Source organism: Nocardia sp. NPDC050175 (assembly GCF_044459885.1).
Classification (GTDB): Bacteria; Actinomycetota; Actinomycetes; order Mycobacteriales; family Mycobacteriaceae; genus Nocardia.
This window is the reverse complement of record NZ_JBITJI010000005.1, coordinates 388668-445614: the sequence shown is the minus strand read 5'-3', so window position 1 is coordinate 445614 and position 56947 is coordinate 388668. Positions and strand designations below refer to the sequence as shown.

General features: G+C 67.7%; 54 protein-coding genes (1 of these 54 running past the window's edge). 39 read left to right on the top strand and 15 right to left on the bottom strand.

Going from position 1 to position 56947, the window contains the following annotated elements; translation table 11 throughout:
- The 5 genes from mnmA to ACIBK2_RS19830 all read left to right on the top strand — a co-directional run.
- Window positions 1–867 carry the 3' portion of a tRNA 2-thiouridine(34) synthase MnmA gene (gene mnmA, locus ACIBK2_RS19850; RefSeq protein WP_396968982.1) on the top strand. 249 nt of this gene lie to the left of the window's left edge, so only the last 867 of its 1116 coding nucleotides appear in the window; the start codon falls outside the window, past its left edge; it ends in the stop codon at window positions 865–867.
- A gap of 208 nt (window positions 868–1075) precedes the next feature.
- Window positions 1076–2110 (top strand): methionine synthase, encoded by a 1035-nt coding sequence (locus ACIBK2_RS19845; RefSeq protein WP_396969229.1) that lies wholly within the window; start codon window positions 1076–1078, stop codon window positions 2108–2110.
- Between the two features lie 107 nt (window positions 2111–2217).
- Window positions 2218–4332 carry an NAD-dependent DNA ligase LigA gene (gene ligA, locus ACIBK2_RS19840; protein WP_396969228.1) on the top strand — a complete coding sequence of 705 codons (2115 nt, stop codon included), beginning with the start codon at window positions 2218–2220 and terminating at the stop codon, window positions 4330–4332.
- A gap of 97 nt (window positions 4333–4429) precedes the next feature.
- Entirely contained in the window at window positions 4430–5125 is a 696-nt protein-coding gene (locus ACIBK2_RS19835; RefSeq protein WP_396968981.1) for an SDR family oxidoreductase, read from the top strand.
- Window positions 5122–6156, top strand: coding sequence for an S-adenosylmethionine:tRNA ribosyltransferase-isomerase (locus ACIBK2_RS19830; protein ID WP_396968980.1), 1035 nt, complete (start codon window positions 5122–5124; stop codon window positions 6154–6156). Before ACIBK2_RS19835 ends, ACIBK2_RS19830 begins: the two co-directional genes overlap by 4 nt.
- Before the next feature lie 149 nt (window positions 6157–6305).
- Here ACIBK2_RS19830 and ACIBK2_RS19825 read toward each other — a convergent pair whose 3' ends face one another.
- Window positions 6306–6653, bottom strand: a complete 348-nt coding sequence (locus ACIBK2_RS19825; protein ID WP_396968979.1) for a hypothetical protein — start codon at window positions 6651–6653, stop codon at window positions 6306–6308.
- A 231-nt stretch (window positions 6654–6884) separates the two neighbouring features.
- Between ACIBK2_RS19825 and ACIBK2_RS19820 the strand changes: the two genes are divergently transcribed.
- The 3 genes from ACIBK2_RS19820 to ACIBK2_RS19810 are packed head-to-tail and all read left to right on the top strand — an operon-like array spanning window position 6885 to window position 9106.
- Window positions 6885–8129 (top strand): ATP/GTP-binding protein, encoded by a 1245-nt coding sequence (locus tag ACIBK2_RS19820; protein ID WP_396968978.1) that lies wholly within the window; start codon window positions 6885–6887, stop codon window positions 8127–8129.
- Window positions 8130–8178: 49 nt separating this feature from the next.
- Window positions 8179–8526: a hypothetical protein gene (locus tag ACIBK2_RS19815; RefSeq protein ID WP_396968977.1), complete on the top strand. Its 348-nt coding sequence runs from the start codon at window positions 8179–8181 to the stop codon at window positions 8524–8526.
- A gap of 52 nt (window positions 8527–8578) precedes the next feature.
- Entirely contained in the window at window positions 8579–9106 is a 528-nt protein-coding gene (locus ACIBK2_RS19810; RefSeq protein ID WP_396968976.1) for a GNAT family N-acetyltransferase, read from the top strand.
- 68 nt (window positions 9107–9174) lie between these two features.
- Here the strand turns inward: ACIBK2_RS19810 and ACIBK2_RS19805 are convergent, their stop codons facing one another.
- On the bottom strand, window positions 9175–9825 hold the full coding sequence (locus ACIBK2_RS19805; protein ID WP_379287915.1) for an amino acid-binding protein: 651 nt from the start codon (window positions 9823–9825) through the stop codon (window positions 9175–9177).
- A gap of 594 nt (window positions 9826–10419) precedes the next feature.
- Between ACIBK2_RS19805 and gatC the strand changes: the two genes are divergently transcribed.
- Together gatC and gatA are read left to right on the top strand one after the other, a co-directional pair.
- Complete coding sequence (gene gatC / locus ACIBK2_RS19800) at window positions 10420–10719, top strand: Asp-tRNA(Asn)/Glu-tRNA(Gln) amidotransferase subunit GatC (RefSeq protein WP_379287913.1); 300 nt, start codon at window positions 10420–10422, stop codon at window positions 10717–10719.
- On the top strand, window positions 10716–12242 hold the full coding sequence (gene gatA, locus ACIBK2_RS19795; protein WP_396968975.1) for an Asp-tRNA(Asn)/Glu-tRNA(Gln) amidotransferase subunit GatA: 1527 nt from the start codon (window positions 10716–10718) through the stop codon (window positions 12240–12242). The genes gatC and gatA overlap by 4 nt, the downstream gene beginning before the upstream one ends.
- 132 nt (window positions 12243–12374) lie before the next feature.
- On the opposite strand, the gene ACIBK2_RS19790 is transcribed toward gatA, so the two are convergent.
- Window positions 12375–13220, bottom strand: coding sequence for an SDR family NAD(P)-dependent oxidoreductase (locus ACIBK2_RS19790; RefSeq protein WP_396968974.1), 846 nt, complete (start codon window positions 13218–13220; stop codon window positions 12375–12377).
- Window positions 13221–13333: 113 nt separating this feature from the next.
- Here ACIBK2_RS19790 and ACIBK2_RS19785 point away from each other — a divergent pair, with 113 nt between their 5' ends.
- Complete coding sequence (locus ACIBK2_RS19785) at window positions 13334–13921, top strand: TetR/AcrR family transcriptional regulator (RefSeq protein ID WP_396968973.1); 588 nt, start codon at window positions 13334–13336, stop codon at window positions 13919–13921.
- Window positions 13922–13947: 26 nt separating this feature from the next.
- Here ACIBK2_RS19785 and ACIBK2_RS19780 read toward each other — a convergent pair whose 3' ends face one another.
- The 3 genes from ACIBK2_RS19780 to ACIBK2_RS19770 are packed head-to-tail and all read right to left on the bottom strand — an operon-like array spanning window position 13948 to window position 16677.
- Entirely contained in the window at window positions 13948–14391 is a 444-nt protein-coding gene (locus ACIBK2_RS19780; protein WP_396968972.1) for an SRPBCC family protein, read from the bottom strand.
- A 43-nt stretch (window positions 14392–14434) separates the two neighbouring features.
- A complete protein-coding gene (locus tag ACIBK2_RS19775; RefSeq protein ID WP_396968971.1) occupies window positions 14435–15883 on the bottom strand; it encodes an alpha/beta-hydrolase family protein in 1449 nt (482 codons plus the stop codon).
- Window positions 15880–16677: a hypothetical protein gene (locus ACIBK2_RS19770; RefSeq protein WP_396968970.1), complete on the bottom strand. Its 798-nt coding sequence runs from the start codon at window positions 16675–16677 to the stop codon at window positions 15880–15882. Before ACIBK2_RS19770 ends, ACIBK2_RS19775 begins: the two co-directional genes overlap by 4 nt.
- 167 nt (window positions 16678–16844) lie before the next feature.
- Between ACIBK2_RS19770 and ACIBK2_RS19765 the strand changes: the two genes are divergently transcribed.
- Complete coding sequence (locus tag ACIBK2_RS19765; RefSeq protein ID WP_396968969.1) at window positions 16845–18053, top strand: sensor histidine kinase; 1209 nt, start codon at window positions 16845–16847, stop codon at window positions 18051–18053.
- 42 nt (window positions 18054–18095) lie between these two features.
- A complete protein-coding gene (locus tag ACIBK2_RS19760) occupies window positions 18096–18761 on the top strand; it encodes a response regulator transcription factor (protein WP_357378050.1) in 666 nt (221 codons plus the stop codon).
- A 12-nt stretch (window positions 18762–18773) separates the two neighbouring features.
- On the opposite strand, the gene ACIBK2_RS19755 is transcribed toward ACIBK2_RS19760, so the two are convergent.
- Window positions 18774–19676 (bottom strand): hypothetical protein, encoded by a 903-nt coding sequence (locus tag ACIBK2_RS19755; protein ID WP_396968968.1) that lies wholly within the window; start codon window positions 19674–19676, stop codon window positions 18774–18776.
- A gap of 272 nt (window positions 19677–19948) precedes the next feature.
- On the opposite strand from ACIBK2_RS19755, the gene ACIBK2_RS19750 reads away from it, so the two are divergent.
- Entirely contained in the window at window positions 19949–21775 is a 1827-nt protein-coding gene (locus ACIBK2_RS19750) for a protein kinase (RefSeq protein WP_396968967.1), read from the top strand.
- 10 nt (window positions 21776–21785) lie between these two features.
- On the opposite strand, the gene ACIBK2_RS19745 is transcribed toward ACIBK2_RS19750, so the two are convergent.
- Together ACIBK2_RS19745 and ACIBK2_RS19740 are read right to left on the bottom strand one after the other, a co-directional pair.
- Complete coding sequence (locus tag ACIBK2_RS19745) at window positions 21786–24278, bottom strand: FtsX-like permease family protein (protein ID WP_396968966.1); 2493 nt, start codon at window positions 24276–24278, stop codon at window positions 21786–21788.
- The gene (locus ACIBK2_RS19740) at window positions 24275–24982 is read right to left on the bottom strand and encodes an ABC transporter ATP-binding protein (protein ID WP_396968965.1); all 708 of its coding nucleotides are present in this window, start codon (window positions 24980–24982) and stop codon (window positions 24275–24277) included. The genes ACIBK2_RS19745 and ACIBK2_RS19740 overlap by 4 nt, the downstream gene beginning before the upstream one ends.
- Before the next feature lie 256 nt (window positions 24983–25238).
- On the opposite strand from ACIBK2_RS19740, the gene ACIBK2_RS19735 reads away from it, so the two are divergent.
- The 20 genes from ACIBK2_RS19735 to ACIBK2_RS19640 all read left to right on the top strand — a co-directional run bounded on the left by ACIBK2_RS19735 (window position 25239) and on the right by ACIBK2_RS19640 (window position 44745).
- A complete protein-coding gene (locus ACIBK2_RS19735) occupies window positions 25239–26585 on the top strand; it encodes a sensor histidine kinase (protein ID WP_396968964.1) in 1347 nt (448 codons plus the stop codon).
- 64 nt (window positions 26586–26649) lie between these two features.
- Window positions 26650–27297: a response regulator gene (locus tag ACIBK2_RS19730; RefSeq protein ID WP_396969227.1), complete on the top strand. Its 648-nt coding sequence runs from the start codon at window positions 26650–26652 to the stop codon at window positions 27295–27297.
- A 43-nt stretch (window positions 27298–27340) separates the two neighbouring features.
- A complete protein-coding gene (locus ACIBK2_RS19725) occupies window positions 27341–29866 on the top strand; it encodes a protein kinase (protein ID WP_396968963.1) in 2526 nt (841 codons plus the stop codon).
- Window positions 29867–29918: 52 nt separating this feature from the next.
- The gene (locus tag ACIBK2_RS19720; protein WP_396968962.1) at window positions 29919–30746 is read left to right on the top strand and encodes a hypothetical protein; all 828 of its coding nucleotides are present in this window, start codon (window positions 29919–29921) and stop codon (window positions 30744–30746) included.
- Between the two features lie 109 nt (window positions 30747–30855).
- Window positions 30856–32466, top strand: coding sequence for a protein kinase (locus tag ACIBK2_RS19715; RefSeq protein ID WP_396968961.1), 1611 nt, complete (start codon window positions 30856–30858; stop codon window positions 32464–32466).
- Between the two features lie 202 nt (window positions 32467–32668).
- On the top strand, window positions 32669–33796 hold the full coding sequence (locus ACIBK2_RS19710; RefSeq protein ID WP_396968960.1) for an ABC transporter substrate-binding protein: 1128 nt from the start codon (window positions 32669–32671) through the stop codon (window positions 33794–33796).
- Window positions 33777–34856, top strand: coding sequence for a FecCD family ABC transporter permease (locus ACIBK2_RS19705; protein ID WP_396968959.1), 1080 nt, complete (start codon window positions 33777–33779; stop codon window positions 34854–34856). The genes ACIBK2_RS19710 and ACIBK2_RS19705 overlap by 20 nt, the downstream gene beginning before the upstream one ends.
- Window positions 34849–35604, top strand: a complete 756-nt coding sequence (locus ACIBK2_RS19700) for an ABC transporter ATP-binding protein (RefSeq protein ID WP_396968958.1) — start codon at window positions 34849–34851, stop codon at window positions 35602–35604. The genes ACIBK2_RS19705 and ACIBK2_RS19700 overlap by 8 nt, the downstream gene beginning before the upstream one ends.
- A complete protein-coding gene (locus ACIBK2_RS19695; RefSeq protein ID WP_396968957.1) occupies window positions 35601–36212 on the top strand; it encodes a hypothetical protein in 612 nt (203 codons plus the stop codon). Before ACIBK2_RS19700 ends, ACIBK2_RS19695 begins: the two co-directional genes overlap by 4 nt.
- Window positions 36209–36823 carry a hypothetical protein gene (locus tag ACIBK2_RS19690; protein WP_396968956.1) on the top strand — a complete coding sequence of 205 codons (615 nt, stop codon included), beginning with the start codon at window positions 36209–36211 and terminating at the stop codon, window positions 36821–36823. The genes ACIBK2_RS19695 and ACIBK2_RS19690 overlap by 4 nt, the downstream gene beginning before the upstream one ends.
- A gap of 12 nt (window positions 36824–36835) precedes the next feature.
- A complete protein-coding gene (locus tag ACIBK2_RS19685) occupies window positions 36836–37330 on the top strand; it encodes a hypothetical protein (RefSeq protein WP_396968955.1) in 495 nt (164 codons plus the stop codon).
- Between the two features lie 77 nt (window positions 37331–37407).
- Window positions 37408–38442: an ATP-dependent 6-phosphofructokinase gene (locus tag ACIBK2_RS19680; RefSeq protein ID WP_379292186.1), complete on the top strand. Its 1035-nt coding sequence runs from the start codon at window positions 37408–37410 to the stop codon at window positions 38440–38442.
- A gap of 79 nt (window positions 38443–38521) precedes the next feature.
- On the top strand, window positions 38522–38965 hold the full coding sequence (locus tag ACIBK2_RS19675) for a hypothetical protein (RefSeq protein WP_396968954.1): 444 nt from the start codon (window positions 38522–38524) through the stop codon (window positions 38963–38965).
- Between the two features lie 93 nt (window positions 38966–39058).
- Entirely contained in the window at window positions 39059–39313 is a 255-nt protein-coding gene (locus ACIBK2_RS19670; RefSeq protein ID WP_396968953.1) for a type II toxin-antitoxin system Phd/YefM family antitoxin, read from the top strand.
- Entirely contained in the window at window positions 39306–39713 is a 408-nt protein-coding gene (locus ACIBK2_RS19665) for a type II toxin-antitoxin system VapC family toxin (protein WP_396968952.1), read from the top strand. Before ACIBK2_RS19670 ends, ACIBK2_RS19665 begins: the two co-directional genes overlap by 8 nt.
- Before the next feature lie 19 nt (window positions 39714–39732).
- Entirely contained in the window at window positions 39733–40131 is a 399-nt protein-coding gene (locus tag ACIBK2_RS19660) for a DUF6545 domain-containing protein (protein ID WP_396968951.1), read from the top strand.
- A 69-nt stretch (window positions 40132–40200) separates the two neighbouring features.
- The gene (locus tag ACIBK2_RS19655) at window positions 40201–41286 is read left to right on the top strand and encodes an MAB_1171c family putative transporter (RefSeq protein ID WP_396968950.1); all 1086 of its coding nucleotides are present in this window, start codon (window positions 40201–40203) and stop codon (window positions 41284–41286) included.
- Window positions 41287–41295: 9 nt separating this feature from the next.
- Complete coding sequence (locus ACIBK2_RS19650) at window positions 41296–42675, top strand: alpha/beta hydrolase family protein (protein ID WP_396968949.1); 1380 nt, start codon at window positions 41296–41298, stop codon at window positions 42673–42675.
- Between the two features lie 52 nt (window positions 42676–42727).
- Complete coding sequence (gene gatB, locus ACIBK2_RS19645) at window positions 42728–44233, top strand: Asp-tRNA(Asn)/Glu-tRNA(Gln) amidotransferase subunit GatB (RefSeq protein ID WP_396968948.1); 1506 nt, start codon at window positions 42728–42730, stop codon at window positions 44231–44233.
- A gap of 86 nt (window positions 44234–44319) precedes the next feature.
- Complete coding sequence (locus tag ACIBK2_RS19640; RefSeq protein ID WP_396968947.1) at window positions 44320–44745, top strand: hypothetical protein; 426 nt, start codon at window positions 44320–44322, stop codon at window positions 44743–44745.
- Between the two features lie 98 nt (window positions 44746–44843).
- Here the strand turns inward: ACIBK2_RS19640 and ACIBK2_RS19635 are convergent, their stop codons facing one another.
- Window positions 44844–45947 carry a PQQ-dependent sugar dehydrogenase gene (locus ACIBK2_RS19635; RefSeq protein ID WP_396968946.1) on the bottom strand — a complete coding sequence of 368 codons (1104 nt, stop codon included), beginning with the start codon at window positions 45945–45947 and terminating at the stop codon, window positions 44844–44846.
- Window positions 45948–46084: 137 nt separating this feature from the next.
- Between ACIBK2_RS19635 and ACIBK2_RS19630 the strand changes: the two genes are divergently transcribed.
- Window positions 46085–46933: a DoxX family membrane protein gene (locus ACIBK2_RS19630; RefSeq protein WP_396968945.1), complete on the top strand. Its 849-nt coding sequence runs from the start codon at window positions 46085–46087 to the stop codon at window positions 46931–46933.
- Between the two features lie 281 nt (window positions 46934–47214).
- Here the strand turns inward: ACIBK2_RS19630 and ilvD are convergent, their stop codons facing one another.
- Window positions 47215–49056, bottom strand: a complete 1842-nt coding sequence (ilvD, locus tag ACIBK2_RS19625; RefSeq protein ID WP_396968944.1) for a dihydroxy-acid dehydratase — start codon at window positions 49054–49056, stop codon at window positions 47215–47217.
- 346 nt (window positions 49057–49402) lie between these two features.
- Entirely contained in the window at window positions 49403–49984 is a 582-nt protein-coding gene (locus ACIBK2_RS19620; protein ID WP_396968943.1) for a PH domain-containing protein, read from the bottom strand.
- Between the two features lie 329 nt (window positions 49985–50313).
- On the opposite strand from ACIBK2_RS19620, the gene ACIBK2_RS19615 reads away from it, so the two are divergent.
- From ACIBK2_RS19615 to ACIBK2_RS19600, 4 genes are all read left to right on the top strand, one after another.
- Entirely contained in the window at window positions 50314–52242 is a 1929-nt protein-coding gene (locus ACIBK2_RS19615) for an acetolactate synthase large subunit (protein ID WP_396968942.1), read from the top strand.
- Window positions 52239–52742, top strand: a complete 504-nt coding sequence (gene ilvN, locus ACIBK2_RS19610) for an acetolactate synthase small subunit (protein WP_357378084.1) — start codon at window positions 52239–52241, stop codon at window positions 52740–52742. The genes ACIBK2_RS19615 and ilvN overlap by 4 nt, the downstream gene beginning before the upstream one ends.
- 136 nt (window positions 52743–52878) lie before the next feature.
- Window positions 52879–53880 (top strand): ketol-acid reductoisomerase, encoded by a 1002-nt coding sequence (gene ilvC / locus ACIBK2_RS19605; protein ID WP_396969226.1) that lies wholly within the window; start codon window positions 52879–52881, stop codon window positions 53878–53880.
- Between the two features lie 193 nt (window positions 53881–54073).
- A complete protein-coding gene (locus ACIBK2_RS19600) occupies window positions 54074–54457 on the top strand; it encodes a VOC family protein (RefSeq protein WP_396968941.1) in 384 nt (127 codons plus the stop codon).
- 72 nt (window positions 54458–54529) lie between these two features.
- On the opposite strand, the gene ACIBK2_RS19595 is transcribed toward ACIBK2_RS19600, so the two are convergent.
- The 3 genes from ACIBK2_RS19595 to ACIBK2_RS19585 all read right to left on the bottom strand — a co-directional run bounded on the left by ACIBK2_RS19595 (window position 54530) and on the right by ACIBK2_RS19585 (window position 56927).
- A complete protein-coding gene (locus ACIBK2_RS19595) occupies window positions 54530–54829 on the bottom strand; it encodes a hypothetical protein (protein WP_396968940.1) in 300 nt (99 codons plus the stop codon).
- 294 nt (window positions 54830–55123) lie between these two features.
- Window positions 55124–56344 (bottom strand): cation:proton antiporter, encoded by a 1221-nt coding sequence (locus tag ACIBK2_RS19590; RefSeq protein WP_396968939.1) that lies wholly within the window; start codon window positions 56342–56344, stop codon window positions 55124–55126.
- Between the two features lie 163 nt (window positions 56345–56507).
- Window positions 56508–56927 (bottom strand): PPOX class F420-dependent oxidoreductase, encoded by a 420-nt coding sequence (locus tag ACIBK2_RS19585; RefSeq protein ID WP_396968938.1) that lies wholly within the window; start codon window positions 56925–56927, stop codon window positions 56508–56510.
- Between the last annotated feature and the right edge of the window lie 20 nt (window positions 56928–56947).

Sequence of the window (56947 nt, the reverse complement as noted above, 5' to 3'; positions counted from 1 at the left end):
GATTTCGTTGCCGCCTACGCGGCCGGCGAGACGCCGAACCCGTGCCTGCGCTGCAACGAGAAGATCAAGTTCTCCGCCCTGGCCGATCGCGCGCTCGCGCTCGGCTTCGACGCGGTGGTCACCGGTCATTACGCGCGGCTCGACGACGGCGTGCTGCGCCGGGCCGTCGACGCCGACAAGGACCAGTCCTACGTGCTCGCAGTGCTGAACGCACAGCAGCTGTCGCGCGCCATGTTCCCGGTCGGTGACACCCCGAAGCCGCGGATCCGCGAAGAGGCCGCCGAGCGTGGGCTGGCCGTCGCGAACAAGCCGGACAGCCACGACATCTGCTTCATTCCGTCCGGCGATACCCAGGCGTTCCTCGGCGCGAAGATCGGCATCCGGCCGGGTGCCGTGGTCGATGCCGACGGTCAGAAGCTCGCGGATCACGAAGGCGTGCACGGGTTCACCATCGGTCAGCGCAAGGGACTCGGGCTGCCCGGCCCGGCCGCCGACGGCAAGCCGCGCTACGTGACCGGCATCGATCCCGACTCCGGCACCGTCCGGGTCGGCTCGGTCGAGGACCTGCAGGTGTGGGGCATCGAGGCGGAGCGCGCGATCTGGACCTCCGGTGCCGCACCGGACGGGCCGATCGAGTGCGTCGTACAGGTGCGCGCGCACGGTGGCACGGCGCCCGCGATTGCCGAGGCGGTGGGCGAGGGCCTGTCGGTACGGCTGCGTGAGCCGCTGACCGGTGTCGCGCGCGGCCAGGCGGTCGTGCTGTATCGCCCGGATGAGCTGGGGGACATGGTGATCGGTAGCGGAACAATCTCCGGCACCGACAGCGTGGCGATCGACAGCGACGTGGAGTCCGCCGCCACGCGGTGAACCCCGCGCCGACCTGCCGAGACTGCAGGCCGGCGTGGTCGTCCGCCGCGCGGCTGGTCGGCGAATCCGCCTGCGCGCACACTGATCTGACCGCGACCGGGTATCCGGTGGCGCGCACCACGATCGACTGAGGAAGCGGACAACGGTGTACCAGAACGCGAAAGGCACAGAAATCGACCGAGCGAGCGACGCCGAGGACAAGTCCGGATTGCGCGGCGGGATCGCGACCGGCGTAGGTTCCTGGCCGGGCACCGACGCCCGTGAGGCCGCCACCACCGTGCTCGGCGAGTTGCCGGATCTGCCACACCTGGCAGAACTTCCGAGTCGCGGCGCGGGCGCGGACATGATCGGCCGCATGTCGGCGCTGCTGGTCGACATGCGATTCGACACCACCACCCGCGGATACCGGCTCGCGCCGCGGCCAGGGGGCGTATCGCGGCGGGCCCGCGATCTGCTCCGCGGCGACCTCGACGCACTCGAAGAAGCCTGGGAGACAGCGGGATTGGCAGGCTCCGGCCGACCCGTCAAGCTGCAGGTGGCCGGTCCGTTGACCCTCGCCGCACAGGTCGAGCTGCCGAGCGGGCACCTCGCGGTCACTGATCCCGGTGCGCTGCGCGATCTTTCGGAATCCCTCGCCGAGGGCCTGGTGAACCATGTCGCCGAGGTCCGCAAACGACTCGGCGCGGAAGTCGTTCTGCAACTGGACGAACCGTCGCTGACCGCCGTCCTCGAAGGCTCGCTGAGCGGCGTCAGCATGCTCGACAGCGTCCGCTCGATGCCAGAACCCGAAGCCCTCGCCATCCTGGACACCGTCATCGGCACACAGTCCCTGCCGGTGCTCGTCCACAGCTGCGCCCAACCGCCCGCCCTCGCCTTCCTCCGCCGAAGTACCGCCGCCGCAATCGGATTCGATATCGCGACGATCGCCACCCGCGACCTCGACAGCATCGGCGAAATCCTCGACGCCGGCAAACATCTGGTTCTCGGCCTGGTCCCCACCACCGCCCCCGCCACCCCGCCGACCTGGCGCGACATCGCCGAACCCGGCGTCCGCCTCATCGACCGCCTCGGCTTCGCCCGCACCACCCTGGCCACCCAGGTCCTGGTCAGCCCCGCCTGCGGGCTCGGCAACGCGCCACTGACCTGGGCGCGCAAGGCCGTCAGCCTGGCCACCGAGGTCGCCCGCGCCTACGCCGAAGACCCCGAATCGCTCACCTTCGAGGAGCCGTCGGGCCTCGCCTGACCCGCTTGCCGTACCTCGCCGCCATTCAGTGCTGCGACGTGCGGGAACACTGCCGGGAGATGTCGGTGGGCTCCGCTAATGTGCGTTGGGTGAGTGACAGCGGTGCGGTGAACAATGACGCGAGCGCGGCGGCCCCGGCGACGGCGGAGCAGCGCGTCGAGTGGCAGCGACTGGCGGACGAGGTGCGCGAGCATCAGTTCCGCTACTACGTGCGGGACGCACCGATCATCACCGACGGTGAGTTCGACACGCTGCTACGGCAGTTGCAGGCGATGGAGGAGGCGCATCCCGATCTGCGTACTCCCGATTCGCCGACCCAACTGGTCGGCGGCGGATTCGCGACCGACTTCACCGCGGTCGACCACCTCGAGCGGATGTTGTCGCTGGACAACGTGTTCGACTTCGACGAGCTGCGCACCTGGGCGACCAGGGTGGAGGTCGAGACCGGCACCGATCTGCACTATCTGTGCGAGGTGAAGATCGACGGTGTCGCACTCAACCTGGTCTACGAGAACGGGCGGCTGGTGCGCGGCGCCACCCGCGGCGACGGACGCACCGGCGAGGACGTCACGCTCAACGCCCGCACCATCGAGGACATCCCCGGAGAGCTGACGCCGACCGGCGAATTCCCGCTCCCCACGCTGCTCGAGGTGCGCGGCGAGGCGTACATGCGGCTCGAGGATTTCGAGACGCTCAACGCGTCGATCGTGGCCGAAGGCAAACCGCCGTACGCCAATCCGCGCAATACCGCGGCAGGCTCGCTGCGGCAGAAGGACCCGTCGGTCACCGCGCGCCGCAGGCTGCGGATGATCTGCCACGGTTTCGGCCGCATCGAGGGGTACGCCCCGGCCTCGCAGCACGAGGCTTACCGCGCGCTGGCCGCGTGGGGCCTGCCGGTGTCCGAGCACACCAAGCTGGTGCAGGGCATCGACGCCGTCATCGAGCGCGTCGAGTACTGGGGCGTGCACCGCCACGATATCGAGCACGAGATCGACGGCCAGGTGATCAAGGTCGACGAGATGGCGCTGCAGCGTCGGCTCGGCAGCACCTCGCGGGCCCCGCGCTGGGCGATCGCCTACAAGTACCCGCCGGAAGAGGCGACCACCAAGCTGCTGAACATCGAGGTGAACGTCGGCCGCACCGGCCGGGTCACCCCGTTCGCGGTGATGGAACCGGTCTCCATCGCGGGCTCGACGGTCGCGATGGCCACCCTGCACAACGCCTCGGAGGTCAAGCGCAAGGGCGTGCTGATCGGCGACACGGTCACCATCCGCAAGGCGGGCGACGTGATCCCGGAGGTGCTCGGCCCGGTGGTCGACGCGCGCACCGGCGACGAGCGCGAATTCGTGATGCCGACGCACTGCCCGGCGTGCGGCACCGAATTGGCGGCGCAAAAGGAGGGCGACGTCGACATCCGTTGCCCCAACCAGCAGTTCTGCCCGGCGCAGCTGCGCGAGCGGGTGTTCCATGTCGCCGGTCGCGGCGCCTTCGATATCGAGTCGCTCGGCTATGAGGCCGCCAATGATCTGCTGAAGTCGGGTGCGATCGCAGACGAGGGCGACCTGTTCGACCTCGATGCAGAAACACTGCTCACCACCACGTTGTTCGCCAACAAGGACGGCGAACTGTCCGCCAATGGCAGGCGGCTGCTGGAAAACCTGCACACGGCCAAGAGCCGGCCGCTGTGGCGGGTGCTCGTCGCGCTGTCCATTCGGCACGTCGGCCCCACCGCGGCCCGGGTGCTCGCCCGCGAATTCGGCAGCCTCGATCGGATCCAGGAGGCCTCGGCCGAGGAACTGGCCGCCGCCGACGGCGTCGGACCCACCATCGCCGCCGCGGTTGCGGAATGGTTCACCGTCAACTGGCATCACGAGATCGTGGACAAGTGGCGCGATGCGGGCGTGCGGATGGCCGACGAACGCGACGAGTCCATCGAGCGCACCCTCGAAGGCCTGTCGATCGTGGTAACCGGCTCGCTGGAAGGGTTTTCGCGCGACGGTGCCAAGGAGGCGATCCTGCTCCGCGGCGGCAAGGCCGCTGGATCGGTGTCGAAGAAGACGGCGTTCGTGGTGATCGGTGATTCGCCGGGCACGAAGGCTGCGAAGGCGGAGGAGCTCGGTGTGCCGATCCTCGACGAGGACGGATTCCGGTTGTTGCTGGAGTCCGGTCCGGAGGCGGTGACGCCCGCTGCGGCGAGCGAGGATGCCGAAGCGGAAGAGTAAGCGAGCAAGCGGTATTCGCCTGTCGGCGAACAGCGCTTGACCTCAACTTCGCTTCAGGTATGAGGATGGACCGGTAGGCAACTACCAGGAGGTTCTCATGGCTCGTCCCACCGCACTGATCACCGGCGCGTCCGCCGGTTTCGGGCTGGCGCTCAGTCGCGCACTCGTGCAACGCGGGTGGCGAGTGATCGGCACCGCCCGACGGCCCGAACGATTGGCGCGGGTATCCGAGGAACTCGGCGCCGCGTTCATCGCGATTCCTGGCGACGTGACCGACCCGGCGCATCGCGCACTGCTGGCCGAAGCAGCAAGGAGCGCAGGGCAACTCGTGCTGGTCGTGAACAACGCGAGCAGGCTCGGGCCGAGCCCGCTGGTCCGGCTCGCCGACTATCCGCTCGACGAGCTCGAACTGGTCTACCGGACCAATGTCCTCGGGCCGCTCGCGATATTGCAGTTCACGCTCCCGCTGCTCGCGCCGGGCGGCAGCGTGGTGAACATCAGCTCCGACGCCGCGATCGAGCCGTATCCCGAATGGGGCGGTTACGGTTCGTCGAAGGCGGCGCTCGATCAGCTCACCGCGATCCTGGGCGCCGAGCATCCTGAACTGTCCATCTACGCGTTCGATCCGGGCGACATGCGGACCGAGATGCACCAGGCTGCCTTCCCCGGCGACGACATCTCCGATCGGCCGGAACCCGACACGGTAGTGCCCGCGCTGCTGCGACTATTGGACGAGAAACCTAAGAACGCCCGTTATGCCGCAAGCGATTTCGCAGTGGGTCGCGCCTCATGACGGTCACGCTGGCGCAGCGCTCGTTCGTCCTGCCACCCGAACGCAATGCCGTCGCCCCGCCGGAGGCGCGCGGACTGGCCCGTGACGAGGTCCGCCTGCTCGTCGCCGGAGATCGCCTCACCCACGCGCAATTCCGGGAGCTGCCGCGGCACCTGCGGCCGGGTGACCTTGTGGTGGTGAACAATTCGGCAACGCTCGCCGCGGCTGTCGATGGCCGGATGGCGGGCAAACCGATCGCCCTGCACTTCGCGACCTGGCTGGACGACGGCGGCTGGGTGGTGGAGGTTCGCACTACCGCGCGCACTCCCTATCCGGCGCACGAGCTTTCGGCAGGAATGATCATTCAGCTGCCAGAGGGTGCGCGAGCCACCCTTCGTGAACCTTGGCTGGCCGGTGCGCGTCGCCTGTGGGTCGTCGACGTGACTACCGATCCGCGTTGCCTGCTGGAGGTTTACGGCTACCCGATCACCTATTCCTATGTGCCGCAACGATGGTCCGCGTCCTACTACTCAACGGTCTTCGGTCGCATTCCCGGCAGTGCGGAAATGCCCAGCGCGGCAAGACCGTTCACTGAACGTCTAGTTCTCGACCTGATTGCGGCCGGTGTCGGGATCGCACCGATCACCTTGCACACGGGAGTGTCCTCGCCGGAGGCGGGCGAACCACCGAGTCCAGAACGCTTCGTCGTCTCGGATTCGACCGCCCGCACGGTTAACGACGCGAAAGCTGCGGGCGGTCGCATCATCGCGGTCGGCACCACGGTGACCCGAGCCCTGGAGACTGCTGCGGACTCAACGGGTCGTGTTCATGCGGCACACGGTTGGACCGAGTTGGTCCTCGGCGACGATCGCCCGGCCCAGGTGGTCGACGGGCTGATCACCGGCTGGCACGCACCCGGCGCTTCACACCTGGATCTACTGGTCGCGGTGGCAGGCGAAGACACCGTCCACGAGGCCTATTCGGCGGCATTGGACACGGGATACCTCTGGCACGAGTTCGGCGACAGCGCCTTGCTCCTGCGCGAGCGGTGAGCCGGGGTCAGCGACGTCGTCGGCCCACGGGGCGCGCGTTGTCGCCTCGCGCGCACGAAATTGCTGGCAATTCCGTGCGCGGCACGCTGAATCGAGCGCGACGGCGGCCGATGATCCGCGGCAGTGTGCGGCAGAGTGCGCAGCGGTGGTCAGTTGGGCGTGACGGAGACGGTGGCGCTCAGTTGGCCCGCGATGACGAATCGCCCGCAGGTGCCGTTGCTCAGGTCGAGCCGGGTGGTGACCGGCTTCTTCTTGGAGTTGAGGTAGGTGGCCTCGGCGACGACATCCGCCCCCGTCATCGAGCACACCTTCGAGATCGTCTCCGCGCTGTAGCTCGCGCTCCCCGTCTGACAGCTGGGTTCGGCATTGGCGAAGAAGATGCGAGCCGAGCCGTCGGGACAGGTCTCGGCGACGGCCTGCGGCGCGACGACCACTATCGACCCCAAGCCGATGGCCGCGGCGACGGAGCTTCGGACTACAAGACGACGAACCGTCATACCTATCGTTACCCATCAGTTTCGAACGTTTCCAGCAATAACGGCACACGAACAAGTCGTGGCGTCCAGCATGCTAACCCGTAACCAGCGTCTTTGTCGGGGGATCAGCCTTCGCCAACCGCTGACGCTTGCTCTATGCATATTGGCTATGAATAGTTTTCGGCCTGTCCGCGGTACCGACGGGCAAGCCCTGCTGTCGCGGCGTGCCGGCGGGGACGAAAGGATGTCGGGATGCTGCGCAGTTTTCAGGTGACGAATCACAGATCGCTGGCCGAGGGGCAGGAATTGCGGTTGACCAAGGGAGGTGGACCGGTCGCGGTACCGGTGACCGCCATCCACGGTGCCGCCGCGGCGGGCAAGACGAACCTGATCGATGCGCTCGGGCAGATGCGTGACGCGGTACTGCACTCGGTGACCGGCTGGGATCCCTACGCCGGGCCGGCACGCTCGCCACATCTCGGATTCCCGGACCGCCCTTCGGAATTCGTGGCGGGCTTCGTCGCCGAGGGGGTGCCCTACACCTACGGCTTCCGGCTCGACAACGCCGATGTGACGGCCGAGTGGCTCTACACCCAGCCGCGCTCGCGCAAGCGAATCGTGTTCGAGCGCAACGGTGAACAGATCAAGATCGGGCCGATGTTCGAGGCGGCGCGCTACGGGATCGCCGCGCTGGTGCCGCTGGTGCGCCCGAATGCGTTGTTGCTCAGTCTCGCTGGGCAGATGTATGCCGACGCACTGGTGCCCGCCTATCGTTGGTTCGAGTCGATGCTTGAGGTGCAGCTCGGCCCGGCCGACCCGGCCGCCATCGCGCATCGGCTCGGCGGGCACATCTCCCGGTCGCCGGAGAACGCGGCGCGGTTGCTCATGCTGTTGCGCACCGCCGAACTGGGCATCACCGATCTGCTCATCGCGGAGAACGATCCGATGTATGCGGACTACCTGCGCGACCTGGACGCCGATATCGCCGCGCTCGGCAAGCAGATCGAACTGTGCGCCACCTCGCCCGACTTCGCCGACCGGCTGCTGCAGGAGAACGGTTTCACGCCCGTCTTGCTCGAGCGCGAGCTGACCAACCTGAAGGCCGCCAGGGACGTGCTGTACGCGCGGATGGTGGCGCGGCGCGGTGTCGGCCTCGGCCTGGTGCACGACGGCATCGTCAACCCGTTCGACATCACCGATGAATCCGCCGCGACCCAGTCGCTGCTGCGTGTGCTGCCGACCATGCTCGACGCCCTCGACTCCGGCCGTGTCCTCGCCATCGACGACATCGGCGCGCAGCTACCCGCCGAGGAGACCGACCGGCTGATCCAGCTGTTCCAGAACCCGGAAACCAATTCCCGTGGCGCCCAACTGATCTACACCACGAACAACCGCGCCCTGATCGATCGCGGCAACGGGCGTTCCGCGCGCACCCGCAGCGTGGTCTGGCAGGTTCGCCGCACCGAACACGGCACCAGCGAGCTCGCCACGGTGTAGCGACCGGCGGGTGCGCGAGGTTGCCCGCCGGGCGCAATAGCATGGGGCAATGCTGGAGTTCGGAATGCTGCTGATCATGATCGTCGCCCTGGTCGGGGTGGTCGCGGTCTATCTGCGCGGCCGCGGCAGCTTTCGGCCCGCGCAGGGCGAGACCGGCACGCTCTATGTCACCGGCGTGAGCCCGCGGCCGGACGACCTGGTCGGCGAGCAGTTCGTGACCATCACCGGCAACGTGACCGGCCCGACGGTGCAGGGGACCGTGGTCTACGGGCGCTTTGCCTGGGACGTCAACGCCTGGCCGTCGATCGGCGATCTCATCACCGTCGTCTACCCGGCGGGCAAGCCGGAACGCTGGCAGATCGCGCATCCCGGCGCCCGGCCGAGTCTCGGATCCTGACGAAGGCATGTGTGACGTAGACCGTTCTACGTCGGATGGCACGATGCCTGGTATGGATGCGAAGGCAGGTATCGGTGCCGAGAAGGCGGGTCTGGTGATCCGGATGGCCCGCCCGGACGAGTACGCGGCAATCGGTGAGCTCACCGTCGAGGTCTATGTCGGCGAAGGGTTTGTTCGGCCGGACACCCCGTACGCGGCCGAGTTGGCCGATACCGCGCATCGCGGTGCATCCGCCCAGCTCCTGGTGGCAACGCATGCCGATCGGATTGCCGGATCGCTCACCGTCGCTCGTCCCGGCACGCCGTACGCGGAGATCGCGCGGCCCGGCGAACTCGAGTTCCGCATGCTCGCCGTATCGAAGTCGGCGCGCGGGCTCGGCGCGGGATCTGCGTTGGTAGGCACCGTGATCGACATCGCGAAGGCGGAAGGCTTCCAAGCCGTAGCCCTGACCACGATGCCCGCCATGACCGACGCCCGCCGCATCTACGACCGCTTCGGTTTCATCCCCACCCCCGACCGCGACTGGTATACCCCCTCAGGCGAACTCCTCACCGTCCTCCGCCTGGACCTGGAGGGCTGACGTCCAACGGGACATGAGGGCGTCTCTGCTCTTGTGTCCTGTTCGGCGCGTGCGCTTTTGGTGAACGGTCAGCCGAGGACGGTGGCGACGATGCCGGCGAGGTAGCCGAGGCGGGCCACTTCCGAGGGGCGGAAGTCGGGGCCGCCGGGGCGGCCGAGCAGCAGCACCTTGCCGGTGTTGCCGAGGGGCGCGGCGGCGAGTTTGGTGTCCATGTCGCGCCAGATCTCGGGGACCCAGTCGGACTCGGGGTCGAGGATGGCGGGCTTCTCCAGCGGCATCCACGGGGCCGAACCCGCTTGTGTTTCCGGCGCACTCGGGCTGCCGACCACGCGGTAGGCGCCCTGCGGGCCCATGTCGATGATGGTGCTCCAGCCGACGCGCAGCACCCGGGGCACGCCGTCGACGAGCACCTGCAGCCGGTCGTCCTTGGCGCTGGCCACCTGGTCGATGAGTTCGAGTTCGCGGTGGGTGTCCAGCACGCCGGAGTACGGGCGGATGGAGTCGACGCGCACATCGCCGATCGATTCGGCGGCGGTGATCAGAGTGTCGGGCAGCGCGCCCTGCGGCACCTCGACGACGAGGTCGTCGACGGCGAAACCGGCGCCGCGTTCCACCACGTCCAACGAGAGAATGTCGGCGCCGACGGAGCCGAGTGCGAGCGCGAGGGCACCGAGGCTTCCCGGTCGATCCGGAAGTTGCACGCGGAGCAGATACGACACGTGCGTTCCTTTCCTAGGGCGGCCGAGGCTCTGAACGGATACCCGGGTCACGCAATACTTACACCCCCGCGCCCCAGTAATCGACTCGAAGTACGGCCAGTGATGTACGCCACGCGGCGATTTCGTGACAATACGGCGTGTCGAGCTAGTTCGGAAACCGTGTCGTCGAACCGTATCGACGAATCAGTGCCGTGCGCGGCCCGGCTAGCCTACCGCCGGGCTCGGACAGGATCGCCGGGTGTCGCGCTGTTGTGGCTAGGCTGCGCCCGATATGCGATGTTCCGTCGATTAGTCCGTATTCCTTTGTGTCCCAGCGTCGCGATCCGTGCCGGGTCGAGATGTGGCGGCGGGTTGCCGGTGGCGAGCGTGCACCGCTTGGACGCGTCATATCCGGTCGGCGAGGCCGTATCCCGTTGCGGTCGTGCGATGCGATCGCGCTGGGCGGAGGCATGGGCGGCCGGTCGGTGTGGTGTCGGCGGCGGTGGCTAGGCTGTACCGGTTGGATATGCCCTGTCTCATCGGACGGGCCGTATCCTATTGCGTCCCAGCGACGCGATCCCCACTGTTGAAACCGAAGCCGAAAGGGGTCCCGCGGTGCCCGCCATCTCCCGTGACGAGGTAGCACACCTCGCCCGGCTGTCCCGGCTCGCGCTGTCCGAAGCCGAACTGGATCAGTTCGCCGGTCAGCTGGATTCGATCCTGAGCCACGTGCGGACCATTTCCGAGGTCGCCGCCGCCGATGTCCCGGCCACCGCGTCGCCGAATCCGACGACGAACGTGACCCGACCCGACGTGGTCGTGCCCTGCCTCACCCCGGAGGAAGCGCTGTCCGGCGCTCCGGCCGCCGAGGAGCAGAAGTTCGTGGTTCCGCAGATCCTGGGAGAGTCCCAATGAGTGAAGCATCGCGTAGCGATTCGATGGGGGGCGGTGGTCGGGCGACGGGTGGGCGCGACCTGACCGGCTTGTCTGCTGCCGAACTGGCCGACAAGATTCACGGCGGTGAGGTGTCCTCGGTGGAGGTCACCCAGGCGCATTTGGATCGGATCGCCCAGGTCGACGGCGAGTACCACGCGTTCCTGCACGTCGCGGGGGAGCAGGCGCTCGAAGCCGCGGCCGCGGTGGATGCCGCGATCGGCTCCGGTGCCGCGCCCGCGTCGCCGCTGGCCGGAGTTCCGTTGGCGCTCAAGGACGTTTTCACCACCACCGACATGCCGACTACCTGTGGATCGAAGATCCTCGAGGGTTGGGTGTCGCCCTACGACGCGACGCTGACCACCCGGTTGCGCGCGGCGGGCATCCCGATCCTCGGCAAGACCAACATGGACGAGTTCGCGATGGGTTCGTCCACCGAGAACTCGGCCTACGGCCCCACCCGCAACCCGTGGGACACCACCCGGATCCCCGGCGGCTCCGGCGGCGGTTCCGCGGCCGCGCTGGCCTCGAACCAGGCGCCGCTCGCCATCGGCACCGACACCGGCGGGTCGATCCGGCAGCCCGCCGCGGTGACCGCGACCGTCGGCACCAAGCCGACCTACGGCACGGTCTCCCGCTACGGCCTGGTCGCCTGCGCCTCCTCGCTGGACCAGGGCGGTCCTTGCGGACGGACGGTGCTCGACACCGCGCTGCTGCACGAGGTGATCGCCGGTTACGACCCGCGCGACTCCACCTCGCGCAACGTGCCGGTGCCGCCGGTCGTCGCCGCGGCCCGCGAAGGCGCCAAGGGCGACCTGAGCGGCGTGAAAGTCGGTGTGGTGAAGGAACTTCACTCCGACAGCTACCAGCCGGGCGTGCTCGAATCCTTCGATGCCGCCGTCGCGGTGCTGAAGGAACTCGGCGCCGAGGTGATCGAAGTGTCTTGTCCGCACTTCGAATACGCGCTGTCGGCCTACTACCTGGTGATGCCGTCCGAGGTGTCGTCGAACCTGGCGCGCTTCGACGCGATGCGCTACGGCCTGCGCGTCGGTGACGACGGGTCGCACAGTGCCGAGCAGGTCATGGCGGCCACCCGTGCCGCCGGGTTCGGCCCGGAGGTCAAGCGCCGCATCATGATCGGCACCTACGCGCTGTCGGCCGGTTACTACGACGCCTACTACGGCCAGGCGCTCAAGGTCCGCACGCTGATCGCGCGCGACTTCGACAAGGCCTACGAGCAGGTCGACGTACTCGTCTCGCCGACCAGCCCGTTCACCCCGTGGAAGCTGGGCGAGAAGGTCGACGACCCGCTGGCCATGTACCTGTCCGACCTGTGCACCCTGCCCACCAACCTGGCCGGTCACCCCGCCATGTCGGTCCCGTCCGGGCTGAGCAAGGACGACGGCCTGCCGGTCGGCTTCCAGATCATGGCCCCCGCCCTCGCCGACGACCGGCTGTACCGCGTCGGCGCAGCGTACGAGGCCGCCCGCGGTCCCATCGCCTGACGGGCCGTCGAACTCTGCACGCCTGCTTGGGACTTCGCACATCGGCCAGCTAGCTGACGCCTGTGCGAAGTCCCGAGGGTGTGCGAAGTCGGTTTCAGGCATTGTCGGCATCCCGGGCGTCTACCCGAATTGTCAGGCAGGCCAGGTGAATTCGGGGTCTTTCAAGTAGTCCTGGCGCCGCTGGTCCAAGGCCATCGCGACCATGTGATGAGCGCCGGGGCCGATGACTTTGCGGACCGGCGGATCGGTCTCGTTCACCAGGGCGATGAGTCCTGCCGCGCCGACCTCCGGTGCGGCCTCTTTCCATTCGGATTCGTAGTCGGTCGTGGGCGGTGGCGCGCTCGGGTCCGGGTAGTCCGGCATGCCGAGGATCCCGGTGCGTAGCTCCTGGTAGGCCAGTAGTCCGGTGCCGAACTGCATGCTCGTCTTCGCCCAGTCGGTGTCGAAGCCACCCATCTGGGCGAGGGTGACGGCGATGCCGAACGGTCGCAGTTCGTCGGCGAGCGAGGCGCTGAATCCTTCCAGCGCCCACTTGCTCGCGTTGTACAGGCCGAACAGCGGGAGGCTGCCGACCGCGCCGACGGTCGAGATCTGTACGATGTGACCGGAGCCCTTGGCGCGCAGGTGTGGCAAGGACGCCTGGGAAACCCACAGGGCGCCATAGAAATTGGTGTCCATCTGGTTGCGGATCTGCGCCTCGGTGAGTTCCTCGATCGCGCCGACCAGGCCGTAGCCCGCGTTGTTCACGATCACATCGATCGTGCCCATCAGCGCGAAAGCCTTGTCCACGGTGGCGATTACGCCGTCACGGTCGCGAACGTCCAACGGCAGCACGGTGAGTCGGTCATCGGTGAGGTCGGCCATGGATCGCGGGTCACGAACGGTCGCGACGACGCGGTCACCCTCGGCGAGCGCGGCCAGCGTGCAGGCCCGGCCGAGTCCGCGGTTGGCGCCGGTGATGAACCATGTTCTGGTCATTTGGGGGAGATCCTTTCGTCGCGAGACGCGCCGTCTCGTTTAAGCGAGAATGCCAAGCGGACCGACTCATGTCAATACGAGACGTATCGTCTCGTTGATGTTACGCTGACCACGTGCCCGACACTCCCAGCGTCGCCCGCCGCAGCGAACGCGCCCGCGCCGCGATCCTCACCGCCGCCACCGAGCTCATCCGCGAACTGCCCTACGCGAAACTGAGCGTCGAGGCCATCGCGGCCCGCGCCGGCGTCGGCAAACAGACCATCTACCGCTGGTGGCCGTCCAAGGGCGCGGTTGTCTTCGACGCGATGCTCGAACTCGACTCCGGTCCGGACGGTCTCGCACTCCCCGACACCGGCGACATCGCCGCCGACCTGCGCTCCCTGCTCCGCGGCTCGGTCGCCGCCCTCACCGACCCGGCCTTCGAAGCGTTCCTCCGCGCCATGTACATCGAGATCCAACAGGACCCCGAAATCGGCGCGGCCTACCGCGAACGCCTCCTACTTCCGCAACGCGCCGCCCTCGCCGACCGCCTCAGCGCAGGCGTCCGATCCGGCGAACTCCGCTCCGATCTGGACCTGGAAATCGCCACCGACCTACTGCTCGGGCCTATTCAAAGCCGCTGGTCTCTCGGTCTCGGCGGCCTCACCGAGTCCTACGCCGACGCCGCCCTCGATGCCGCTCTGGCCCACCTCCGCCCCTGATCATGGATGCGTGGGCGCGGAGATGGTCAGTTGGCGCGGAGGAACTCGGCTCGATCTTTGATGCCTGAGGTCATCCCGGCGAAGCCGCGTTGGAGGTGCTTGCCGAGCAGGGCTACCACTACGGGATGTAGCCAGCCTGCGAGTTCGAAGTGGGACTCGTAGCGGGTGCGGTCGCCGTCGAGTGGGGTGAGGGTGTGCGAACGCAGGCTGTGCAGGGTGCCGAGCGGGACCCGCTTCATCGAGTAGCTCAGTTCGCGGCCCGGGGTGTGCGAGCGGATGAATTCGCGTTGGCGGCGGGGGCGAGGACCGAGGTGCACGAGCATGTCGATCGGCTCGCCGGGAACCAACGAGCTGCTGCATTCGCTGACGAAGGAGTTCCACTCGCCGTAGCGAGGGAAGTCGGTGATCACCTGCCAGACGAGGTCGGCGGGCGCGTCGATATCCACGGTGGCGTCGATGACAAAGGCCATGTCGGCAATTAGAACACGTTCTACGCGATCGCACTCGACCCGGTCAGCACGTGCCCATCGCGGTGCCCTGGTCGGTGCCGTAGCGGTGGCCGTGGCCCGCGGGGGCGTCGAGGGCTGCGAGCAGGTCGGCGGTTGTCTGGACGAAGCTGAGGACCGGAAGCCACTGGGGCAGTGGGGCATCCAGGCGGGTGCCGGTCAGGTCGGGCGCGCGCCACAGCAGGGCGGGGGACCAGTGGACCACCGGGTCCGAGCTGTTGGACAGGACGGTCGCGCCGGCGTGATGGACCTGCCCGGCGGGCGGTCCGGCCCAGAGGGCGGCGCAGGTGCGTCGGTCCTGGTCCGCGTCGTCGGCGAAGACCGAGCTGCCGCCGAGGGCGCCGAGGCTCTGACCGTAGAGGTAGAGGTTGGGCTTGTGGGTGAGCGTGCGGATCCGGTTCTCGACGGCGGTGAACAGTTCGTGCGCGGCGGTGACCGCCTGATCGCGGCCGAACACGAAGGTCACCCAGCTCGGCGCGTACGAGTACTGCAGGCCGACGAGGGTGACATCGCCGCCGAAGCGCTCATCGAAGCCGCGCACGGCATTGCTGTCGATCCAGCCCGAACCGGTCGGCACCATCACCACCAAGTTGGAGCGCGCGAAGGCGCCGGAGCGGTCCAGTTCCCGAACGGCCAGCGAGACACGGGATTCCAGATCCGGCGCCGATTCCACCCCGACGTACACCCGGTCCGGTCCCGCACCACTGACGAACTTCCGTCCCTCGGCACCGAGCGACGACCAGCTAACCGCCGACTCCGCACTACCCGAGGAGTCCGAGATCGGCTGCACCAGAGCCGGATCCAGCGCCGCATTGGCACCGGCATACGCCGCCTGCCGCCACCCGACCACCATGGGCGTCGCGACGAGGTAAAGAAACGCCGCCACGGCCGCGACCAGCGAAACCCCACGCGCCCATCGCAACTTGCGCAGCACCCAACCCGCCCCACGCGAAATCCCCACGAACATAACGACGATCAGCACCGCCTCGATCAACCACCGCAGCCAGTAGTCGGCCTCGATCGGAGCCGTGCTCATCGCCGCCCGCAACTTGTTCTGCCAATGCCCAGCAAGCGCGGCCGCGCCGGCAACCAACGCCGACATCACGATCAGCAACGGCAGCCGAACCTGCGGCAACCTGCGATTGATATCGAAACCGCAGCGCCGCACCACGAATCGAACGATCCCCGCGATCCCCAAAGTCAGCCCAATCAGCAATCCGGTCAGCATCGCCTGCGCGCCCGGCGTCCGCGGCAGCAGTCCCGGCACCAACGACGCCAGCGCGCCTACCCCGATCGCCAGCGTCGTCCCGATCCGCGGCCGCGAGAGACGCTGCACCGCAGCCGATGCCGCGGTGCCCGCCAGTCGCCAGCGAGCTTCATACGGCCGCAGCGGAGTTCGCGCCCGCAGATCATCGAAACCGAATGCGCCGACAGGTCTGAACTGCGTGCTCGTCATCGCTGAACCCCCAGTGCCGCAGCGCCACTCATCGCCGAACCGCCGGTCGACGGACTCCGCTTCCTGTTCCGCACCGTGAGCACCGCCCCGAGCCCGACCATGCCTGCCCCGAGCACCCCGAGCGCCGTCCAGTTGGTGGTCGAATCAGCCTCGACCACACCGAGACCGGACTCGACGACCGGCGCACCGTAGCCCTGACGCTGCGAATTCAGATCGACGAAGGTGCTCGCGATCGAGGCCATGGCATTGCACCGAGCCCGCGAAAACGAATCGACCCGGCTGTCGCACGACTCGTGCATATGCCGATCGAGGGTGCTGTCCAGCGCCTGCCGCGCCCATGGTCCGAGCGGTTCGCCGTGCTGGTCGGCGTAGCGCAGCAGGTCGTAGCCAAGGTCGTGCGCCTTGCACGCGGTCTCGAACTCGGCGGGCAGCGTCACCGGCGACGAGCAGTCACCCTGCGGATTCACCACCAGCCCGTCGACGGTGCTCGGCCGATAGCCGAACTGTGCGGTGAAGTCGTCCGAGATAGCGGCGACCGAACCGGGACCACCCGAGGTCAGTTCGGCAACCGCCGTGCTGGCCATGGCGCTCTCCATCGGAGCGGGCGCGCTCGCCGCCGCGGCGTGTGGCGCGGGCGCCAGGAAGATGCCGGCCGCCATGGTGGTCAACGCCGCGGCGGTCAGTGCGGCGGCCCGCCGGGTCGCGGAACTGGTTGTGCCGGAAGAAGAAAGGGAGGCGCCTGCGGCCTGTGCGGACCGCGCCGCTGCGGGCCCTGCGTTGGTCGTTGTGCTCATGATCTACAAGTTAGGGATCCGCCCCGCTCACCGACCTCACGCCGGGGAGCGGTATCGGTGGCCATGCCGCCGGGTGAGCCCGGTTATGCCCTCGCACCTGGGTACGGGGTACGAAATCACCCGGGGGTATGACGTGGCAGCACGCTGGACTTTCTAGGGTCGTAGATATGAAGCAGCAGATCCGTGCCCAGAACAAGCGAATGAACAGGCGGATGCGGTTCGACGCCTTGACGGTGTGCGTCGCCCTCATCTTCTTCGCGGTGGCGTGGCCGACGCTGCACGTCACCCATGCGGTGCCGATCGCGGTGCAGCCGTTCATCGCGGCGCTGGCCGCGTTCCCGCTGCTGCTGGTCCGGATCAATCCGGCGCTCGGCTGGGCGATCTCGGCGGGCAGCGGATTGCTCATCTCCCTGGCCATTCCGCATCAGCCGAACAACGATATGCCGATCCAGGTCGTGCACATCCTGACGCTGTTCGTGCTGCTGCTCGCGGTGTCGGTGCGGGCGACCGTGCCGATCATCGGCGTGGCCTGGGTGGCGACGTCGCTGCTGCTCGGCACCACGATGGCCAGCGAGGGCGGCGGCAATTCGGTGTGGGGCTGGCCGATCGCGCTGGGCGCGGTGGTGCTGTTCGGCCTGCTGGTGCGGTGGCTGGTGCAGTCGCGCAAGCAGCTGATGCAGCAGGAAGAGGTGACCGAGGTCGAGCGGGCCCGCCGGGCGATCCTGGAGGAGAAGGCCCGCATCGCCCGCGACCTGCACGACGTGGTGGCGCATCACATGTCGCTGGTGGTGGTGCAGGCGCAGACCGCGCCCTACCGGGTGGAGGGTGTAACCCCCGCTGCCCGTGCCGAATTCGAGTCCATCGGCGCCACCGCCCGCGAGGCGCTCAACGAGATCCGCGGCATGCTCGGCGTGCTGCGCAGCGACGGCCAGGCTCCCGAGCACGCGCCGCAACCCAAGGCCGTCGATGTGCCGAGCCTGTGCGAGGGCGCGCTGCGCGCCGGTGTGCGGATCGCGTGGACGGTCGACGGCCCGCTGGAGACCGTGCCCGACGCCGCGGGTCTCGCGCTGTACCGGATCACTCAGGAGTCGCTGTCGAATGCGTCACGGCACGCACCGGAGGCGCCGGTCCAGGTGCACCTGCGCGTCGGCCCGATCGTGGAGCTCACCGTCCGCAACGGCGCCACCGCCACGGTGGCCCGCCCCGTCGGCAACGGCGGCCACGGCATCGCGGGCATGCAGGCCAGGGCGCTCGCCGTCGGCGGCGATCTGACCGCGGGCCCGAGCGTCGACGGCGGTTTCGAGGTGCACGCGCGCATTCCGCTGAGCCAGTCGGTGACCCTCGACCCCGCGCTGCTCGGTCAAGCCGGTAACTGAGCCGTCTCGCTGACCGCACCCGCGTCCGCCTAGGGTAGGTGCGTGGCAATAACCGTGTTGATCGCTGATGACCAGGCGATGGTGCGGCAGGGCTTCGGTGCCCTGCTCGCCGCGCAGACTGACATCAGCGTGGTGGGGGACGCGCCGGACGGGAAGATCGCGGTGGCCGAGGCCAAGCGGCTGCGCCCGGACGTGGTCCTGATGGACGTGCGGATGCCGGAGATGAACGGCCTCGACGCGGCTCGGCTCATCCTGGCCGCCGGGTTCGATCCGCCGGTGCGGGTGCTGATGCTCACCACCTTCGACATCGACGACTACGTCTACGAGGCGCTGAGCATCGGCGCGAGCGGCTTTCTGCTCAAGGACGCGCCCGCCGAAGAGCTGGTGCGCGCGGTGCGGGTGGTCGCCGATGGTCAGGCCCTGCTGGCACCGACGGTCACCCGGCGGCTCATCGCCGACGTCACCCGCCGCCGCTCGGCCACCCGCGCGAAGCCCGCGCCCGCGCTCGGCTCGCTGACCCCGCGCGAGCGCGAGGTGCTGGAGCTGATCGCGAAGGGCATGTCCAACACCGAGATCGCGGAATCGCTGTTCGTCGCCGAGCAGACCGTGAAAACGCATGTCTCCAAGGTCTTTTCGAAGCTGAACCTGCGCGACCGGGCACAGGCGGTGGTGCTGGCCTACGAATCCGGTCTGGTCACGCCGGGCTGACGCCCGGACAGGTCAGCCCGCGCAGGTCCCGCCGCGCAGCTCGGCCAGGTGCCTGCCGAGCAGCACGGACATCCGGGTCAGGATGGCGGTGGCGTCGTCGTAGGTGCCCGAATCGGCCTGTGCCGCAAGGGCGACGGCGACCATGCCGGATTGCGTCGGCACCACACCGAACTGGCGGACCGTGTAGATGCCGGTGTCGTCGTCCGGGCCCCAGCCGCCCTTGAACGCGGCACCCGCCAAAGTGCCCAGGCCCCAGGACTGATCGGGCGTGATCTCCGACATCAGCTCGGTCACCTTGAACGTCTGCGGCAGGCACGGCAGCCGGGACGCGAACCGCACCTGGTTGGCCAGCGTCCACTCGGTCTGCCCGAATGCCGTGTAGTCCAGCTTGGTTCGCGGTCCGGCCACGCCGGTGGTGGAGTCGCCGCCCTCGTCGATCACGTCCTGCACCGCCTGGGCGGCCGTGAGTCCGTCCCCGAGCGATTGCCAGAGTTCCTCTGCCGCATCGTTATCGGAGACGGTGATCGCGGCCTCGGCGTCCTCGAAGATGCTCGTGTCCGAGTCGTGCCGCAGCGCCGCGATGGCCAGCGGCACCTTGATGGTCGACCAGGCGATACCACTGGTCCAGTCGCCGAAGATGGTCATCCGGCCGCCGCCGACCGGCATCACCGCCAGGCCGACCTGGCCGCCGAGGGTGGGTTGCAGCTGGGTGAAGTCCGCGGCCAGCGAATCGGGGATGGACACCGAGAGGCCGGGGCGAAACGATCCGGCGGTGTCGACGACGACCGCGGGCCGGTCGGACTGATGCCGGTCGCCGGGGAGCAGCGCGCACGAGGACAGGGCGAGCACAGCGACCAGGGCCGAGCCGCGCAGCACGCCGCGCAACGCAGAACCGGTACCCGTCGACTTCACCACGCGTCCTCCCCACCACCCATCACTGCGTGTCATCGCTGTCAGTCGGCGGTGCAAAATTTAGCTCATCGGTCCCACCCGGTCGGTAACCGGGCGTAAGGCCATTATGAACGCGCCGTACTTCGTTGACGTGACCATGATGTCTCCTCCATAGTTTCACCGATCTTCCTCGAGAATTCGAAACCGCGTGGCCACGGGGTTACCGGCTATGCTCCAAGCTCTGTATGACGCGCTCGGACGTGACATCCGGGGGCCGCGGTTCGACTGAAGGGATTGTGTTGCTGACCAGCGGTGCGGTTTTCGCCGGTTTCACCATCGAGAAGCTGCTCGGTCAGGGTGGCATGGGATCGGTGTACCTGGCCCGCCATCCCAGATTGCCACGGCAAACCGCACTCAAACTGCTCAAGCGAGAGCTTTTCACCGATACCGAGGTGCGGGCGCGGTTCGAACGGGAGGCCGATCTGGCCGCGCAACTCGATCATCCGAACATCGTCGCGGTGTACGACCGCGGCACCGAGGACGATCAGCTGTGGATCTCCATGCAGTACGTGGACGGCGTCGACGCGGCGACGGTGAACCCGCACAACCTGCCGCCGGAGCGGGCCGTGCAGATCATCGAAGGCGTTGCCGGAGCACTGGATTACGCGCACGGCATGGGTGTGCTGCACCGCGACGTGAAGCCCGCGAACATCATGCTGGCCAGGTCCAGCGGCGGGCACAAGGAGCGGGTGTTCCTCACCGATTTCGGAATCGCCAGGCTGCGTGAGGATTCCACGCACCTGACGCAGACCGGCATGTTCACCGCGACGCTGGCCTACGCCTCGCCGGAGCAGATGACCGGTGCGCATCTGGATCACCGTTCCGACCAGTACTCGCTGGCGTGCGCGTTGTTCTGGCTGCTGACCGGGATCGCACCGTTCGACTCGCCCGCACCGGCCGAGATCATTCGGGGCCATTTACAGTTACCGCCGCCGTCCGCGGCCGCGCGCCGGGCGGGCCTGCCTGCCGGGCTGGACACGGTGATCGCGGTGGCGATGGCGAAACGACCCGACCACCGGTTCGCGTCCTGCCTCGAATTCGCCGCTGCCGCACGGCAAGCGCTCGCCGGGCAGGTGCCTGCTGTGCCGTACACCCCGCAGCCCGCGCCGACGGTGGTCGCGCAGCCGCCGACGCCGAACCAGGGTCAGTACCCGCCCTCGTACGCCACGTCGGCCCCTACCTTCGCCGCACCGTCGCAGTTCGCGTCGAACCCGGTTGCCGGGCCGCAGTTCCCGTCCGCGGGCTATTCGGCGCCACCACAGAACTCCGCTGTCGGACAGTCGTTTTCCCCGGTCAACCAGGCGAGTGGCGGCTACGTGCCGCCTAATTCCAGTGCTGGGCAATCCTTCTCACCGCCGCCGATGGGTTATGGCCCGTCGAACCCGGCCTACCCGCCGCCCGCGCGCCGCTCGAACACGGGCTTGATCGTGGCACTGGTGTTGGTCGTCGTGATCGTGCTGGTGATCGCCGGAATCGTGATAGCGAAACTGGGGAAGACGGATCCGTCGTCACCACTGGATTTCGGCAAGACACCAGGGGCCGGCACGCCCGCGGATCCGACGACCGTCGCCAAGGCCTTCCCGCAGATCCTGCCGCAGGGCGTCGACACCCAGTTCGGCATCGGCAGCGGCAAGGGCTATCACGACAAGACCTGCTTCCTCGACACCGCCAAGGCGGGCGACAAGATATCCAGCGACGACGACGCGCCCGCCTTCGCGAAGTGGCAGTCCGGCTGGAACTGCTGGGGCGTTCCGATCAACGAGCCCGACTTCATCGCGGTCGCCTTCACCACGCCCGAGGACGCCAAGGCGGCGGTGCGCGACCTGCCGTCGAACACCAAGGCGACCGAACGCAACGGCGGCAAGTCCTACACGACTTACCGGTGGCAGAAGTCGGAAAGCGGTTTTCCCGACGGGTTTCTGGTCGTGAGCTTCGAATCCGATCCGGCGCGGTCGAGCTATCTGTTCTTCGCCAAGGTGACGCTCACCGACAGCCAACCGGATTCCGGATTCGGGATGACCCAGCAGAAGTTCAAGGCGTGGTTCGCCAACTTGCCGCTGTAGCCAACACAATTCAGTCGACGGCGAGCGCCGCCACAATCGGCATCCGGCCCGCGCGCAGTGCGGGCGGTATCGAACCGAGCAACGCGAGCGCGAGCGCGGCCGAACCATAGACCAGCAGCATCGGGCTCGGCCGATAGACGATATCGATGGTGAGCGCGTGCGCGATAGCGACGGTGGCCAGGTACTGCACGGCGATACCGACGACGAGACCCAGTGCCGCGCCGACTAATCCGATGCCTGCCGCTTCGGCGAGCACCGAGCGCATCAGGAACTTGCGGTTGGTGCCCATGGCCCGCAGCACGCCGAGTTCTCTGCGGCGTTCGAGCACCGACAGCATCAACGTGTTCAACAGGGCCACCGTGGCCACCAGCACCACGATCCACAGGATGGCGTTGCTCATCGCCGAACCCTGCCGAATGCTGGCCGCGACCGCGGTGACCGCGTCCGCGCCGGTGTCCACATGGATCTCCGGCGGAACCACCTGCCGCACTGCCGCTTGCACCGCGGCTCGGTCGGCGCCGGGCGCGATATCGGCCGTCACGACCGTCTCGCCCGGCCGTTCGTACCACTGGCGCAGCAGGTCGAGGTCCATGAGGACCACGCCGGAGACCGCCGAGAAATACGGAATCACCTGCAGCACAGTCACGGTGCGTTCGCCCGTCGGGGTCGGCAAGGTCAGCTCGGCGCCGACTCCAACGTCGAGTGATTTCGCGACATCGCGCGATATCGCCACGCCTCGACCGGCGGAAAGTTGTGCGAAAACCGCGTCGGTCAGCATGCCCATCTGGGTTTCGCGGGCGTTGGGTGCAAAGCCCTCGAGCATCACCCGGCCGGTGCCGAGCGTGGCGAAGGCCATTTGCGCCGGGCTGACCTGTGCGATGCCGGGCACCGCGGCGATCTGGTCGGCCAGTCCGGCGGGCAGCAGCGGACCCGTCGGGAACTCCGCCATCGAGGCGGGGCTGATGTAGAGATCGCTCTTGGCCAGGTCGTCGAAAGTCTCGGTGGCGGAGTCGATCATGTTGCTCGACGCCCCACCCATGCCGACCGTGGCCGCTACGCCGATCAGTACCGTCATCGCGGTCGCCCACACCCGGCGCGGCGCCCGTTCCAGCGTGGTCGCGCCGAGGGCACCTGGCGCACCGAATGTGCGTGCGGTCGCCGCGGCGGCCCGGACGAGTGGCCCGGTCGCGGCGAAACACAGCGCGATGGCGGCGACGAACGCGGTAGAGATCGAGGCGAGCGAATAGCGGCCGAGGTCCAGCTCGGCGACCACGACCGCGAGGACAGCCAGCCCGAGGCCGGCCACCACCGCCGCCCAGCGCAGCAGCGGACTCGTTGCGTCGGTGCGGCCCACGCCGACCGGGACCAGCGCCTCGATGGGTTCCACCTTGTACACCTGCCGCGCGGCCAGCCCGGCCGCGGTCACGCTGGCAATCACACAGGCACCGATCGCTACTGGAATCGCATAGCCCGGCACCAGGTACTCGGTGCGCGCCTCCACCGACGACACGATGGCGGCGGGCAACTGGCCGATCGCCATGCGCCCCAGGAAGATTCCGAGCACCGCGCCGACGCCGCCGCCGAGTACGCCGAGCAACGCGGCCTCGGCGAGCAGATCGCGCACCATCGGCCCGCGCTTGCCACCGATCGCCCGCAACAGCGACAGCATGGGTCGGCGCTGCGCGATCGCCATGCTCATGGCGTTGTAGATGAGGAAGGCCGAAACGATCAGTGCCGCAGCCGAAGCCATCATGGTGGAATATCGCACCAGCTGGATCGCGCCGCCCGCCTGCGCGGTGCGCAGGCTCGGCTCGGCGACCACCGCACGACCGTCGACGACCCTGGTGAGCTCGGCCCGCAACGCGTCGACCCGAGTGCCCGGCGCCGGGATGATCTGAATGGAATCCAGCCGGCCGACCCGGCCGGTGACCTTTTGCGCGAGCCCGAGCGGCGCGGCGACGAGATGACCGCCGTTGAGCTGCTTCGACGTTTCTTTGTCGAGAATGCCTGCGACGGTGACGGTTCCGGAGCCGAGGGTGAACTGCTCGCCCTCCGCGTGCCCCATCGCGGCGCCGACCAGGACGCCGTTGGGCACCGTGAGCAGCTTGCCGAGCAGCGCGGTCATCGGCCCGGTCAGCTCGCTGCCGAGCGCGCCGATATTCTGGTCGGCCCCGATCAGCAACGCCCGATCGGCACCGCTGCCGATCTGCGCGCGCACCATCGGCACCGCTTTGTCGACCCCGGGTGTGGTCGCGATCCGTTGCAGCAGTTGCTGATCGAAGCCTGCGTCGGTGACACCGGTGACCTCGAGCGCGGCCCGGCCGCCGAGGCTGTGCGTGAGCCGGTCCACCGATCCGGTGACCGAACCGGAGATGCTGAGCACCGCGACGAGCAGCCCCGCCGACACTCCCATCACCACGAGCGACATGGCGGTACGCCCGCGATGGACGAGCAGCTCACCGATGTTGAACAGCCGCAGTCGATCCCATGCGGCCGCGATCACGCGATGGCCGATCGCTCGGCGATCTCGTTCGAGCCGATCCGCCCATCGTGCAAAGTGACCACCCGGTCGCAGTAGGCCACCGCGCCCGCGTCATGAGTCACCATCACCACCGAATTGCCGGATCCGGCGATCGCCCCGAGCAATTCGAGGATGGTCGCGCCCGTCTTGGAATCCAGGTTCCCGGTGGGCTCGTCGGCCAGGATCAGCGGCGGATCCATGATCATCGCGCGGGCCACCGCGACCCGCTGCATCTGACCGCCGGACAACTCGGCGGGCCGATGACTCGCCCGGTCACTCAATCCGACCAGCTCGAGCAATTCCAGCGCGCGCGGCTTGGCCTTGCGTAACCCGGTGCCGTCCAGCAACTTCGGGATCGCGACGTTCTCCCACGCGGACAGGGTGGGCAGCAGGTTGAAGAACTGGAAGATGAAACCGACACGGTGGCGGCGGAACTCGGACTGGCGCTCGTCGTCCAGCGACCCGATCTCCTCGCCCTGGAACCGGATCGAGCCCGCGTCCGGGGTGTCCAGCGCGCCGAGCAGATGCAGCAGCGTGCTCTTGCCCGAGCCGGACGGCCCGATGATCGAGGTGAATTCGCCGGGTTCGATGCGCAGGCTGATGTCATCGAGCGCGCGAACGGTCTGCCCGCCGACCCGATACTCCTTGGTCACCCCGGATAATTCGAGCATTGCCGGATTCGACATCGTTGTCCCCACCCTGTTCGGTCGGTCATCAGTTCCGTGGTCGCGCACTACCGCGCCATGACGTCCGGCGCTTGGATGCGGCGACGATACTGGACATGAGCTCCGCCGTTCCATGAAACGCTGCGCTTCACGGTACGGACGAGCGGGTCGCGCTGTCTTCGTGCCAGAGACCCGGATCGATCTCCGCCCACGGTAGGAGAAACGACCCACTCCAGGAACGATGTACGGGCCACGACCGGGCAGTTAGCCTTACCAGATGGGTGTGATCGACGTGCCCAACCCGGTGCGTGCGCCGAGGCTGGTGGCCCGCGCGTTCCGGCGCGTGGTCGTCGGTCTGCGCCGTTCCGGTGACCGTGTCGCCGAGTTCGCCAGACAGCCGGTGGCCGCGTTTCGGCGCCGGGTCGAGGAACTTCCGTTCGACTATCCGCCGTCGGTCATCTTCGTGGTCGATGCGGCGGTCTGCCTGGTCGCCATCGGGGCTGCGGTCCAGCGGCACAGCTACTTCCCGACCGCCCTCCCGATCCTGGCCATCCTGCTGGCCACCGCCTTCGGTCCGATGTACGCGTTCCTCGGGGTGATGCCACGGCCGGTGACTCTCGGATTGCTCGCGATGGCGTCCGAGGCGGTGTTCCTCCTGCAGCCGGTCTCGCAGGACCTCGCGCCGTTTCTGCTCGTCGCGGCGGCGGGCGAGGTGGCGGCGCTCACGACGCTGCGGATCAGCGCGCTGATCACCGTCGCGATGATGCTCGAACTGGTCTTGTACGACAGGTACGGACACCTGTCCGAAGGCTTGCCGACCTACCTGATCACCATCCTGGTCACCGTCGCGTTCGGGTGGACGGCCGGTTTGCTGCTGCAATACCAACGCCGATTCCTCTATCAGGAACGCGGCTATCAGGAGATCCGCGCGGCCCAGGCCGCCGACGAGGAGCGCCGCCGGATCGCCCGCGAGGTGCACGACGTGATCGCGCACTCGCTGAGCGTCACGTTGCTGCACTTGACCGCGGCGCGGCACGCGCTGCAGAACGATCGCGAGGTCGACGAGGCGGTCGAATCGCTCACCGAGGCAGAGCAACTCGGCCGCCAGGCCATGGCCGACATCCGGCGCACCGTCGGGCTGCTCGACGCCAGGCCGTCGAAGCAGGTGCCGGAACCGGGTGTCGAAGACATCGCGAGCCTGGTCGGCGATTTCGCCAGAGCCGGGCTCGAGGTGCGGTTCGCGTGCGCCGAGGACCTGCGCGCTGTCTCGCCCGCGGTCGGGCTCGCGCTGTATCGGATCGGGCAGGAGTCGCTGGCCAATGTCGTCAAGCACGCGCCGGGTGCCACCGCGCGCGTTCGGGTCGCGGTGGATGCCGCGTCGGCGATATTGACGGTGGACAACACGTTGCCTGCGGGTCTGCCCGCGCAGCGAGGTACGGGGATGGGGGTGTCGGGGATGGTGCAGCGCGCCGAACTGCTCGGCGGCCGGATGATCGCGGGACCGTGCGACGACGGCTGGTCGGTCCGGGTGGCCATACCGCTCGCTCCGGCCCGCTCCGGGTTCGCGTGCACGTCATGGACCGGGATGCCGTTCGGCGGCCTCTCGGCGATACGGGAGACGTGATGCGACATTACGGCGAACAGGAGGCCATGTGACAGCGCCATCGCAGGCCGAGGACACGGTCACCGTGCTGGTGGTCGACGACCAGGAGTTGGTCCGCGGCGGCCTGCGCCGCATCCTGCGGCGCCGCGACGGTTTCGTGGTCAGCGAATGCGCGGACGGCGACGAGGTAGTCGCCGCGGTGGCGGCCGAGCGGCCCGACGTGGTGCTGATGGACCTGCGGATGAAACGCGTCGGCGGCATCGACGCCACCCGCATCCTGCGCGCCCGCGACGGGGCGCCGCCGGTGTTGGTGCTGACCACCTTCGACGACGATCAGCTGCTCTCCGGCGCGCTGCGGGCCGGCGCGGCCGGGTTCATCCTCAAGGACTCACCCGCCGAGGACCTGATTCGCGCGGTGCGGATGGTCGCGGGCGGCGGCGCCTGGCTCGACCCGTCGGTCACCGAACGCGTGCTGTCGGCCTATCGGACGGTGCGGCCGACCCGCACGAGCGCCCGGCTGTCCGAGCTGACCGCGCGCGAGTACGAGGTGCTCGAATTGATCGGACGCGGCCGGGTGAACACGGAGATCGCCCGCGAACTCGGTATCTCCGAAGTCACGGTGAAAAGCCATGTCGGACACATATTCGGCAAGCTAGAGCTGCGGGATCGGGCCGCCGCGATCGTCTTTGCGTTTGACCACGGGGTGGTGACGCCAGGAGAATCCACTCTTTGACGGGCAGGCGTCGCGAGAGTTATGCGTGCACTCCTGGCCCGGGATGTGGAGGATTGACGGGGTGGAGGCACCTGGGCCGAGAACCGGTACACGGTTTGGGCCGTACGAATTGCGATCACTGCTGGGCAAGGGGGGGATGGGCGAGGTATACGAGGCCTACGACACGGTGAAGGACCGTGTGGTGGCGGTCAAGCTGCTGCACGAGGAACTCGCCGGCGACCCCGCCTACCAGGTCCGGTTCCGGCGCGAATCGCAAGCGGCGGCGCGGGTTGCCGAACCGCACATCGTTCCCATTCACGACTGGGGCGTCATCGACGGCGTGTTGTTCATCGACATGCAGCTGGTGCCCGGCGTCGACCTGCGCACGCTGCTGCGCAAGGAAGGTCCGCTGAGTCCGGTTCGCGCGGTGGGCATCATCGAGCAGATCGCGAGCGCGCTGGACGCCGCACACGCGGGCGGCCTGGTGCATCGCGATGTGAAACCGGCGAACATCCTGGTCACCGCGGCGGATTACGCCTACCTCGCCGACTTCGGCATCGCGCACACCGAGGGCGACAGCGCCGTCACGGTGGTCGGCATGGCCGTCGGCTCCTACATCTACATGGCGCCGGAACGTTTCGACGTCGCCCAGGTCACCGGCCGGGCCGACATCTACTCGCTGTCCTGTGTGCTGCACGAGTGTCTGACGGGCGCATCGCCTTTCCCCGCGGCCAGCATGAATGTGCTGATCCGGTCGCATATGTCCGATCCGCCGCCGCGGCCGAGCGCACAGCAGGCGGGCATCCCGGCCGGACTCGACGCGGTGATCAGCCGCGGCATGGCCAAGAATCCGGCCGATCGGTGGCCGACCGCCGCCGCGCTGGCGTTGGCCGCACGGGCCGCGTTGTCCAGTGCGCCCTCGACGGGTACGCCGCCGGTGGAAACGCCGTCGACCGGCGCGATTCCGGACGTACCCGCGCCCAACACCCCACCACCGACCGGGCCGATGCTCGTCGTTCGTGCGCCCGGGGCGGTGCCGCCGGAGTCGACGGGGGAGATCTCCGCGGTGATCCTGCCCGGTGCGCCGACCGTGGTGCGGCCGACCGAGATTCAGTTCACGACGTTGTCCGGCGCGCCGGAGCCCGCGCCGCCGTTCGGGCCGCCCGCGCGCTGGACGCCCGAGCAGGGCCTGCCGCCGGTGCGGCCGTTCCCGGACGCGCATCTGTACGCCGAACAGCCCGGTGGGCAGGCATATTCGGAGCATTCCGGCGATCAGCCGTACCCGGATCGGCCGGCCGGGCAGCCTTATCCGGATCCGGTCAGAGGACAGCCGTTCTCGGATCAGCGCGGAGGTCAGCCGTACCCGGATGAGCCTGGGGTACAGCCTTACTCGGTCCGTCCCGGCAGTCAGCCGTACCCGGCACCGTCCGGGGACCAAGGCTTCTCGGAGCATCCCGGCGGCCAGCCGTATCCGAATCGTTCTGGTGGGCAACCGTATTCCGATCAGCCCGAGGGGCAGGCGTACTCGGATCCATTCGGCGACCGACCGTATTCGAATCAGTCAGGTGGCGAGCCCTACTCGAATCAGCCTGGGGGACAGCCGTACTCGGATCGACCCGGCCAGCCGTATTCGGGAGATCGTGGGGCGCAACCGCACGTCGATGTGCCGTTCACCGAACATCCCGGGGCGAAGGCGTATTCGCAGAATGAGCCCTACGTAGGCGGGCAAGCGTATTCGGACGCCCAGCAGTACGAGACGACGCGATTCCCGGACGCACCGGGCAGCCCGCCACCACCGGCCGACTTTCCCCCCGATTACTCGGCCACTCAGGCGTATTCGCCCCCGGCCGGGTACGCCGCGCCGGAGGCCTACTCCGAGCCGGACGAGTATTACGGTGCCGGCGGCTATTCCGCCCACGGCAGCCACGCCCGCACCGAGCAGCCGCCGCAGAGCAACTACGCGAGCCAGAGCAACTATGCGGGTCCGGGCGACTACGCGAACCAGGGCGAGTACCCGGATCAGGGCTACGCGGACGACTACGACGACTATGGGCCAGAAGAGGATCCGTACGCCGAGCCCGGCAAACGCCGATCCGTCGTGCTGCCCATCCTGGTCGGCGTCGTGGTGATCGTCGTGATCGCCGTCGTCGGTGCGGTCGGCTGGCAGGTATTCAGCTCCCGCAACGTCGCACACCCGACCGAGCAGCAAGCCGGTGCCCCGGTACCGACGGCGAGCCCGCAGGCCCCCGCGTCGGGCAGTTCCTCGGCCCCGCCGGTCGCGTCCACCCCGGCCAAGCCGACGACCGTCACCCTGCCCGCCGGTGCCAAGCCGTGCACCCAGGGCAACTCGTCGTCGGGCACATTCACCAAGTCCGCCACCGGATCTGCCGCGACGACCTGTGCGTTCGCCGAGGAAGTCCGGCGGGCGTACGCCGAAACGAACACCGCGAACACGGTTTCGCGGGAGGCGCCGCGCACAGTGACGGCGACCAGTCCGGTCACCGGCCGGACCTACACGATGAATTGCCTCAGCGAAGGCCAGCTCGTCACATGCAGTGGCGGCGAAAATGCGGTGGTGTATGTATATTGATCGACCCCGTGCGGCTCGTGTGCGAAAAGCATTGAGCTGTGCGGTATTAGCTATGTTCCTGGTGGCCGGATGCGGAACCCGCAGCGGCGGTTCCGAATCGGAGGAGACCAGCATTACCGCGGCCGCGTCGCACGCGGACCAGAAGGGCCTGTCCATCACGGTTCCCGGCACGCTGGCCGCGGGCGTCGCGGAACTACAGGCGGGAGTGCGCGGCAAGGTCGGCATGGCGATCATGCCGGTCGGCGGCGACCAGGTGGTCAGCTTCGGCGACTGGACCACCGGCCCCGCCTGGTCGACGATGAAGGTGCCGTTGGCAATTGCCGCGCTGCGCCTCAGCGGCGGCAACCCCAGCTACGCCGCGACGGCCGCGATCACCGCCTCCGACAACTCCGCCGCCGACACGCTGTGGCAATCGCTCGGCAGCAATCAGGAAGCGGCGCAGGCGGTGCAGTCGGTCCTGCGCGAGGGCGGTGACGCCAAGACCACCGTGCCCGCCACCAGGACCAGACCCGAGAACTCGGCCTTCGGTCAGGCGGACTGGTCACTCGCCGACCAGGTTCGGTTCGCCTCGCGGCTGCCATGCCTGCCGGAAACCGCGCCCGTGATCAACCTGATGGAACAGATCCAAGCGGCCCAGCGCTGGGGCTTGGGCGCCTTCACCGGCGCCGAGTTCAAGGGCGGCTGGGGCCCGGACGCCTCGGGCGCCTATCTGGTCCGGCAGTTCGGCTTGATCTCGACCCCGTCGGGGCAGATCGCGATCGCGTTTGCCGCGCAGCCGGATTCCGGCGCGTTCTCCGACGGGATGACCATGCTGGACAAGCTGTCCACCGTTATTTCCCAGCACCTGAGCGAGCTGACCGGCGGTCGCTGTCCCACCTGATCCACCTGACTTGACCGGGTAACGGGTACCCCCGAGAATCCCGACGTATCGGATGTAGGCCGCCGGGCCTACGGTGCGCCGGGTCGCGCACGTGAGTGGAGGTGACGGGGTGGACGGACCGCGGACGAGGATCGGGACTCGATTCGGTCCTTACGAGCTGCGCTCGCTGCTGGGTCGCGGCGGCATGGGCGAGGTCTACGAGGCCTACGACACGGTGAAGGACCGGGTCGTCGCGGTCAAGCTGTTGTCGCCCGCGCTCGCGAAAGACCCGATGTTCCAGGAGCGGTTCCGCCGCGAATCGCAGGCGGCCGCGCGAGTGGCCGAACCGCACGTCATCCCGATCCACGACTGGGGCGAGATCGACGGCGTGCTCTACATCGACATGCGGCTGGTACGCGGTCACGATCTGCGTTCGGTGCTGCGGGGCGAGGGCCCGCTGACCCCGGCCCGCGCGATCGGCATCATCGAGCAGATCGGTTCGGCCCTGGACGCCGCGCACGCGGAGGGGCTGGTGCACCGCGACGTCAAGCCCGCCAACATCCTCGTCACCGCATCGGACTTCGCCTATCTGGCCGACTTCGGCATCGCCAGGTCCGCCAAGGATTCCGATATGACCGCCACCGGTGCCGCCGCCGTCGGCTCCTACAGCTACATCGCGCCGGAACGCTTCGAGAACGGTCCGATCACCGGCACCGCCGACGTCTACTCGCTTGCCTGCGTCCTCTACGAATGCCTCACCGGGGCACAGCCTTTCCAGGCCGATGCGATGAGTGTGCTTATCCGCTCACATCTTTCGATGCCGCCGCCGCGCCCGAGCGTCGTACGACGTGGCGTGCCTGCCGCATTGGACGAGGTGATCGCGCGCGGGATGGCCAAGCGACCGACGGACCGTTACTCGACCGCGGGTGGGCTGGCCTCGGCGGCGAAGTCGGCGCTCACCGGACGGGCGATCGTCGCGGTAACGGAGTTGCCGACCGACCGGATGGGGACGGTGCGGCCGAAAGCGCCGCCCACCGTCGTGTTCCCGACCGTCGGGCCGGTCCAGCCGGTAGCGAATGCCCTTCCGACGGACGCGATTCCGCGACAGCCCGCCGGTGGCCAACCCGGCGCCGGCCGGATCACCCGGCCGCCGGAGCCCGCCCGCGAGGTCGCGCGCCGCGCCGAAGTCGCTCGGCGGGAACCGGTTCGAGGCCAAGAGCCGAACCGCGGCCGTGTCGAACGCTCGGATACCGGACCGCGCCCGGACATCACCGGCCCGCGTCCCGACACCGGCCCGCGACCGGCCACGGTAGTGCCGACCGGTGCGGACGAACCTGCCCCGTCGAAATCTCGGTCCCGAGCCAACTGGCCCCGGGTGGTCGGGGCGCTCATCATCGTGCTCGCCCTCGCGGGTGTGGTCGGCTGGCTGAAGCGCGACGCGTTCATCTCCCGTCCCACCGCCCCGACACTCGCGCCGGTACCCGCCACCGCCAGGGGATGCGCGACCAAATACCCACCCGCAGGCCGCTTCACCTACTCGGCGATCGGCAATGGCGTCACGTCGTGCGACTTCGCCGAGGAAGTCCGCAAGGCCTATGGCGAGGGCTCCGACGCCGACGGGTCCCGCCAAGTGACCGCGTTCAGCCCGGCCACGCAGAAGAACTACACCATGGACTGCGTCACCCGCGACGGTCTGGTCACCTGCACCGGCGGCGAGAACGCGTTCGTCTATATCTACTGACGTTCCCGAAAGAGATTGGCCCACCGACGTTTCCGGTGAATTCTCGGCATTCGCCGAACCCGTGGCAACGTCGGTGTGGCCGACACTCGCTTGCCTTCTCGACGAATTAGCTTATGCTAACCTCACTTTCTCCGAGCTTCATCCGGTTCGCCTGGTTGAGAACGGCGAATCGACAGTGCTGAAGTATCGCGAGAGGGACGTTGTGCACGCTGTACCGGTAAGAACTCGAGGCCGTTCCGCGCGACGAATCATCGCGATCGCACTGGTCGCGACCGCAGCGCTCTCGGCCTGCTCGAGCCGCGAATCGAACAGCGCGGACCAGGCGGGTTCGGCGACCATCCAGATCGTCGATCAGCGCGGTCAGACAGTCACGATCACCAAGGACGTCAAGAAGATCGCCTTCGCGGTCATTCCCGCGCCCGCGATCTTCGCCGCGGTAGATCGCAGCTATGACCGGATCGTCGGCATCAACCAGTCCACCTTGGTCGCCAACAAAGGCGGCATGTTCGCCACCATCTTCCCGCAGTCGGTGAACTCCACGGTGGTGGCCGGAAACAACTTCATCCCCAATGTCGAGACCCTGCTGAAACTGAACCCGGATGTCGTTGTGCAATGGGGAGATCGCGGCCCCGACGTCACCGAGCCGATCGTGAAAGCCGGATTCCCGGTGGTCGGATTGAAATACGGCACCCAGGAAAACTTAGAAGGCTGGATCAAGCTCTTCGCCGATATCGCGGGCAAGCCCGCACGCGGCACGGAGCTGGTGAACTGGCTGCACAGCGAGATCGACGCGACGCGCACCGAGGTGGCCGCCGAGAAGACGCCCCGTCCGCGCGCGATGATCCTGTCGCGGGTCGGCGAGGCGTATTCGACAACCTCCGCCAGTGGCTACGACGGGTTCCAATTCGACCTGGTGGGTGCGGATCTGGTGACCAAGGGCTTCCCCGGCGACGCCCCGCAGATCACCGCCGAGCAGATCCTCACCTGGAACCCCGAGGTGATCTTGCTCAGCGGCTTCGATGAGAGCACTCCCGCGGAAATCTATGCCGATCCGCGGCTGGCCGGCGTGAGCGCCGTGCAGCACCGGCGGGTGTACAAGACGCCGCTCGGCGGCTACCGGTGGCAGGTGCCCAGCGTGGAGTCGCCGCTGATGTGGCAGTGGATGCACGAGGTGCTCTACCCGAAGACCGCGCCGAGCGACCTGCGCAAGAACGTCCGCGACAGCTTCGACAACCTCTTCGGCTACAAGATCTCCGACAAGGAGATCGATCAGGTGCTGCGGCTCGACCTCAACGCGAACTCCGCGGGCTATGACCACTTCCGCGGTTGAGCAGGTAGTCGAGGACGAGCCGACGTTCACGCCGCCCCGCCAGTGGCGAGCCGCAGCCGTGCTGCTGGTGCTGGTCGTCCTGCTGGTGGTCGTCGCGATCACCGCGCTGGCCGTCGGCCGGTATTACGTGCCGCCCAACGAGGTCGCGAGATTGCTGCTGGGACAGGTGTTTCCGCTCGACGAGACCTGGTATCCGCAGGAACGCAGCGTGGTGCTCGACATCCGGTTGCCGAGGGTACTGCTCTCGATGATCGTCGGTGCCGGGCTGGCGGTGACCGGCGCGGTGATGCAGGCGGTGTTCCGGAATCCGTTGGCCAGTGCGCAGGTATTGGGTGTGTCGTCCGGGGCCTCGTTCGGCGGGGTGCTGATCTTGATGGTCGGCGTCGGCGGCGGCTACCTCGTCGGCGGTGCGTTCGTCGGCGGTGTGCTCGCGCTCGTCCTGGTGTTGCTGATCGCCCGCGCGACGCCCGGTTCGCCGCTGTTGATGATCGTGCTCGGTGGCACCGTAGTCGGTGCGATGTTCCAGGCGATGGTGTCGTTCGTGACCTACATCGCCGACCCGTACCGGGAACTGCCGTCGATCGTGTTCTGGCTCTTGGGTTCCTTCGCCACGGCAAGCTACGACAAGGTGCTGATCGCGCTGGTGCCGATCGCGCTCGGCGGGTCGGTGGTGCTCGCGCTGCGGTGGCGGCTCAACATCCTGGCCATGGGTGACGAGGACGCGTTGTCGCTCGGTCTGCGGCCCGCCAGGATGCGCCTGCTGCTGCTCGGTTGCGTCGCGCTGATCACCGCCGGTGCGGTGGCGGTCGCCGGGGTGATCAGCTGGGTGGGCTTGATGGTCCCGCATCTGGTCCGGATGCTGGTCGGCACCGATAATCGAATTGTGGTGCCGATGAGTGCGCTGCTCGGCGCGTCCTATCTCACGCTGATCGACACGTTGTCCCGAACACTGAGCACCGCCGAGATCCCGATCGGGATCCTTACCGCGATGATCGGGGCACCGTTCTTCGTGCTGCTGCTCATCCGCAATCGCCGCCAGCTGTGGGGTGCCGATGGTTGAGGCGCGCTCGATCTCGTTTCGCTATTCGGCCAAGGGGCCGTGGATCTTCCGCAACGTCACGGTGGACGCGCGGCCGGGCGAGGTGCTCGCGGTGCTCGGGCCGAACGCGCGTGGCAAGACCACGATGCTCAAATGCCTGTCCGGGCTGGTGCCGCCGACCGAGGGCACGGTCGAGCTGTCCGGGAACGTCGGGTTCGTGCCGCAGAGTCATGCGGTGGTGTTCTCGTTCTCGGTGGCCGACACGGTGCTGATGGGGCGGGCCCGGCAGGTCAAGATCTACGGCGCGCCGACCAGGGCCGATCGCCGTGCCGCCGCGGCCGCGCTGGCCCGGGTGGGGATCGGCCACCTCGCCGAGCGGGATTACGCCCGGCTCAGCGGTGGCGAACGGCAGTTGGTACTGATCGCCAGGGCGCTCGTATCCGATTGCGCCACCATCGTTCTCGACGAACCGGCGTCGGCGTTGGATCTGCGGAACCAGGCGCGGGTGTTGACGTTGCTGCGGTCGCTCGCGGACGAGGGCATGGCGGTGGTGTTGACGACGCACCATCCCGATCATGCGTTGCACATCGCGGAGCGGGTGGTGTTGATGGTCGGCGCGGACGATCAGCGGGTCGGTCCGACGCGAGAGTTGTTGACCGACAGCGTGTTGAGTGAGCTGTATGAGCTCGACATCGTGACCGCGGACGTCCGGACCGCGAGTTCGGTGCGGCGATTGATCGTGCCCGACTTCGGGCGAGGCGTGTCGTGACGGTGCTGCGGGTGGTGATGGAGCCGGGTGTCACCGAATCGGAAGGGTGGCGGCGAATCGACGTCTACGACCTTCCTGAGACCGACCTCGCGACGGTGACGGGGATGTACCTGCACGGCGATATTGATCAGGAGTTTCTGGCCGAGCATCGAGAGTGGTTGGGGCGGTTCGTTGTCGGCGGCGGCAGGGTGGTGGTCAACGGCCACGTGCAGCGGGTGTTTCTCGACGGTCTGACGCGCTGGCGGAAGCTGGAGTTCCGCAAGCCCGCCGACCTCGCGTTGACGAAGGTGTCCGAGCATCCGGTGTGGGCGGGCATCGATCCGCAAGTGCTGCTGTACAGCACCGGCACGCCCGGTCACCTGTCGTTCGAGGAGCTTTCGCGGATCGGCGTCGCCGGATTCTATGGTCGCGGTTACTACTTGGATCTCCCGGATCAAGCGCAGGTGATCCACACCATCGGGCCGACCGCCGGTCCGATCGACTACACGTATCCGCTCGGTGCGGGAAACGTGCTCGTGCACGGCGGCAATGACCTGTTGCAGTTCGCTAGTGTGGATCGGGGCACGAGTTTCCTGACTGGACAGGTGTTGTCATGGTTGCGGCGATGAAGCGGGTTGCCTGCGTGTACGGCGGCTCGCACGCGCAGCTGGCTACGCTTGCCGATCCGGCGTTGGCGCCGTACCGGATTCAGCCTGTGCACGTTCGTGAACTCACGGCGGTCGCGGTCGCGGACGCCGATGTCGTGGTGGTCAGTGATCGAGTGCGGCCCGACCTGCTGATCCCCAGGTCGCCCGCTGTGCTGGCGTGCCTGGATCGTGGCGCGACGGTCGTGGTGTTCGGTGTGAACGCCGTCGGCGACTGGTTACCCGGTGTTCGGGAGGAATCCCGGCCGACCATCTTCTGGTGGTGGCGAACCGGCGAAGACCATCGAATCCGGCTGCGCGCGCCCGACCATCCGGCCTGGCCGTGCTTCGCCGAACGAGCGGTGGTCTGGCATTACCACGGTGTGCTCGAGCCACCCGCCGGTGCGGTGAGCCTGGTCGACCTCGAGACCGACACGGGGGAGCGCGACGGATCGCTGCTCTACATCGACGAGGCCAGCACTCCCGGGCGGCTGCTCGTGACCACGATGGACCCGGTCTATCACCACGGCTCCGGATTCATGCCCGGGGCAACTCAACTGCTGTACTCCGCGATGCAGTGGGCCACGCGGAGCTGACGAGGAGATGGCATGTCGCTGATCGTTCGTGAAGGTACAACCATCTTGGACTTCACCTTCCAGGACTTGATGAAGTACCACGGCCCCGGTTTCCCCGGTGGAGTCGCGCACGGGTACACCGCCATGCAGGTGGCGTTGCCGCAACTGGCACCCGACGTGCAGCGCCGAGAGGTGCACGTGCGGACCGCTTTCCGCGGGCCCGGCGGGCGGGACGCGAACGAGATGGTGCTGCGGGCCGTCACCGGCGAGCGATACATCGTCACCCCGGAGCTGGAGAAGCCGGAACGTGGCGTGGTGCTCGAGCGCTACGTCTGGGAATTCAGCTACCGCGGCAATACCGTGACGGTGCAGCTGCGCGACGGCGGTTTCGTCATCGAGGAGTTCATCGCGTTGGGCCGCAAGCCCGATCGCACCGCGGCCGAAGAAGCGCACCTCACCCAGCTCAAGCAGGAGATGACCGAGCGGTTGTTGCGTAAGGACGCCACCGAGGTCTACGAGATCGTGTGACACCGAATGATCACCGTTACCCCGGCTTCGCGGGGGTCGTCCTGCCGAACGCGGCCCGGCGGGGCAAGATAGCGGCCATGCGCATCGGAGTCTTGACCGGCGGCGGAGACTGCCCTGGACTGAACGCGGTCATCCGTGCCGTCGTTCGCACCGCGAACGGCCGCTACGGCGACGCGATCGTCGGGTTCGAGGACGGTTGGCGCGGTTTATTGGAGGATCGCAAGATCCAGATCCTCAACGACGACCGCACCGACCGGCTGCTCACCAAGGGCGGCACCATCCTCGGCACCGCCCGCACCAACCCCGACGTGCTGCGCGCCGGGCTCGGCCGGATCAAACGGACCCTGGACGACAACGGCATCGACGCGCTCATCCCGATCGGCGGCGAGGGCACGCTCACCGCGGCCAGCTGGCTGTCCGACGAGGGTGTTCCGGTGGTCGGCGTGCCGAAGACCATCGACAACGACATCGACTGCACCGACGTCACTTTCGGCCACGACACCGCGTTGAGCATCGCCAGCGAGGCGATCGACCGGCTGCATACCACCGCGGAATCGCACCAGCGCGTGATGCTGGTCGAGGTGATGGGGCGGCACGCGGGCTGGATCGCGGTGAACGCGGGCATGGCGGCGGGCGCGCACCTGACCCTGGTGCCCGAGGTGCCGTTCGACGTCGACGAGGTGTGCGCGATGATCAAGCGCCGCTTCCAGCGCGGCGACAAGCACTTCATCTGCGTCGTCGCCGAAGGCTCGCATCCCGCGGAGGATTCCGGTTTCGCGTTGCGCGAGGGCGGGATCGACGAATTCGGGCACGAGCGGTTCACCGGTGTCGCCCAGCAGCTCGGCGCGGAGATCGAACGCCGCATCGGCAAGGAGGTCCGCACCACGGTGCTCGGCCACGTGCAGCGCGGCGGCAGTCCCACCCCGTACGACCGCGTGCTGGCCACCCGGTTCGGCCTGCACGCCGCCGAGGCGGTGCATGCCGGTCAGTTCGGGCAGATGGTCGCGCTGCACGGCAGCAACATCGACCTCGTCCCGCTGGCCGAGGCCACCAAACAGCTCAAGCGAGTGCCCGACGAGCGCTACCGCGAGGCCGAGGCGTTCTTCGGCTGATCACCCGAATTCACCAGGGCCACAGCCGATCAGCGCAGCCCCGGCGGTGCCGTCCGGCCCGCCGGGTTACGCTGGCGGCATGGCCGACTTACACGTGAACGACCTGCCGGACGCCGACGTCGCCGTGCTGCGCCGTCGGGCCCGCGCCGCCGGACTCCCGCTGCTCGGCTACCTGCGCGAGGAACTGATCGCCCTGGCCAACAGGCGCAGCGCCGACGACACCGTCGTCGATTTCCTGGAGTCCGAAGGCCACGAACTGATCCCGGAGATCGACACGGCGGCCATCGCCCTCATCGACATCTACGACCTCCCCGCCGACACCCTCGCCACCTTCGGCCGCCGCGCCTACGCCACCGGCCACCCCCTCAGCGACTACGTCCGGCACGCCTTGATCACCTCCGCCCGCCGCAGCACCTTCGACGACGTGATGCTCGAATTCCGCGAGGCGCAAGACCGCGACCCGAGCCTGAACATCGATCTGGAATCCGTCGCCGTCTCCGTCCGCTACGCGCGCGGGGAGTAACGAGTTGGCCCTACCCCAGGCCGTTCGGGAGCAGGGCGCATAGCTGGTCTAATTCCTATAGCACCCGATAGCATCGGCCGCTATAGTGGGTATATGACCAGGACAATCAGCCAAGCGGAGCTCCGCAACGGCAGCGCTGCGGTGATGGATGCGCTCGAGGCGGGTGAGGACTTCGTCATCACCCGCAATGGACACCCGGTCGGGCAACTGACGCCACTTCGGCCGGAGCTGTCACTCACGACAGCCGAACTTCGTCAGCGCATGGCTCGTTTCACTGATGGGCCGAGCGGTGAATCGGTCATCGCTGAGATCGATGCCGTCTTCGGCGAAGACCGATTGGATGACTGAAGCCAAGCATGCCGTAGGTCTTATCGACACGTGCGTGTTGATTGACCTCGCACGACTCTCGGACAACCAGTTGCCGGTTTTCGTGAGGATCAGCACGGTGACCCTGGCTGAGCTCGGACTTGGCGTTGCTGTCGCGCGCACCGACCTCGAACGGCTGAGGCGGGCGGAGCAACTGCAGGAAGTCGAAAGCTCTTTCAAGACATTGCCGTTCGATTCATCCGCGGCGCGCCGGTTCACGCTATTGGCAGGGCTTGTCACAAAAATCGGGCGCAGCCCGAAGCCGCGGAAGTTCGACCTGATGATTGCGGCAGTGGCCTCCGCGCATCGGTTGCCCCTCTATACGCGGAACGCGAAGGACTTCGAAGGGCTCGAATCGGTACTGACCATTGTCGCGGTGTGACGGTTGCCGGGAGCGTGACGTGACCGCGGCGGTGCCGGAGATCGTGCTTGCGCCGCCGCCCGGTCGGCTGGACCGGCGGGATTCCACCGCCCGGCTGCTCCGGGTCACCGTCGAAATACGTGACGCGCTACTGCATCTCGGCCCTTACCTGCCGACGAATACCGCGCACTTCGATGATGCCGGATGTGAGATCGAGGTCTATGCCTATCGGCTCGCGAGCGCGATCCACGCGCGGAAGGCCGGGCTGCCGCCGACGGACTCGGAGCCCAGGCCGCAAACCTTCTTGAGCGCACAGGATTTCGATACCGAACTGCGGCAGCTGCTGGCGTTGGCCCGGGTCTGGCCCGCTGCCCGCGCCGCCCCGCTGCCGACGGACGGGCGCTCGGAACACCACGTGGACCCCGTCGGCCGAATCTGATAGCAAGAGGCGGATCGACCGGGAGGGGGATCGTTGGTATCGCCGATATCCGGGGTCATCGGATGGACGGTGATCGGGTATGTCGTGCTCGTCGGGGTCGGCAGGGGGCTGCTCACCAGGGATACGGTTATCGACCAGTTGGTCAATCGGGCGCTGCTGTGGTTTCTGATCGGGCTGGTGTTGTATCGGTGTACGCCGACGGCGAGCGTCAGCAGTGTGACGAACCAGCTCGCGCTGGGTTGCGTCGCCATGCTCAGCATGCATCTCTATGGTCTTGCCCGGTTGGGGGAATCCGGTGCCGATCCTGACCTGACCTGGCGGCGGCAGCGGGTCTACTGTGCCGTTGCCGTGTTCTCGACGGCAGTGACAATGCTCGCCGGTCCCTTCGCGGGGCGTGCCGGGCGACTGGTCGAGCACAACCTGAACTGGGGCGGGCTCGTTTTCTGGACGGCGAACAGTGCTCCTCTTATCGCGATGACGCTCGCGTTCACCCGGTTGTGTATTCGAGAACTCCGCTTGGCGAACCCGAGGCCGCTGGCGAAGGCGCTGTATTTGGTGTTGCTGTTGGACTTCACACCCATCTATCTGGATATTGTGCTCGGCGCGGGCGAAGTGGACTTCGGCTGCCAGCTGCGTTATCCGCATATCGTTCGGGTGGAAATCGCCTTCACATTCATCGGTACCGTCGCCACCACCCTCGTCGCGGGCCCGATGGTCGGCCACCTGCTCGCGCAGTTCGGTTGGGATGGGGACGGGCGAATCTGTCGTCGTTTGCAACCGCTGTGGCGTGACGTCACCGCGGCGGTGCCGGAGATCGTGTTGGCGCCGCCGCCCGGTCGGCTGGACCGGCGGGATTCCACCGCCCGGCTGCTTCGGGTCACCGTCGAGATCCGTGACGCGCTGTTGCATCTCGGCCCGTACCTGCCGACGAACACCGGGTACACGGATGGTTCCGGATGTGGGATGGAGGTCTATGCCGGTGGGCTCGCGAGTGCGATCCACGCGCGGAAGGCCGGGCTGCGGCCGACGGACGCGGAGCCCAGGCAGCAAACCTTCTCGAGCGCACAGGATTTCGATACCGAACTGCGGCAGTTGCTGGCGTTGGCGCGGGTCTGGCCTGCCGCACGCCCCGGAGTTGTCACCGACGGTCGGTAGTGTTGGTTCATGCGCTCTGGACGACTGATCGCGTTGGTGCTGTTCGTTGTTGGCGTGCTGGTTGCGGGTTGCTCGTCGGACTCGAACCCGCCGGAGCCGACCACCGGTGACTGGCACGGGGTGATCGAGCTCCCTGGTCAGCCGCTTCCGGTCGGGGTGACGTTCACCGGCAAGGACACGGCGACCATCGACATTCCGTTGCAGGGGCTGGCGGGTGCGCAGCTGAAAGACGTGCAGTCCACTCGCGACGCGGTGTCCTTCGCGCTCGCCGATGCGCCGGGCGATCCGAAGTTCCACGGCAGTTACGACAAGGGCACCGACAAGATATCGGGTGACTTCACCCAGAGCGGGAAGACCTTCAAGCTGTCGTTCGAGCGTGGCAAGGTCGCGCCGCTGAACCGCCCGCAAACGCCGAAGGCGCCGTTCCCGTACAAGTCCGAGGACGTCACCTACCGCAGTGGCGACCTCACCATCGCGGGCACGCTGACCAAGCCGGAGGGCAGTGGTCCGTTCCCCGCGGTCCTGCTGATCACCGGCAGTGGCCCGCAGGATCGCAACGAAGAACTGTTAGGCCACAAGCCTTTCCTGCTCGTCGCGGACACCTTGACCCGAGCGGGCTACGCCGTCTTGCGTAGCGATGACCGAGGCGTCGGTGGTACCGGCGGCAAGCTGGACGACGCGAACTACACCGACCTGGCCAACGACGCGGCTGCTGGCGTCGGGTTCCTGCGCGGCCGCCCGGATATCGACCCGGCGCGCGTCGGACTGTTCGGGCACAGTGAAGGTGCCTACCTTGCGCCACTGTTGGCTTCACGTCCGGACAGCGGTGTCGCGTTCGCCATCCTGATGGCCGGTCCTGGTGTGCCGGGTGCCGATGTGCTCGTCGAGCAGACCCGGTTGATCATCGCCGCCGGTGGTGCGCCCGCCGATGAGGTGGACACCCAGGTGCGGCAAACAGCCGAGATGGCAGCCCTTTTGAAGGTGGGCGATCTGGCGGGTGCCAAGGAACTCGTTCGCAAGCAGAACGACGCACTGCCACCCGAGAAGCGTGCGTCCGACGATGCAGTCACCGCGCAGATCACCCCGTACCTGGCCGCCCTCATCGCCTACGATCCGGCACCGGCGCTGAAGGCGCTGCGCATTCCCGTGCTCGCGTTCTTCGGCGGGAACGATCTCCAGGTGCCGCCCAGCCAGAGTGAACAGCCGATGCGCGACAACCTCGCCGCCGACCCCGACGCGACAGTCCACGTGTTCCCCGGTCTCAACCACCTGATGCAACCGACCAAGACCGGTCTACCCAGCGAATACGGCAGCATCGAGACGACCATCTCGCCGGACGTACTCACCTTCGTCACGGGCTGGTTGACCCAGCGCATCCAGCCGAAGTAGGCCCCGAAGGGCGGGGCGTTCCTGTCCGAGGGCCTTACATAGAATGTTCCGCATGAGCACACCCACACTCGACTTGATGGACTACTCGGATGTCATCGCCCGCTTCGAGCCGGTGCTTGGCCTGGAGGTCCACGTCGAGCTGAACACCGCGACCAAGATGTTCTGTGGCTGCCCGACCGAATTCGGTGCCGAGCCGAACACCCAGGTGTGCCCGGTGTGCCTCGGTCTGCCGGGCGCATTGCCGGTGGTCAACGAAAAGGGTGTGGAGTCGGCGATCCGGATCGGCCTGGCGCTGAACTGTTCGATCACCCCGTGGGGACGATTCGCCCGCAAGAACTACTTCTACCCGGATCAGCCGAAGAACTACCAGATCAGCCAGTACGACGAGCCGATCGCCACCGAGGGCTACCTCGACGTGCTGCTCGACGACGGCAGCACCTTCCGGGTGGAGATCGAGCGCGCGCACATGGAAGAGGACACCGGCAAGTCGACCCACGTCGGCGGCGCCACCGGTCGCATCCACGGCGCCAGCCACTCGCTGCTCGACTACAACCGGGCCGGCGTGCCGCTGGTCGAGATCGTCACCAAGCCGATCACCGGCGCGGGCGAGCGCGCACCCGAGGTGGCCCGCGCGTACGTGACCGCGCTGCGCGAGGTGCTCGAGTCGCTCGGCGTCTCCGACGTGAAGATGGAGCAGGGCTCGTTGCGCTGCGACGCCAACGTGTCGCTGATGGAGATCGGCGCCAAGGAGTTCGGCACCCGCACCGAGACCAAGAACGTGAACTCGCTCAAGAGCGTCGAGGTCGCGGTCCGTTTCGAGATGCGCCGCCAGGGCGCCGTGCTCGCCGACGGCGGCACCATCGTGCAGGAGACCAGGCACTTCCACGAGACCGACGGCAGCACCTCGTCGGGCCGGATCAAGGAAACCTCCGAGGACTACCGCTACTTCCCCGAGCCCGACCTGGAACCCGTTGCGCCCGAAGCGGACTGGGTCGAACAACTGCGCGGCACCATTCCGGAGTACCCGTGGCTGCGCCGGTCCCGCATCCAGACCGACTGGAACCTGTCCGACGAGGTGATGCGCGATCTGGTCAACGCGGGCGCGCTCGACCTGATCATCGCCACCGTCGACGCGGGCGCCCCGGTCAACGAGGCCCGCTCCTGGTGGGTCGCCTACCTCACCGAAAAGGCCAAGGAGCGCGAGGTTTCGCTGGAGGACCTGCCGATCACCCCCGCCCAGGTCGCCGCGGTGATCAACCTGGTCGAGGCGAAGACGGTCAACAACAAGGTCGCCAAGCAGGTCGTCGACTTCGTGCTGGCCGGCGAGGGCGAGCCCGCGCAGATCGTCGAGTCCAAGGGTCTCGGCATGGTCAGCGACGACAGCGCCCTGCAGTCCGAGGTCGAAAAGGCGCTCGCCGCCAACCCCGACATCGCCGAGAAGATCCGCTCCGGCAAGGTCCAGGCCGCAGGCAAGATCGTCGGCGACGTCATGAAGGCCACCCGCGGCCAGGCCGACGCGGCCCGCGTCCGCGAGCTCGTGATCGCCGCCTGCAGCTGAGTTCAGTTCGCCCGCAACGGTTTCGGGGAGTTATGCGTCCAGATTTGTTCGTCATCGAACGGCCAGGCCCTGGATCGGTAGCCATCATGGCCAGACCGCGAGGTGGGGACTGGTTGGCCGATTTGATGGATGGTCTGCGGGCCGCCGGGGTGACGACACTGGTGAGTGCGCTGACTCCGGGTGAGGAAATGGAATTGGAGTTGCGCGACGAGGCGGCTGCGGCGCATCGGGCCGGGCTGGAGTTCGTCGCCTTTCCGATACCGGACCGCAGCGTGCCGCGGGTGGCCGTGGCACGACCGGTATTGCAGCGGCTGGCGGAAAGTGTCAGCGCCGGAGGGTATTTGGTCGCGCACTGCCGAGCAGGGATCGGCCGGTCCGCGCTGATCGCGGCGGGCGTGCTTGTGCTGGAGGGTGCTGATCCCGCTGCGGTGTGGGACCTGATCGAATCCAGTCGCGGTTGTCCCGTGCCGGATACCGACGAACAGCGGCAGTGGGTCAACGAATTGCTGTGAGAATCGGCTAATTCAGGCACGACACTGACCGAATCCGTTCGCGCACAACGTAAAAGGGCCGACTCCGTGGAGTCGGCCCTTTGTCGTTCGCCCGGCGACTAGTCCGGGCCGTTCCCACCGGCCTGTGGCGGCGGAATGCGCACTACCCGATCGTCATTCGGCGTCGGCTGGCCGTCGGTCTTGTTCACGGTGCCCACCCAGATGGCGCCGTCCGCGCCTACCGCGGCACCGCCGAGCTGGCCGTACTTGTCCTGCGCGATGAGGGTCGGGGCTGAGGTGACGGCGTGGGTGGTCGCGTCGGCCGCCGCGATGGCGAGGGCCTTGGACTTGGTGAGTGCGATCGCGACGCCGTCGGTGGCGGCGGCGCAGCCCGCGACGCCGGGGCGGTCCGGCCAGGTCCACGCCGTGGTGACCACACCGTCGGCGCCGAGCCGCTGCAGCCGATCCTCGACGGCGGTGCGATCGGTGATCCAGATGCTGTCCTTGCTGTCCCGGCAGACATCACCCGCGACACCGATGCCCGACACCGCGACCTCCGCGGTGGCGCCCGGCGCGGGGGAGTTCACCCGCAGCAGCTTGCCCGCCAGCGAGGACGGGGAACTCGCGGCGCCGGGATTGCCCGCGTCGCCGGTGAGCACCAGCATCTGGGTCGGCGTGGCGAAGTCGATGGCGCCGTGGTTTCCGCTGGGGCCCTTCGGGATTCCGGTCAGGATGTCCTTGGGCGCGCCGCCGCCGGGGGCGATGCGGACCACTCGATTGTCGCTGGGGGTGGTGATGTAGGCATACATCAGCCCGTCCTCCGCGAAGGTCGGGGAGAGGGTGATGTCGCTGAGCCCGCCGTCGCTGGAGCCGTCCACGTCCACCCGCGCGTACTCGCTCGGCGGCGTATCCGGCGCCACCTTGAGGATGCGTCCGGTGCGCCGCTCGGCGACCAGCGCGCCGTCGCCGAGCGCGACCAGTCCACCCGTGGTGTCCAGGCAGGTCGCCACCACCGCCGGATCCGGATCGATGCACGGCCCGCTGGGACGGTTGGTCGACGTCGGCGGCGCCGACGGTTTCTGCGGGTCGATGTTGGCCCCGTGCAGCGTCGGCTCCGGCGTGAACGGGCTCGACGCCGAATCATCGAACCGCGCACATCCGGTCACCAGGACGGACCCGAGCGCCAAGCTCACCGCAACGCGACCCACGACAACCAACCTCATAGCTCAGACGTTACGGAAAACCGTCCGGCACCGCCCCTCCGGCCCACCGATGTGGGCCGATGGGTTTTGAAATAGTCGACCACCACGCCGTGGTGTTAGGGGCCCGCGGCCGGGCGACGCAGCATAGGGTATTGGCCGTGACCGAGAAGCCGAAAGACACATCCGACCCCGCGGCGGCCCGAAGTTCGGTGCCGTCCACGGCTGAGCAGTCGGCGGTGTCGACCACCGGTCGAGGCGTGAGTAGTCCGTTTGATTCGCCGACCGAGCAGTTTCCCAAGTTGACCAAGGACGTCCCGCGCACCGACGACGAACTCGGCTTGGATCCGCAAGTTCCGTCGGTCGGCGCGAGCGGCACCGCGCCGGACGCGCCCCCCGCCTACGCCTACGCCAGCATCCCGCCCGCCGCGAACGCCCCGACCGACACCGGCAGGCTGCGCCGCCGCAACGGCGACAACCGCCGCGGCACAGTGGATTTCGGGCTGTTCCTGCTGCGCCTGGTCGTCGGCGGCGTCTTCGTCTACCACGGCCTGCAGAAGCTGACCGGCTGGTTCAACGGTCCCGGCCTCGACGGCACCCGCGACATGATGGAAACCGGCGGCTGGGACCACCCGACCTTGGCGGCCATCCTGGTCACCATCGGCGAACTCGGCGGCGGCGCACTGCTCGTCCTCGGCCTGGCCACCCCGTTCGCCGCGGGCGCGGTCCTCGCGGTCATCCTCGACGCCTGGGCCTGGAAGCAAGGCATGATCCCCGGCTTCCAATTCAAGGACGCGGTCCCCACCGGCGTCGAACTCGAAAGCATCCTGGCCGGAACCGCCGCCGTCATCATCCTCACCGGCCCCGGCCGCTGGGCCTTCGACCGCAACCGCGGCTGGGCCACCCGCCCCTTCGCCGGCTCCTTCGTCATCCTGGTCCTGGCCATCGCCGCCGCGGTCGGCACCTACTGGTACCTGCACGGCGGCAATCCATTCACCGGCATCGGCTGATCCGCCTCTCCGCGTATTCAGGCCAGACTCGAGTGCCGCGGCAGTATCACCGGCGGCCGGCGGTCATGCCGCAGGCAAGTTGGCCCGTACCCGGCGAGTTACCCATGTCCGTGCGAGATCCGTTGTTGCGTCCGCAAACCCACGACTAACGAAGGCCCCCTCTATTCCGAGGGGGCCTTCATCGTCCAGTGGCAGCCACGACTCGCCGGGGTTGGGCTGGGGGAGAACGAGATCCGGCGCCCCTCGGTGTGAGGAGCGCCGGATGGGTTGGGGTGGTGGTGTTACGGCACGTGGCGGACAGCGCCCTTGTCGGCCGACGTGGCCAGCGCGGCGTAGGCGCGCAGGGCGGTGGTGACGGTGCGTTCGCGGTTGACCGGCTGCCAAGGGCGTTCGGCCGCTTCCATTTTGGCGCGACGCTCGGCGAGGACAGCGTCGTCGACGAGGACCTCGAGTGCTCGGGTGCTGACATCGATGCGGATCTGGTCGCCGGTTTCGATCAGGCCGATGGTGCCGCCGCTGGCCGCCTCGGGGGAGATGTGGCCGATGGACAGGCCCGAGGTGCCGCCGGAGAAGCGGCCGTCGGTGATCAGCGCGCACTGCTTGCCGAGACCCGCGCCCTTCAGGAAGGCGGTGGGGTGCAACATCTCCTGCATGCCCGGACCGCCCGCGGGACCCTCGTAGCGCACGACGAGCACGTCGCCCGCCTTGATCTTCTTGCCGAGGATGGCCGACACGGCTTCCTCCTGGGATTCCACGACGAGCGCGGGTCCCTGGAAGGTGAACAGTTCCTCGTCGATGCCCGCGGTCTTGAGCACGGCACCGTCGGGAGCGATGTTGCCGCGCAACACAACCAGTCCGCCCTCGCGGGTGTACGCGTGCTCGAAGTCGCGGATGCACCCACCGGCGGCATCGGTGTCGAGCGAGGACCAGCGGTTCTCGGTGGAGAACGGCTCGATCGTGCGCACGCCACCCGGCGCGGCATGAAACAGCTCGATCGCTTCCGCAGAAGCCTTGCCGGAGCGGATATCCCAGGTGTCGAGCCACTCGTCGAAGCTGCGCGTGTGCACGGTGCTCACGTCGGTCTCCAGCAGACCCGCGCGCCGCAGCTCACCGAGGATGGCGGGGATGCCACCGGCCCGGTGCACGTCTTCCATGTGGTAGTCGGAGTTGGGCGACACCTTCGACAGGGTCGGCACCCGGCGACTGGTCTCCTCGATGGTGTGCAGATCGAAGTCGACCTCACCCTCCTGCGCGGCCGCGAGGGTGTGCAGCACGGTGTTGGTGGAGCCGCCCATCGCGACGTCCAGGGCCATCGCGTTGCGGAAAGCCTTGGCGTTGGCGACATTCCGCGGCAGCACCGACGCGTCGTCCTCGCGGTACCAGCGGTTCGCGATGTCGACGACCACGGTGCCCGCCCGCTCGAACAGCGACCGGCGCGCGGCATGGGTGGCCAGCGTGGAACCGTTGCCGGGCAACGCGAGTCCGAGCGCCTCGGTGAGGCAGTTCATCGAGTTCGCGGTGAACATGCCCGAGCAGGAACCGCAGGTCGGACAGGCGGACCGCTCGACCTCGCTCAAACCCTCTTCGGACACCGCCTGATTCGCGCTCGCCGAGATCGCGGTGATCAGGTCGGTCGGTGCCTGCGCGACACCGCCGACGACAACGGCCTTACCGGCCTCCATCGGCCCGCCGGAGACGAACACCGTCGGAATGTTCAGTCGCATAGCGGCATTCAGCATGCCGGGAGTGATCTTGTCGCAGTTGGAGATGCACACCAGCGCGTCGGCGGTATGCGCGTTCACCATGTATTCGACCGAGTCGGCGATGATTTCGCGCGACGGCAGCGAGTAGAGCATGCCGCCGTGACCCATCGCGATGCCGTCGTCGACGGCGATGGTGTGGAACTCTCGTGGCACGCCACCCGCGGCGCGCACCGCCTCGGCCACGATCTCGCCGACGTTCTTCAAGTGCACGTGGCCGGGCACGAACTGGGTGTAGGAGTTCGAGATGGCGACGATCGGCTTGCCGAAGTCGGAGTCGGTCATACCGGTGGCGCGCCAGAGTGCGCGGGCGCCTGCGGCATTGCGGCCGACGGTGGTGGTGCGGGAACGAAGCGGTGGCATTGATGGTCCTCGATCTGGGTCGCGGGGGCTGGTGTGCGACTGCGCAGAGTTAGCTCGGCGGCCGCTCCACGGTACTCCCGCGTGGGTGTCGGCCTACCTGCCGGTCAGGGCGGCTCGTGGCCGTCGTCCCGAACCGTTCTCGGTGTCAGTCCGTGCTGGTGTCGCCGCGAAGGGTGATCGTCGGCGCTGACGGTGTCGCCGGAGTTGCCGGGCCGTCGGGCTGCGGTGGGCGCATCGGGGATCGGTCCTCCCGACACGCTGACCACAACGCCGACAACATCCTACCGTCGGCAAATGTTCCTGATCGTGGCGCGCGTGCCGCCTGCGCTCGGTCAGGTGCTGGTGCCTACTTGCTGTCGTGGGTGTCGCCCTCGACGTTGCTGTCGCCGGGCTTGGTGTCGTCGGTGGTGACCGAGCTGTCGGCCTCGGCGACTTCCTCCGCAACGCCCGCATCATCCGACTTCGGCGCGGCCGGCGGCACCGCATACGGATCCGGAATCCGCCCCTGCGAAGCAAGCGCGAGATCACGCACCCGGTCATAACTCACCGCGGGCAATTTCATCTCGGTGCCGTCGACCAGATCAGCGCGTACGTATCCACGTTTCGGGATACGCACACCCTTCAGCTGAGACCAGTCGAGATGCCGCGACCCGAACACGGTCCGCAAATCCAGCCCGTTCTCGGAGACAGTCGTCTGCGTCCGCAGCACCCACACGCTCACCGCGACCGGGATCAGCAGCAACCACCACAGCCCGATCGGCCAGCCGACGAACATGAAGAACACGCACATGAACAGGATGAACACGCCTAGGAAGGCCAGGCGTGGGATGCGGATCACAGTGGCGGCCGAGCCGCCACCCGTGTCCGATCCCTCGGGTGCGGTGTGGGACGATTTAGCCGGTGGCACGGACTGATGCGGTGATGACACACCACCATCCTCGCATCCTGGTGAAGGACCCAAGCAGCCGCACTATCCCACATAATGGGACCTGTTTGACTCTTCGGCTCACGCACACATACCGTCATGCGCGTGAATCGAAACGAGCTTCTCGTAATCGGCCGGCGCGTCCAGCGTTGAGCCTGACTATCTGAGTCGAATACGTCAGCTCGCGTTGCGACGCGCCACCCTCGAACAGCCATGCGCTGTCGGGGGCTTTTTTGTGTTCGGGTGAAATATCCGCACGTGGCAAGTCGCAAGACACCGCATGTCAGATACAAATCCGGGGTCAGAACGACAAGCAGTTAGGAACGAAGACGGTGAGTGCACCAACCGCACGGCCCGGGCCATCGGCCCGCAGGCCAGCGCCCTCGGCCAACCAGCCGACAGCGCCCGCTGGCAGTTCGACGACGTCGGCCAACCGCCGCCAGCTCCCGCCCGAGCGGGTCAGCGGCGCGCAGTCGGTCGTCCGGACGCTCGAGGAGCTCGGCGTCGACACCGTATTCGGCATTCCCGGTGGCGCGATTCTCCCGGTCTACGACCCGCTGTTCGACTCGACCAAGGTGCGCCACGTGCTGGTCCGGCACGAGCAGGGCGCGGGTCACGCCGCGACCGGCTATGCCCAGGCCACCGGCAAGGTCGGCGTCTGCATGGCCACCTCGGGTCCCGGCGCGACCAACCTGGTCACCCCGATCGCCGACGCGCAGATGGATTCGGTGCCGATCGTCGCGATCACCGGCCAGGTCGGCCGCGGACTGATCGGCACGGACGCCTTCCAAGAGGCCGACATCTCCGGCATCACCATGCCGATCACCAAGCACAACTTCCTCATCACCGAGGGCATCGACATCCCGCGCATCATCGCCGAGGCGTTCTACCTGGCCTCGAGCGGTCGCCCGGGCGCCGTGCTGGTGGACATCCCGAAGGACGTGCTGCAGATGCAGACGACCTTCAGCTGGCCGCCGGAGATGCGGCTGCCCGGCTACCGTCCGGTGACCAAGCCGCACGGCAAGCAGGTCCGCGAGGCCGCCCGGATGATCTTGGAAGCCAAGTCGCCCGTGCTCTACGTCGGCGGCGGCGTCATCAAGGCCGACGCCTCGCCCGAGCTGCTCGAGCTGGCCGAGATGACCGGCATCCCCGTGGTCACCACGCTGATGGCGCGCGGCGCGTTCCCGGACAGCCACCAGCTCAACATGGGCATGCCCGGCATGCACGGCACCGTCGGAGCCGTTGCGGCGCTGCAACGCTCGGACCTGCTGATCACCCTCGGCGCCCGCTTCGACGACCGGGTCACCGGTCAGCTCGACTCGTTCGCGCCGGACGCCAGGGTGATCCACGCCGACATCGACCCGGCCGAGATCGGCAAGAACCGGCACGCGGACGTCCCGATCGTCGGCGACTGCCGCGAGGTGATCGTCGAGCTGATCGAGACCTTGAAGGCCGATCCCGCGGCGAAGTCCCCGCTGCTCGACCTCACCGACTGGTGGAAGTACCTGGACAACGTCCGCAGCAGCTACCCGCTCGGCTGGACCGCGCCCAGCGACGGCTCGCTCTCGCCCGAGTTCGTCATCCAGACGCTCGGCCGCCTGGCCGGACCCGACGCCATCTACTGTGCCGGCGTCGGTCAGCACCAGATGTGGGCCGCGCAGTTCATCAAGTACGAAAAGCCGCGCACCTGGCTGAATTCCGGCGGTCTCGGCACCATGGGCTACGCCGTCCCGGCCGCCATGGGCGCCAAGATGGGCGCGCCCGACAAAGAGGTGTGGGCGGTCGACGGTGACGGCTGCTTCCAGATGACCAACCAGGAGTTGGCCACCTGTGCTGTCGAGGGCGTGCCGATCAAGGTCGCGCTGATCAACAACGGCAACCTGGGCATGGTCCGCCAGTGGCAGACGCTGTTCTACCAGGAGCGTTACTCCAACACCGATCTCGGCACGCACACCCTGCGCATCCCCGACTTCGTGAAGCTCGCCGAGGCCCTCGGCTGCGTCGGCATCCGGGTCGAGCGCGAGGAGGACGTGGAGGACGCGATCCGGCAGGCGCAGTCCATCAACGACCGTCCCGTCGTGATCGACTTCATCGTCGGCAAGGACGCCCAGGTGTGGCCGATGGTCGCCGCGGGCACCAGCAACGACGAGATCATGGCCGCCCACGGCATCCGCCCGCTGTTCGATGACGACGAGCAGGCCGCCGAGCCCGCGGTCATCCACGAGGCGATGTCGCACGAGAAGAACAAGGTGAACGAATGAGCACGACGCACACGCTCAGCGTGCTTGTCGAGGACAAGCCCGGCGTGCTCGCGCGGGTCGCGGCGCTGTTCTCCCGGCGCGGCTTCAATATCGAGTCGCTCGCCGTCGGCGGCACCGAACTGCCCGAGATCTCCCGGATGACCATCGTCGTCACCGTCGAGGACCTGCCACTCGAGCAGGTCACCAAGCAGCTCAACAAGCTGATCAACGTCATCAAGATCGTGGAGCAGGACTCCGACACCTCGGTGGCCCGCGAACTGATCCTGGTGAAGGTCCGCGCCGATGCCAGCGTGCGGACCCAGGTGATCGAGGCGGTTACGCTCTTCCGGGCGAAAGTGATCGACGTCTCCCCGGACGCGCTCACCGTCGAGGCGACCGGAACCCGGTCCAAGCTCGACGCGCTGCTGCGCATGCTGGAACCGTACGGAATCCGGGAGATCGTGCAGTCCGGTGTGGTCGCGGTGGGCCGTGGTCCGAAGTCGATCACCGCGACTCGCTAGCGCTCGCCGCAGTATCCGCGCTGTGTTTTTTGGGCCAGCCCAAAGGACGGGCCGGCCGGATAAAAACGCTTCCAACTAAACAACTTTCAGACCTAAGCAAAGTATCCAGAAGGGAACCAACCAAGTGGCAGTCGAGATGTTCTACGACGACGACGCCGACCTGTCGATCATCCAGGGCCGCAAGGTCGCTGTCATCGGCTACGGCAGCCAGGGCCACGCGCACTCGCTGAGCCTGCGCGACTCCGGCGTCGAGGTCCGGGTCGGCCTCACGGAGGGTTCGAAGTCGCGGCCGAAGGCCGAAGAGGCGGGCCTGACCGTCGGCACCCCGGCCGAGGTTTCGGCGTGGGCCGACGTGATCATGGTGCTCGCCCCCGACACCGCGCAGGCGTCGATCTTCACCAACGACATCGAGCCCAACCTCGAGGACGGCGACGCGCTGTTCTTCGGCCACGGCCTCAACATCCACTTCGGCCTGATCAAGGCGCCGGAGTTCATCACCGTCGCGATGGTCGCCCCGAAGGGCCCCGGCCACCTGGTGCGTCGTCAGTTCGTCGACGGCAAGGGCGTGCCCGCCCTGATCGCCGTCGACCAGGACCCGAAGGGTGAGGGCCAGGCACTCGCCCTGTCCTACGCGAAGGCGATCGGTGGTGCCCGCGCCGGCGTCATCAAGACCACCTTCAAGGAAGAGACCGAGACCGACCTGTTCGGCGAGCAGGCCGTGCTCTGCGGTGGCACCGAAGAGCTGGTCAAGACCGGTTTCGAGGTCATGGTCGAGGCCGGCTACGCGCCCGAGATGGCCTACTTCGAGGTGCTGCACGAGCTCAAGCTCATCGTCGACCTGATGTACGAGGGTGGCATCGCCCGGATGAACTACTCGGTCTCCGACACCGCCGAATTCGGTGGCTACCTGTCCGGCCCGCGGGTCATCGACAAGGACACCAAGAAGCGCATGCAGGACATCCTGAAGGACATCCAGGACGGCACCTTCGTCAAGCGCCTCGTCGCCAACGTCGAGGGCGGCAACAAGGAGCTCGAGGGTCTGCGCAAGGCCAACGCCGAGCACCCGATCGAGGTCACCGGCGCCAAGCTGCGCGGGCTGATGAGCTGGGTCGATCGGCCGATCACCGAAACCGCCTGAGTTTCAGCACAATAGCGGCCCGGCACCTGGTGGTGCCGGGCCGTTTGCTGTTCGCGGGTCAGCGATTCGGGCGGGCGGCACGACGGCGGCCGGTACGATCTGCGCGGACACTTTCGCCGCTGCTGCGGCAATTGTGCCCATGTTGCGCCGAAAAGTGTCCGTTCAGGACGGGTGGCGTCGGTAGTCTTCGCCCATGACGTCACTCGCTGCCGCCGAAGTCATCGCGTTCGCGCCGTCGACGGATCTGGAGCGGTCGCGCCGGTTCTTCGGCGAGGTGCTAGGCCTGGAGATTGTCGAGGTGACACCGTTCGCGTGCGTGGTTCGCAACGGGGGCACCATGATTCGGGTTACCGCGGTGGAGAATCTTGTCCCGCAGGCGTTCACGGTGCTCGGCTGGACCGTCGCCGACATTGCGGGCACGGTCGCTGAACTAGCCTCGCGCGGTGTGGAATTCGTCCGATATGACGGAATGGACCAGGCCGACAACGGCGTATGGACCACGCCGGGTGGTGACAAGGTCGCATGGTTCACCGATCCGGACGGAAACGTGTTGTCCCTGACCGAATTCAGTGGCTGAACTGCCCGGTACGACCGGACGACTTATCGAGCTGAACGGCCCGGCCCCACTGCGGTGCCGGGCCGAAACGCGCTAGCTGCTGCCGAACAGCCCGTGCGGACGGTTCTGGCGGAACTGCCAGAACGGATCTTGGCCGCGGTCGGCGAACGGGCCGTTGTTGCAGCTCCAGTTCTTGAACGGGCCGAAGTCGCAATTGGGATCATGGCGCGGATGGTGATGCCGGACGTCGGTGACGCTTGGCACGCCCAGATGAGCGTCGGCCGACGCGGGAATGGCCAACGCGGTCAACGGAACCGCGACGATCGCGCCGGCGACAGCCACTCGGGCCAGCATGCGGCGCGAATTCGTGGACTTGGTTGTGGAGAACAACATGGATCCTTTCACTCTGCGGTGAACTGCGCGTTCACCATCCCCCGCTGCGGTCTGCCCACGCGATCGCGCACCATGGCGCACCCCGCCGACAGGTCGGGACAACTGTGCCGCCGCTGCTTTGCGAGCACCCCCGGCATACCCGGCACAGCACCGACTGCACGGTCTCACTCTCGCGCACTTCGCCCGAAAGGTCACGGGTGTTGACCCGTCTACGGAAATTTTCAACCTGGGGAACTAGGGGATAACCCTCAGTCTCCGATACCGGCTGGATCGCATAGATCCATCGCGACGCTGTCAGTCATGCGCGCCACCGATCGCTTTGTCGTGCCGTCGCTTTCCCAGACGCTCGGCGACGAGCGGTGCGCCGATTCCGTGCAGGACGACACTGCCGACGACTACGACCAACGTCACGCCGATCACGAGGAACGCATCGTCGTCTTTGTGCAGTCCATTGAACGCGAGCAGCGCGAAGACGATCGACGCGACACCGCGCGGCCCAAGCAGTCCGATCATGAGCCGCTCGCGTTGCGTGAACGGCGAGCCGAGCAACGACAGCCCGACCGGAACCAGGCGAACGACCGTCAACGCGAGCAGGCCGTACACGATGACCTGCCAGCTCAGCCAGCTGAACGTCGCCGCAGCGACGTTCCCGACCGCGAACCACATTGCCAGCCCGGCGAACTCGGCCACATCCTCGGTCGATTGCAGTGGCTCGCCCGGCAATTCGCGGCGCAGCGTGCTGTACGCGAGGCCCGCGAGGAAGGCCGCCACAAAGCCGTTACCGTCCAACCACACCGCGACGCTGTAGGTCAGCACGGGAATCGCGATCGTCCCGATGCGCACGGCCCGCGCGTCCGTCCACCGTTTACGGGCCGCCGCCGACATGCAATATCCGGCCAGCGCGCCGATCGGCAGGCCGATGAGCACCGACTTCACCACCGCGGGCACCGCCTCGCCGAGCGCATGCATCGCCTGATCCGACCCCGCGCTCGCTTCCGCGGCGGCCAAGGCGAACAGGAAGATCGGCGCGACGAGTCCGTCGTTGAACCCGCTCTCCACATTGAGTGCATGCCGAACCCGTTCCGGCACACGCAGATCCCGCACGATCGCCTGGGCTGGTACGAGGTCGATCGGGACGACGATGCAGGCGATCAGCAGGATCACCGTCCACGAAACGCCCGGCAGCAGCGCGAATCCCAGCAGATAGGCGGCGGCGAGACTCAGCGGGAAGGCGATGAACAGCAGCCGGAAGATCCCGGTGTGCCGACGGCCGGACAGTCCCTTGCGTACTTCGGTCGCGTCGGTGAAAAGGAACAACGCCAAGATGAATTCGACAACCCGCTGCGCCGAATCGGTGTTGACCGCGGTCGTCAGCCAGTGATCGCTGCTCCAACTCACCACCGCACCGACCACCACCATGGCCAGCGGCGCGGTCACCTTCCAGCGCGCCATCGAGCGCGACAGACAGGACCACGCGAGGATGACCGTCATCGTCGCGGCAATCGCAATGAACATGAGTCTCCCGCTTCGTCAGGGACCGGCCATGAGGGCGTCGGCCTCCGGATTCCCGGCATGCTGACAGCAAACGTAGAGCTTACTCGAGTCGTCCCGTCGCGGACGGTCGAGCTCGAGATTTCATGATCAACATGACATGCGGGTGGCGCGGGACCTGCCGGACCTACTCGACGGTGCGGGAGCTCCCGTCCGGGTTGGCCGGGTCGAGGTGCCAGCTCCGGATGCTGCGCGGGTGGATGCGGATGATGTCGTTCGAGAACCATTCGGGCGCGACCGGGGGAACGTCCACCGTCAGGGTCTCCACCACACCGCGGATTTCGACTCCTCGTCCCCAGCCAGGCTTGACCGCACCGGGCTCGTCCGGGGTCATGTCATCGATGAGGAGGCTGACCTTCGGGTTGGCCAGGATGTTGCGATAGCGCTTGGTCGCGGCGTGATTCGGGCCGCCGATATCGATGGTGTCGTCCGGATTGAGGCGGAATCCGAGCGGGCTGACCTGCGGCGCCCCCTCAGGGGAGACAGTGGCGAGTCGGGCCAGGCGTTGGCCGGCGAGGTAGGCGCGTTCGATGTCGGTGAAACTCATAGCCGTGACCCTAGAACCTC

Bases quoted from the DNA above. Each gene is read 5' to 3' on its own strand.
- ACIBK2_RS19835 (WP_396968981.1), top strand. From the start codon at position 4,430: ATGGCTCGTCCCACCGCACTGATCACCGGCGCGTCCGCCGGTTTCGGG.
- ACIBK2_RS19830 (WP_396968980.1), top strand. From the start codon at position 5,122: ATGACGGTCACGCTGGCGCAGCGCTCGTTCGTCCTGCCACCCGAACGC.
- ACIBK2_RS19825 (WP_396968979.1), bottom strand. From the start codon at position 6,653: ATGACGGTTCGTCGTCTTGTAGTCCGAAGCTCCGTCGCCGCGGCCATC.
- ACIBK2_RS19820 (WP_396968978.1), top strand. From the start codon at position 6,885: ATGCTGCGCAGTTTTCAGGTGACGAATCACAGATCGCTGGCCGAGGGG.
- ACIBK2_RS19815 (WP_396968977.1), top strand. From the start codon at position 8,179: ATGCTGGAGTTCGGAATGCTGCTGATCATGATCGTCGCCCTGGTCGGG.
- ACIBK2_RS19810 (WP_396968976.1), top strand. From the start codon at position 8,579: ATGGATGCGAAGGCAGGTATCGGTGCCGAGAAGGCGGGTCTGGTGATC.
- gatA (WP_396968975.1), top strand. From the start codon at position 10,716: ATGAGTGAAGCATCGCGTAGCGATTCGATGGGGGGCGGTGGTCGGGCG.
- ACIBK2_RS19790 (WP_396968974.1), bottom strand. From the start codon at position 13,220: ATGACCAGAACATGGTTCATCACCGGCGCCAACCGCGGACTCGGCCGG.
- ACIBK2_RS19780 (WP_396968972.1), bottom strand. From the start codon at position 14,391: ATGGCCTTTGTCATCGACGCCACCGTGGATATCGACGCGCCCGCCGAC.
- ACIBK2_RS19775 (WP_396968971.1), bottom strand. From the start codon at position 15,883: ATGACGAGCACGCAGTTCAGACCTGTCGGCGCATTCGGTTTCGATGAT.
- ACIBK2_RS19770 (WP_396968970.1), bottom strand. From the start codon at position 16,677: ATGAGCACAACGACCAACGCAGGGCCCGCAGCGGCGCGGTCCGCACAG.
- ACIBK2_RS19765 (WP_396968969.1), top strand. From the start codon at position 16,845: ATGAAGCAGCAGATCCGTGCCCAGAACAAGCGAATGAACAGGCGGATG.
- ACIBK2_RS19740 (WP_396968965.1), bottom strand. From the start codon at position 24,982: ATGTCGAATCCGGCAATGCTCGAATTATCCGGGGTGACCAAGGAGTAT.
- ACIBK2_RS19735 (WP_396968964.1), top strand. From the start codon at position 25,239: ATGGGTGTGATCGACGTGCCCAACCCGGTGCGTGCGCCGAGGCTGGTG.
- ACIBK2_RS19725 (WP_396968963.1), top strand. From the start codon at position 27,341: ATGTGGAGGATTGACGGGGTGGAGGCACCTGGGCCGAGAACCGGTACA.
- ACIBK2_RS19720 (WP_396968962.1), top strand. From the start codon at position 29,919: ATGTTCCTGGTGGCCGGATGCGGAACCCGCAGCGGCGGTTCCGAATCG.
- ACIBK2_RS19705 (WP_396968959.1), top strand. From the start codon at position 33,777: ATGACCACTTCCGCGGTTGAGCAGGTAGTCGAGGACGAGCCGACGTTC.
- ACIBK2_RS19700 (WP_396968958.1), top strand. From the start codon at position 34,849: ATGGTTGAGGCGCGCTCGATCTCGTTTCGCTATTCGGCCAAGGGGCCG.
- ACIBK2_RS19690 (WP_396968956.1), top strand. From the start codon at position 36,209: ATGAAGCGGGTTGCCTGCGTGTACGGCGGCTCGCACGCGCAGCTGGCT.
- ACIBK2_RS19685 (WP_396968955.1), top strand. From the start codon at position 36,836: ATGTCGCTGATCGTTCGTGAAGGTACAACCATCTTGGACTTCACCTTC.
- ACIBK2_RS19680 (WP_379292186.1), top strand. From the start codon at position 37,408: ATGCGCATCGGAGTCTTGACCGGCGGCGGAGACTGCCCTGGACTGAAC.
- ACIBK2_RS19675 (WP_396968954.1), top strand. From the start codon at position 38,522: ATGGCCGACTTACACGTGAACGACCTGCCGGACGCCGACGTCGCCGTG.
- ACIBK2_RS19670 (WP_396968953.1), top strand. From the start codon at position 39,059: ATGACCAGGACAATCAGCCAAGCGGAGCTCCGCAACGGCAGCGCTGCG.
- ACIBK2_RS19665 (WP_396968952.1), top strand. From the start codon at position 39,306: ATGACTGAAGCCAAGCATGCCGTAGGTCTTATCGACACGTGCGTGTTG.
- ACIBK2_RS19650 (WP_396968949.1), top strand. From the start codon at position 41,296: ATGCGCTCTGGACGACTGATCGCGTTGGTGCTGTTCGTTGTTGGCGTG.
- gatB (WP_396968948.1), top strand. From the start codon at position 42,728: ATGAGCACACCCACACTCGACTTGATGGACTACTCGGATGTCATCGCC.
- ACIBK2_RS19640 (WP_396968947.1), top strand. From the start codon at position 44,320: ATGGCCAGACCGCGAGGTGGGGACTGGTTGGCCGATTTGATGGATGGT.
- ACIBK2_RS19635 (WP_396968946.1), bottom strand. From the start codon at position 45,947: ATGAGGTTGGTTGTCGTGGGTCGCGTTGCGGTGAGCTTGGCGCTCGGG.
- ilvD (WP_396968944.1), bottom strand. From the start codon at position 49,056: ATGCCACCGCTTCGTTCCCGCACCACCACCGTCGGCCGCAATGCCGCA.
- ilvN (WP_357378084.1), top strand. From the start codon at position 52,239: ATGAGCACGACGCACACGCTCAGCGTGCTTGTCGAGGACAAGCCCGGC.
- ilvC (WP_396969226.1), top strand. From the start codon at position 52,879: ATGTTCTACGACGACGACGCCGACCTGTCGATCATCCAGGGCCGCAAG.
- ACIBK2_RS19600 (WP_396968941.1), top strand. From the start codon at position 54,074: ATGACGTCACTCGCTGCCGCCGAAGTCATCGCGTTCGCGCCGTCGACG.
- ACIBK2_RS19595 (WP_396968940.1), bottom strand. From the start codon at position 54,829: ATGTTGTTCTCCACAACCAAGTCCACGAATTCGCGCCGCATGCTGGCC.
- ACIBK2_RS19590 (WP_396968939.1), bottom strand. From the start codon at position 56,344: ATGTTCATTGCGATTGCCGCGACGATGACGGTCATCCTCGCGTGGTCC.
- ACIBK2_RS19585 (WP_396968938.1), bottom strand. From the start codon at position 56,927: ATGAGTTTCACCGACATCGAACGCGCCTACCTCGCCGGCCAACGCCTG.